Annotated in this window: 56 protein-coding genes (1 of these 56 running past the window's edge); 40 read left to right on the top strand and 16 right to left on the bottom strand. The window is 25.9% G+C overall.

The window, feature by feature from the left end:
- Together NY022_RS07485 and NY022_RS07480 are read left to right on the top strand one after the other, a co-directional pair.
- On the top strand, window positions 1–115 hold the 3' end of the coding sequence (locus tag NY022_RS07485) for a Wadjet anti-phage system protein JetD domain-containing protein (RefSeq protein WP_267524921.1). It extends 866 nt beyond the left edge of the window; 115 of the gene's 981 nt are visible here — the last part of the coding sequence; its start codon lies off the left edge, out of view; it ends in the stop codon at window positions 113–115.
- A 383-nt stretch (window positions 116–498) separates the two neighbouring features.
- Window positions 499–1,308, top strand: coding sequence for an McrC family protein (locus NY022_RS07480; protein ID WP_267524919.1), 810 nt, complete (start codon window positions 499–501; stop codon window positions 1,306–1,308).
- Between the two features lie 75 nt (window positions 1,309–1,383).
- Here the strand turns inward: NY022_RS07480 and NY022_RS07475 are convergent, their stop codons facing one another.
- From NY022_RS07475 to NY022_RS07455, 5 genes are all read right to left on the bottom strand, one after another.
- Window positions 1,384–2,520, bottom strand: a complete 1,137-nt coding sequence (locus tag NY022_RS07475) for a tetrahydrodipicolinate N-succinyltransferase N-terminal domain-containing protein (RefSeq protein ID WP_267524917.1) — start codon at window positions 2,518–2,520, stop codon at window positions 1,384–1,386.
- 9 nt (window positions 2,521–2,529) lie between these two features.
- A complete protein-coding gene (locus tag NY022_RS07470; protein WP_267524915.1) occupies window positions 2,530–3,690 on the bottom strand; it encodes a sulfate adenylyltransferase in 1,161 nt (386 codons plus the stop codon).
- A complete protein-coding gene (locus NY022_RS07465; protein ID WP_267524913.1) occupies window positions 3,671–4,537 on the bottom strand; it encodes a hypothetical protein in 867 nt (288 codons plus the stop codon). Before NY022_RS07465 ends, NY022_RS07470 begins: the two co-directional genes overlap by 20 nt.
- On the bottom strand, window positions 4,518–5,687 hold the full coding sequence (gene ispF / locus NY022_RS07460; RefSeq protein ID WP_267524911.1) for a 2-C-methyl-D-erythritol 2,4-cyclodiphosphate synthase: 1,170 nt from the start codon (window positions 5,685–5,687) through the stop codon (window positions 4,518–4,520). Before ispF ends, NY022_RS07465 begins: the two co-directional genes overlap by 20 nt.
- A gap of 111 nt (window positions 5,688–5,798) precedes the next feature.
- Window positions 5,799–6,536: a molybdenum-dependent transcriptional regulator gene (locus tag NY022_RS07455; protein WP_267524909.1), complete on the bottom strand. Its 738-nt coding sequence runs from the start codon at window positions 6,534–6,536 to the stop codon at window positions 5,799–5,801.
- A 63-nt stretch (window positions 6,537–6,599) separates the two neighbouring features.
- Here NY022_RS07455 and NY022_RS07450 point away from each other — a divergent pair, with 63 nt between their 5' ends.
- Genes NY022_RS07450 through queC form a run of 22 tightly spaced genes read left to right on the top strand, consistent with a single transcriptional unit; the run spans window position 6,600 to window position 31,207 of the window.
- A complete protein-coding gene (locus NY022_RS07450; RefSeq protein WP_267524906.1) occupies window positions 6,600–7,271 on the top strand; it encodes a VacJ family lipoprotein in 672 nt (223 codons plus the stop codon).
- A complete protein-coding gene (locus NY022_RS07445; RefSeq protein ID WP_267524904.1) occupies window positions 7,268–7,813 on the top strand; it encodes an MlaC/ttg2D family ABC transporter substrate-binding protein in 546 nt (181 codons plus the stop codon). The genes NY022_RS07450 and NY022_RS07445 overlap by 4 nt, the downstream gene beginning before the upstream one ends.
- Window positions 7,810–10,086: an efflux RND transporter permease subunit gene (locus tag NY022_RS07440; RefSeq protein ID WP_267524903.1), complete on the top strand. Its 2,277-nt coding sequence runs from the start codon at window positions 7,810–7,812 to the stop codon at window positions 10,084–10,086. Before NY022_RS07445 ends, NY022_RS07440 begins: the two co-directional genes overlap by 4 nt.
- Window positions 10,080–12,470, top strand: coding sequence for a hypothetical protein (locus NY022_RS07435; RefSeq protein WP_267524901.1), 2,391 nt, complete (start codon window positions 10,080–10,082; stop codon window positions 12,468–12,470). Before NY022_RS07440 ends, NY022_RS07435 begins: the two co-directional genes overlap by 7 nt.
- Entirely contained in the window at window positions 12,467–13,717 is a 1,251-nt protein-coding gene (locus NY022_RS07430) for an adenylosuccinate synthase (RefSeq protein ID WP_267524900.1), read from the top strand. The genes NY022_RS07435 and NY022_RS07430 overlap by 4 nt, the downstream gene beginning before the upstream one ends.
- 24 nt (window positions 13,718–13,741) lie before the next feature.
- Complete coding sequence (locus tag NY022_RS07425) at window positions 13,742–15,001, top strand: M20/M25/M40 family metallo-hydrolase (RefSeq protein WP_267524898.1); 1,260 nt, start codon at window positions 13,742–13,744, stop codon at window positions 14,999–15,001.
- A gap of 11 nt (window positions 15,002–15,012) precedes the next feature.
- The gene (gene fumC / locus NY022_RS07420; RefSeq protein ID WP_267524896.1) at window positions 15,013–16,401 is read left to right on the top strand and encodes a class II fumarate hydratase; all 1,389 of its coding nucleotides are present in this window, start codon (window positions 15,013–15,015) and stop codon (window positions 16,399–16,401) included.
- Window positions 16,398–17,408, top strand: coding sequence for a tRNA (adenosine(37)-N6)-threonylcarbamoyltransferase complex transferase subunit TsaD (gene tsaD / locus NY022_RS07415; protein WP_267524894.1), 1,011 nt, complete (start codon window positions 16,398–16,400; stop codon window positions 17,406–17,408). Before fumC ends, tsaD begins: the two co-directional genes overlap by 4 nt.
- A 4-nt stretch (window positions 17,409–17,412) precedes the next feature.
- Window positions 17,413–17,847 carry a DUF2147 domain-containing protein gene (locus NY022_RS07410; protein WP_267524893.1) on the top strand — a complete coding sequence of 145 codons (435 nt, stop codon included), beginning with the start codon at window positions 17,413–17,415 and terminating at the stop codon, window positions 17,845–17,847.
- On the top strand, window positions 17,847–18,578 hold the full coding sequence (locus NY022_RS07405; protein WP_267524891.1) for a 3'(2'),5'-bisphosphate nucleotidase CysQ family protein: 732 nt from the start codon (window positions 17,847–17,849) through the stop codon (window positions 18,576–18,578). The genes NY022_RS07410 and NY022_RS07405 overlap by 1 nt, the downstream gene beginning before the upstream one ends.
- 2 nt (window positions 18,579–18,580) lie before the next feature.
- Complete coding sequence (locus tag NY022_RS07400) at window positions 18,581–20,497, top strand: HD domain-containing phosphohydrolase (RefSeq protein ID WP_267524889.1); 1,917 nt, start codon at window positions 18,581–18,583, stop codon at window positions 20,495–20,497.
- 17 nt (window positions 20,498–20,514) lie between these two features.
- The gene (locus NY022_RS07395; protein ID WP_267524887.1) at window positions 20,515–21,561 is read left to right on the top strand and encodes an ankyrin repeat domain-containing protein; all 1,047 of its coding nucleotides are present in this window, start codon (window positions 20,515–20,517) and stop codon (window positions 21,559–21,561) included.
- The gene (locus NY022_RS07390) at window positions 21,558–22,307 is read left to right on the top strand and encodes an SDR family NAD(P)-dependent oxidoreductase (protein WP_267524886.1); all 750 of its coding nucleotides are present in this window, start codon (window positions 21,558–21,560) and stop codon (window positions 22,305–22,307) included. The genes NY022_RS07395 and NY022_RS07390 overlap by 4 nt, the downstream gene beginning before the upstream one ends.
- Entirely contained in the window at window positions 22,304–23,560 is a 1,257-nt protein-coding gene (murA, locus tag NY022_RS07385; RefSeq protein WP_267524884.1) for a UDP-N-acetylglucosamine 1-carboxyvinyltransferase, read from the top strand. Before NY022_RS07390 ends, murA begins: the two co-directional genes overlap by 4 nt.
- Entirely contained in the window at window positions 23,557–24,726 is a 1,170-nt protein-coding gene (locus NY022_RS07380; RefSeq protein WP_267524882.1) for a molybdopterin molybdotransferase MoeA, read from the top strand. Before murA ends, NY022_RS07380 begins: the two co-directional genes overlap by 4 nt.
- An 8-nt stretch (window positions 24,727–24,734) precedes the next feature.
- A complete protein-coding gene (locus tag NY022_RS07375; RefSeq protein WP_267524881.1) occupies window positions 24,735–25,265 on the top strand; it encodes a UbiX family flavin prenyltransferase in 531 nt (176 codons plus the stop codon).
- Window position 25,266: 1 nt separating this feature from the next.
- Entirely contained in the window at window positions 25,267–25,728 is a 462-nt protein-coding gene (gene coaD, locus NY022_RS07370; RefSeq protein WP_267524878.1) for a pantetheine-phosphate adenylyltransferase, read from the top strand.
- On the top strand, window positions 25,725–26,321 hold the full coding sequence (gene tmk / locus NY022_RS07365) for a dTMP kinase (RefSeq protein ID WP_267524876.1): 597 nt from the start codon (window positions 25,725–25,727) through the stop codon (window positions 26,319–26,321). Before coaD ends, tmk begins: the two co-directional genes overlap by 4 nt.
- Window positions 26,305–27,549 (top strand): histidine--tRNA ligase, encoded by a 1,245-nt coding sequence (gene hisS / locus NY022_RS07360; RefSeq protein ID WP_267524874.1) that lies wholly within the window; start codon window positions 26,305–26,307, stop codon window positions 27,547–27,549. Before tmk ends, hisS begins: the two co-directional genes overlap by 17 nt.
- Window positions 27,546–29,372: a biosynthetic arginine decarboxylase gene (speA, locus tag NY022_RS07355; RefSeq protein ID WP_267524872.1), complete on the top strand. Its 1,827-nt coding sequence runs from the start codon at window positions 27,546–27,548 to the stop codon at window positions 29,370–29,372. The genes hisS and speA overlap by 4 nt, the downstream gene beginning before the upstream one ends.
- A 9-nt stretch (window positions 29,373–29,381) precedes the next feature.
- Window positions 29,382–30,548, top strand: coding sequence for a pyridoxal phosphate-dependent aminotransferase (locus tag NY022_RS07350; RefSeq protein ID WP_267524870.1), 1,167 nt, complete (start codon window positions 29,382–29,384; stop codon window positions 30,546–30,548).
- Entirely contained in the window at window positions 30,545–31,207 is a 663-nt protein-coding gene (queC, locus tag NY022_RS07345; protein ID WP_267524868.1) for a 7-cyano-7-deazaguanine synthase QueC, read from the top strand. Before NY022_RS07350 ends, queC begins: the two co-directional genes overlap by 4 nt.
- A 780-nt stretch (window positions 31,208–31,987) precedes the next feature.
- Here queC and NY022_RS07340 read toward each other — a convergent pair.
- The 11 genes from NY022_RS07340 to NY022_RS07290 form a co-directional block, all read right to left on the bottom strand.
- Window positions 31,988–32,515, bottom strand: coding sequence for a hypothetical protein (locus tag NY022_RS07340; protein ID WP_267524867.1), 528 nt, complete (start codon window positions 32,513–32,515; stop codon window positions 31,988–31,990).
- A 61-nt stretch (window positions 32,516–32,576) separates the two neighbouring features.
- Window positions 32,577–33,113: an aminoacyl-tRNA hydrolase gene (pth, locus tag NY022_RS07335; protein ID WP_267524865.1), complete on the bottom strand. Its 537-nt coding sequence runs from the start codon at window positions 33,111–33,113 to the stop codon at window positions 32,577–32,579.
- Entirely contained in the window at window positions 33,110–33,646 is a 537-nt protein-coding gene (locus tag NY022_RS07330) for a 50S ribosomal protein L25/general stress protein Ctc (protein WP_214116615.1), read from the bottom strand. Before NY022_RS07330 ends, pth begins: the two co-directional genes overlap by 4 nt.
- Before the next feature lie 58 nt (window positions 33,647–33,704).
- Window positions 33,705–34,895, bottom strand: coding sequence for a type IV pilus twitching motility protein PilT (locus NY022_RS07325; RefSeq protein WP_267524862.1), 1,191 nt, complete (start codon window positions 34,893–34,895; stop codon window positions 33,705–33,707).
- Window positions 34,896–34,904: 9 nt separating this feature from the next.
- Window positions 34,905–35,870 (bottom strand): transaldolase, encoded by a 966-nt coding sequence (locus NY022_RS07320; protein WP_267524860.1) that lies wholly within the window; start codon window positions 35,868–35,870, stop codon window positions 34,905–34,907.
- Complete coding sequence (locus tag NY022_RS07315; RefSeq protein WP_267524858.1) at window positions 35,870–36,370, bottom strand: chemotaxis protein CheW; 501 nt, start codon at window positions 36,368–36,370, stop codon at window positions 35,870–35,872. The genes NY022_RS07320 and NY022_RS07315 overlap by 1 nt, the downstream gene beginning before the upstream one ends.
- Window positions 36,371–36,373: 3 nt before the next feature.
- Entirely contained in the window at window positions 36,374–38,677 is a 2,304-nt protein-coding gene (locus NY022_RS07310; RefSeq protein ID WP_267524857.1) for a hybrid sensor histidine kinase/response regulator, read from the bottom strand.
- 10 nt (window positions 38,678–38,687) lie between these two features.
- Window positions 38,688–39,632, bottom strand: coding sequence for a chemotaxis protein (locus tag NY022_RS07305; protein ID WP_267524855.1), 945 nt, complete (start codon window positions 39,630–39,632; stop codon window positions 38,688–38,690).
- Complete coding sequence (locus tag NY022_RS07300; RefSeq protein ID WP_267524853.1) at window positions 39,619–40,359, bottom strand: metallophosphoesterase; 741 nt, start codon at window positions 40,357–40,359, stop codon at window positions 39,619–39,621. Before NY022_RS07300 ends, NY022_RS07305 begins: the two co-directional genes overlap by 14 nt.
- The gene (greA, locus tag NY022_RS07295; RefSeq protein WP_267524967.1) at window positions 40,359–40,829 is read right to left on the bottom strand and encodes a transcription elongation factor GreA; all 471 of its coding nucleotides are present in this window, start codon (window positions 40,827–40,829) and stop codon (window positions 40,359–40,361) included. The genes NY022_RS07300 and greA overlap by 1 nt, the downstream gene beginning before the upstream one ends.
- Window positions 40,830–40,841: 12 nt before the next feature.
- Window positions 40,842–41,897, bottom strand: a complete 1,056-nt coding sequence (locus NY022_RS07290; RefSeq protein ID WP_267524851.1) for a lipid-A-disaccharide synthase — start codon at window positions 41,895–41,897, stop codon at window positions 40,842–40,844.
- A gap of 188 nt (window positions 41,898–42,085) precedes the next feature.
- On the opposite strand from NY022_RS07290, the gene NY022_RS07285 reads away from it, so the two are divergent.
- From NY022_RS07285 to ychF, 16 genes are all read left to right on the top strand, one after another.
- A complete protein-coding gene (locus NY022_RS07285) occupies window positions 42,086–43,786 on the top strand; it encodes an acetolactate synthase large subunit (protein WP_267524849.1) in 1,701 nt (566 codons plus the stop codon).
- Window positions 43,783–44,247: an acetolactate synthase small subunit gene (gene ilvN, locus NY022_RS07280; protein ID WP_267524848.1), complete on the top strand. Its 465-nt coding sequence runs from the start codon at window positions 43,783–43,785 to the stop codon at window positions 44,245–44,247. The genes NY022_RS07285 and ilvN overlap by 4 nt, the downstream gene beginning before the upstream one ends.
- Window positions 44,244–45,179 (top strand): UDP-3-O-(3-hydroxymyristoyl)glucosamine N-acyltransferase, encoded by a 936-nt coding sequence (gene lpxD / locus NY022_RS07275; protein WP_267524846.1) that lies wholly within the window; start codon window positions 44,244–44,246, stop codon window positions 45,177–45,179. The genes ilvN and lpxD overlap by 4 nt, the downstream gene beginning before the upstream one ends.
- Window positions 45,176–45,397, top strand: coding sequence for a hypothetical protein (locus NY022_RS07270; protein WP_267524844.1), 222 nt, complete (start codon window positions 45,176–45,178; stop codon window positions 45,395–45,397). The genes lpxD and NY022_RS07270 overlap by 4 nt, the downstream gene beginning before the upstream one ends.
- A 1-nt stretch (window position 45,398) precedes the next feature.
- Entirely contained in the window at window positions 45,399–46,580 is a 1,182-nt protein-coding gene (locus NY022_RS07265) for an FtsW/RodA/SpoVE family cell cycle protein (RefSeq protein WP_267524841.1), read from the top strand.
- The gene (locus tag NY022_RS07260) at window positions 46,577–47,560 is read left to right on the top strand and encodes a UDP-N-acetylglucosamine--N-acetylmuramyl-(pentapeptide) pyrophosphoryl-undecaprenol N-acetylglucosamine transferase (RefSeq protein ID WP_267524839.1); all 984 of its coding nucleotides are present in this window, start codon (window positions 46,577–46,579) and stop codon (window positions 47,558–47,560) included. The genes NY022_RS07265 and NY022_RS07260 overlap by 4 nt, the downstream gene beginning before the upstream one ends.
- Complete coding sequence (locus NY022_RS07255; protein ID WP_267524837.1) at window positions 47,557–48,921, top strand: MBOAT family O-acyltransferase; 1,365 nt, start codon at window positions 47,557–47,559, stop codon at window positions 48,919–48,921. Before NY022_RS07260 ends, NY022_RS07255 begins: the two co-directional genes overlap by 4 nt.
- On the top strand, window positions 48,921–49,853 hold the full coding sequence (locus NY022_RS07250; protein ID WP_267524835.1) for a hypothetical protein: 933 nt from the start codon (window positions 48,921–48,923) through the stop codon (window positions 49,851–49,853). The genes NY022_RS07255 and NY022_RS07250 overlap by 1 nt, the downstream gene beginning before the upstream one ends.
- On the top strand, window positions 49,850–50,896 hold the full coding sequence (locus NY022_RS07245; protein WP_267524834.1) for a GDSL-type esterase/lipase family protein: 1,047 nt from the start codon (window positions 49,850–49,852) through the stop codon (window positions 50,894–50,896). Before NY022_RS07250 ends, NY022_RS07245 begins: the two co-directional genes overlap by 4 nt.
- A gap of 9 nt (window positions 50,897–50,905) precedes the next feature.
- Window positions 50,906–52,267: a uracil-xanthine permease family protein gene (locus tag NY022_RS07240; protein ID WP_267524832.1), complete on the top strand. Its 1,362-nt coding sequence runs from the start codon at window positions 50,906–50,908 to the stop codon at window positions 52,265–52,267.
- A 110-nt stretch (window positions 52,268–52,377) separates the two neighbouring features.
- Window positions 52,378–52,806, top strand: coding sequence for an RpiB/LacA/LacB family sugar-phosphate isomerase (locus NY022_RS07235; protein ID WP_267524830.1), 429 nt, complete (start codon window positions 52,378–52,380; stop codon window positions 52,804–52,806).
- Window positions 52,807–53,124, top strand: coding sequence for a hypothetical protein (locus NY022_RS07230; RefSeq protein WP_267524828.1), 318 nt, complete (start codon window positions 52,807–52,809; stop codon window positions 53,122–53,124).
- Window positions 53,125–53,137: 13 nt separating this feature from the next.
- Window positions 53,138–53,671, top strand: a complete 534-nt coding sequence (gene apt, locus NY022_RS07225; protein ID WP_267524826.1) for an adenine phosphoribosyltransferase — start codon at window positions 53,138–53,140, stop codon at window positions 53,669–53,671.
- A gap of 2 nt (window positions 53,672–53,673) precedes the next feature.
- Entirely contained in the window at window positions 53,674–54,324 is a 651-nt protein-coding gene (locus NY022_RS07220; protein ID WP_267524825.1) for a DedA family protein, read from the top strand.
- Window positions 54,308–55,720, top strand: coding sequence for a leucyl aminopeptidase (locus NY022_RS07215; RefSeq protein ID WP_267524824.1), 1,413 nt, complete (start codon window positions 54,308–54,310; stop codon window positions 55,718–55,720). Before NY022_RS07220 ends, NY022_RS07215 begins: the two co-directional genes overlap by 17 nt.
- Window positions 55,717–56,820 carry a redox-regulated ATPase YchF gene (ychF, locus tag NY022_RS07210; protein ID WP_267524823.1) on the top strand — a complete coding sequence of 368 codons (1,104 nt, stop codon included), beginning with the start codon at window positions 55,717–55,719 and terminating at the stop codon, window positions 56,818–56,820. Before NY022_RS07215 ends, ychF begins: the two co-directional genes overlap by 4 nt.
- Window positions 56,821–57,671 lie beyond the last annotated feature (851 nt).

Raw genomic sequence — 57,671 nt, 5'->3', positions numbered from 1 at the left:
GATAAAAGATGATAAGATTTATAAGGTTTTGCAAATATGTTTAAAGGATAATACGAGAATTCCGCAAGAAGCAATTAATTATGAGATTATAAAAAATTATAAAAATATTTTATAAATTTAGTATGTTTAACAAGTATTAAAGCCATACTAAATTTCTGTTTTTAATTCTGGTTTTTTGTCAGTATTTTTTATTATTTTTAGTTTTATTATTTGTTTTATTATCATAATTTATAATATTTTTTATCATTTCTTATTACTTATGTTTTTTGATAAAATTAACTTTATGTTATGAATTGTTTAGATGTCAAAAATACTTGATAATATAAATTTAAAATATATACTTTTACATAATTTAAGGCTGAACTAATAACTATTGAAAATAATAAAATTATTTTAAGTAAAAAGATATTTTTATAAAATTATTAATTTTACTTAAAATAATTTGAAATATATTGCTAATTTATGTAAAATTACATTTTTACCCTAATTTTTAATTGTATGTTTTTAGAAGAACTTTTCGTGCTTTTAAATAAAGGGCTTATGAGTGATTATATAAAAATAGCTGAAAATAGAACAACTTTAAAAGGCAAATTGCTTTTTAATGAGAATTTAAAACATAACTTAATTCATAAAGAGCGATTTTTTACCGAAAATGATGAATATATCGTAGACAATGCGATAAATCAAACTATAAAAACTACATTATTTCATTTAAAAAAACTAAGTCAAAATAAAAAGATTTTAAAATATTTAAAGACTTTTGATGATATTAGTTTAATTGATATTAAAAAATGTGAATTTAGTGTAAAAAATAAGCATTATAGTTATTATGAAAACATACTTTTATGGTGTAAGTTATTTTTAAATGGTTTTAGTTTTACACCATTTGCGGGGGATAATAACGCTTATGCTTTGCTTTTTGATATGAATAGACTTTTTGAAGATTATGTAGCTTTTATGCTTAAAAAACACAACCCAAATATAAAAATAAGCACTCAATTATTAAAAAAACACTTAATAAAAGATGGTCAAAATGAGCGTTGTTTAATGCGACCTGATATTTTAATTGAGCTTAAAGATAAAACAATCATCGCTGATACAAAGTATAAAATCATAAATGATTTAAGTGATATTAGCCAAGCTGATTTATATCAATTATTTGCCTATGCAATAGCTTTTAAAGTTAGTGAAGTTTGGCTTATATATCCACTTTTTGATGGTAGTTTAGGGTATAAAACACTAGAATATAACTTAGATTGCTTTAATACTAAGATAAAATTACAAATTCTTTTTGCTCCTTTAGGTTAATTTTATGTTTATATAAAAGTTTGCAATATAAGTAAAATTATTTTATGTAATTAATTTGTGGCAAAGCCACAAATTTTAATGTAAATCAGAATTTAATTTAACAGCTTTTTTATTGAAGCTTACCTGCATTTTACCATTTGTAGAATTTTGTCTAAAATGCAAGGCGTTTAATCCTGATAATTCACTACCTTTATAGGTTGATTTGTTGAAGTTAAAATTAGGATTAGCATTTTTTAGTTCATAACTTAATATTAATTCAAATTTTGAACCTGCAAGAACAGCAATTCCAGCATCTATTATACAATCATCTCCTAAAATAATTCCAGTAACGCTATTAGCACCTAATAAACATCGTTTTCCTATGCTAATAGGATTACCATCGGTTCCACTTAAAACACCTAAAATACTAGCTCCACCACCAACATCACTACCATCTCCAACTATTGCTGAGCTTGAAATTCTACCTTCGCACATTACAGAGCCTAGTGTTCCAGCATTGAAATTTACATAACTAGCACCAGGCATTATTGTAGTTCCATTTGCTAAGTGAGCACCAAGTCTTACTTTACTAGTATCAAGAATTCTTACATTGTCATTTGGAATTATGCTTTGTAAAAATCTAGGGAATTTATCTACAAAATCAATATTTGGATATTGTTTAGAAAATTTTAATTTTGCTTCATATTCTCTTAAATATTCTAATTCATAAGGCGTATTTTTGTTCCAAGCTAAATTTTTTAATAATCCAAAAGCACCATTTAGATTTTGTTCTCTAGGTTTTTTAAAACCACGAGATAATAAATGTAATTTTAAATATACACATGGTATGCTTTGTGGTTTATCATCTTTATTTATAGCTACTAGAAAAAATCTTTCATTTTTAATATTTTCTTTTGCGGCTTTTAAAACATCTATATTTGTATGTCCTTTTTCGTTTTCAAAACATTTAAAATGTTCTAAGATATTATCTAAATTTTGCTCATTAATTTCAACGCAAAATTCACTATCATTTTTAAATTTAGCAAGGTTTAATTCTTTAAATAATATAGCAAATGTATTGTAATTTGCATTATAATTAACATTTGCAAAGTCAATATAAATTAAATTTTTGCTAACTTGTCCAAAATAACCAACCCCAATGCTAAAAGCGGTTGGTGTAAAAAAATCGCTACTATTTTTTATACTTTCACAAAGTTTTTTAAAATTTTCCATATTTTCTCCTTAAATCATATAACCGGTTTGATATAAAGTTAATAATTCTTTATATAGGTCTTCGTCATTTTTTTTCTCAATAATACCATCACTTGGAAATAATCCGTCATAAATCATTTGTAAATTTTTAAAACGATTAGGATATAAGTAGCTTAAAATTTTTGCTGAAATTTCCTTTCTTACTAAAACAGTTGGAGGTATTAAGCCAGAATGCAACATTTCTCTAATTAAAGTAGAATGATATTTGATATGGTGATGATATCCGTGAGGACACGATTTTGTACTAACCATTACATTACATTTATTGCAAAATACAAATTCAGGTAAAACTATTAATTCTAAACCAGTTTTAGTAGAGAAATTATCAATCGCAGTATGTATTAAATTTTGGTCATAAAACATTCCTAAACCATGATGATTTTGTCCAATCACAAGTTTATTTGCACCGAATGAATGTGCTAATAAACATTCATAATTTGGGTCTAAATATGGGTTACACAAATCTACATTTTCTAAATATATAGGAAAAATTCTCTCAGCTGGTAAAAAATTTTTAATATAATATTCAAAACATTCTTTTTTTATATCATAGCTTATTTGATTTTGCTCACTACCATGAACTACAAATACTATTACTAAATCAGCTTTATCTATAGTCCATCTTAGCATTCTTTCATGGGCTCTATTTAATGGGTTTACATTTAATATTAGTGCAGTAATTTTTTTTGCATTTAGATGTTGTATTCTTTTTAGTAGCTTTCTTTTTACTAATTTATATTGATTATCATATATATGCACTTTACCTGATATACAAGGGTTTAATTCGTTTTCATTTTTAAAATAATTAGAATTAAATATATTTATAAAATTTTTATTATTAAATGTACTAGCATATCTTATTACCCCAACTTTTTGTTCATTAAGAATTAAATCTACTTCATTATTATAAATACAACCCTTAAGACTTGAATTTAATTCATAATTAGGTGAAAAGGTTAAACTGCAAGATAAATTAATATTCGGAGAAATTTCATCAATTTTTTTTAAAATTTCTTCTTCTTTAGGTAAATAACCACCAGTATCAAAACAATTTTCTTCTATTAATGATAAAATTGATAGTTCTTTTGGACTTATATTGATTTTACTTATTTTATTTTCTACTGATGCCATATTTTTTCCTTTTTTCCCATAAAGATTTTCTACTAATTCCTAATTTTTTACTTAAATCAGTATCAGAATAATAATCCTGCCAATTAATTATTATGCTTTTTATATAATCATCTATTGTTAAAATTTCATTTATACCTATGCTATTTTCATTGTCGTTTAATTCTATTGTATTAAACCCTTCTATGTTCATCGTCCCATTTGTATGAAAAATAAAGTTTTGACCCTTACTTAGTTTCATAATTTGTTCTAATTTAGCACCTTTTAATACTTGAAAATTAGTAAAGTATCTAATATCGTTTTCTCCAACTAATAAATTATTAAAGTTAAAAGACGAGCTAAGATCTGTAAAATATATATTAGCATTATGTGAAAAAACAAAATTAAATACAAAACTATCAGCTAAAATTTGCCTATTTGTTTTTATTAGTAGTGGATAATTTATTCTTTTTGGTATATGTATTTTTGTATCTATTACTGATTTTATATAAGAAGTTAATGAGGTATTTTGTGCTTTTAATTTGTTAAAACTATGAAAATAATTTATTTTTCTTATTAATTCTTCAATCATAAAAGGTTTTTGAATATAGTCATAGGCACCATATTCTATAGGGATACTAACTGTATCGCTACTAACATAAGATACTAATAATAATATTACACTATGCTTGTGATTTTGTATTATTCTCATATAATTTTCTACATTTGTAGATAGCAATACAATGTCGTAATATTTATCTTTAATTTCTTTAAAATCATACGCTACTTCACAAGAGTAACCAGCATCTCCAAGTTTTAACGCCATACTTTGGGCTAAATAAATTTCATTTTCAATTATTAATATATTCATAAGAACTCCAATCAAAATATTTCATATTTACAATAGCACTAACGCTAACTCCTTCACATCTTCCTATAAAGCCTAATTTTTCAGTAGTAGTAGCTTTAATATTTATACTTCTACAATTCAAAGCTTTTATTAAATTTTTTAAAATTTCATTTTTATGAGGTAATATTTTAGGCATTTCAGCACAAATTGTTATATCAGCATTGATTAATTCAAATCCACAATTCATACATTTTTTATAAGCATCTTGTAATAAATTTAAAGAATTCGCATTATGGTATTTTTCATCATTAGGACTATAATTAGCACCTATATCATCTAATCCACAAGCACCAAGTAAAGCATCAGTTAAGGCATGGCATAAAACATCGCCATCAGAATGTGCTTTTAGTGCATATTTTTCACCTAAATTTACACCACCTAATATTAAATTTTCATTTTTATTATCATCATTTAAATTATGCCCTATATTAGAATTACAAAATTCATGAACATCATATCCGAACCCAACAAATGTTTTATTGCTAGGCGGTTGTAGTCCTAATAGCTTTAATTTTAATAAATCATTTTGTGTTGTTATTTTAAAGCTTAGTTCATCACCTAATATATATTTTATTTTGCCACCATGAGCAGCTATTGCTGAACTTTCATCAGTGTAGTTTTCTAAATTTATATTTTTTAAAATTTTAGTTTTTGATAATTGAGGTGTTTGAACTAACTTTAATTCATTCCTATTTTCATATGAAAATTTGCTTGAATTAAATACTGTATCATTTACATTGATTACGGGAAAAACACAATCAAAATCGTCAATATTTTTAAATAATTCATCTAAAACTTTTTTATTTATATATGCTCTAGCTGTATCAGTTATTAACACATAATCAGTATCTATATCGTTAATAGCGTTTTTTACGCTATTAAATCTTTCTTTACCGCCTTTTATGTATTTATAATTAGGATTAAATTTTTCATAATATTTTATATCATCACACACTATTATTATATTTTGAAAATTGTATAGTTTTTCATATTGCTTAGCAACATAAAGCCATAAAGGTGTATCATTTATGTATAAATTTTGTTTTTTGCACGGAATTTTTAGTCGTGTAGAATTTCCAGCTGCTAATAAAATTAAAGAGACATTTAACATAGCATTCCTTAGATATTATTTTGTGTTAATTTGTAACATAATTTTTTTAATTTTATCATAAAATATATTAAAAATTTTATAACTTATCAAGAAAGTAACATTTAGTAACATTTATAGTGAAATTATTATTTTACTAGCAGGGATTCTGATTTTTATTTTTTCGTTTATATTATATTCTTTACTTAGTTTTTCTTTTTTTGATATAGCTTTTAAAATTTCATTTTCATATTCTAGAGTAAAATACACGAAATCATTTTCATATTTAATATCTTTAATTGTAGCAAAAAAACTATTTTCTCCATCGTTTTCTAGTTCTATAAAATTTATTTTAAAAATTAATAAAACTTCATCAAAAATTTTTAAATTTAGATTTTGTAAAGCACTATTAGAAATATTTACTTTAATTTTAGAATCATTTTTTTGACATAATACATCTATATGATTATTGTTTTTTGCAATCTCAATAATTTTTACTTTTATTTTATTTTGTGCTGATAATTTAAGTGAAAAATCATCATTAATTTTTTGTTTAAAATTGCAAAATTCATTATATTTATTAATAATTTCTTCTCCAAATTTACTAAGTCTTGAACCTGTTTTTTTTGAAGTATTTAAAAATAAAGGCTCACTACTGGCTTTATTTATTTCATCTAAACAATCCCAAGCATTTTTGTATGATATTTTAAGCGATTTTGCTGCTTTTGTTATACTTTTATCCATTTGAATTTGTTTTAGCAACTGTATGTGTTTTTTTGTTATTTTTACATTTTCATTTAATATAAATTCAATTTCTAAATTAATCTTCATATCTTTTCTTAATTCTTTTTTGCTAACATTATGCCTTGTCAAAATTATTACATATAATTTTTACAATAAGATTATTATAATTTATTAAATTTTTAGGTTGTTTATATGTTTAAGAAAATTATTTTTTTACTTTTTTTATGTTTAAGTGTTTTTTCTAATAATATTGATGATTTTGAAAATGAATTTATTAGTAATGATAAAGTTGAAGTTGATAGATTTTACAAATATAATACTTTTATGACTGATTTTAATTATGCGATTTATAATATGAGTATAAGACCTGTTACCAATATTTACAATGTTATAACACCGCCATTAGTAAAAAAAGGAGTTGATAATTTTTTTCATAACTTATCATCACCACTTAGATTTATATCTTTACTTTTAAGTGGAGAATTTAAAGCCAGCGCGGCTGAATTTGGAAGTTTTTTAGGAAATACAATATTAGGTTTTGGTGGAATTTTAAAACCTTATAAATATGAAAAAAATAGTGATTTTGGACTAATGTTGGCAAGATGGGGAGTTTCTAGCGGAGAACATATAGTTTTACCTTTTTTTGGTCCATCTAATATAAGAGATGCTTCAATGCTTCCTTTTAATTTATTGCTTAACCCTAGTTTTTATGTTAATAAAGATATTGGTGTTGGTCTTACTGGTTTAAATATTGTAAATGATAGTAGTAAAAAAATGTTATTAATAGATGAAGCTTATAAGAGTGTGAAGCCTTATATTGTTATAAGAGATTTTTATGAAAAAAGTAGAGAGGAAAATAAATGAAAAAAATTATATTTTTGTTATTATGTGTTAATTTTTTATTAGCGTATAATGTAGATTCTTTTAATGATGAAATTTCTAATGATGTCTTAAAAATACAAGAAATTTTAAAACAAGATGGAAATAATAAAAGTGAGGATTTGTTTAATTTATTAAACCATAATTTAGATATAGATTTAATGAGTAATTTGGTTTTATCTAAAAAATATTTTAGTAAATTAAATGATAAAGAAGTTATAGAATTTAAAGATTTATTTATCAATAGATTAAAAAAAGATTTTTCTAGTAAAATTGATTTAGTTAAAGGAAGTTCTTTAAAGTTAATAGATGCTTCATTTGATGATAAAAAATGCCAAGCAAATATGCAAGTATTTTATGAAAATCAAGAAAAAAATATGGTTTTTAAATTTAGAAGAATTCAAAATGATTGTAAACTATATGATATAGAGATTTTAGATACAAGTTTGATAGCTAGTTATAGGTCTCAATTTTTAGATATTATTAATCAAAATGGCATTAGTGCTTTATTTGAAAAGCTTAAATGAATCAAATAATTACAGTATTATTAAGAAACTCTAAAAGAGTTTTTGCTTTTACATTTTTGATATGTCTGTGTTTTTCGTATTATTCTAAGTATATTAATATAGAGGCAAAATCTACGAGTTTTTTTTTAGAAAATGATAAAGATTTACAGCTTTTTAATAATAGCTTAAAAACTTTTGGCGAGCAAAATTTTTTAGTTTTAGCATATAAGGCTAATGATGATATTTTTAGTAAAGATAATATTGAAAAATTACAAAATATTGAAAAAGAATTATTAAATTTAGATGGCGTTCGTAATGTCCTTAGTATTTTGAACGCTCCATTATTTTTAAGTGGTGCAGGTAGTATAAATAATGGTGCTAATTTAGATAAAGCTAGAAATGAAATATCTAATAATAAATTTTATATTAAAAATTTAATTAGTGATGATTTTTTAGTGTGTGATTTTTTAGTTAGTGCTACAAATGCTGATGATATTATTCCTATACTAAAAGATTTTTCACAAAAACATAATCTAATTTTAGGTGGTATGAATGTAATAGCAAGTGATATGATAACTTATGTAAAAGATGATTTATATACCTATGGTTTAGGTTTATTTATACTACTTTTTATTGCTATTTTTATATTTTTTAGAAGTTTTTATTTTGTTTTTGTTTGTATGTTTATATGTTTAGTTTCATTATTTACAACTACTGGCGTTTTAGCATTATTAAATTATAACATTACAGTCATATCAAGTAATTATGTGGCGCTAGTTCTTATAATAACGATATCAGTGATTGTTCATATATTAACTCATTTTGCTGAATTATTACAAAAAAATCATATCAGTGATAATACTACAAAAGTAAGACATACTTTATTAACAAAAGCAAGACCTAGTTTTTATGCTATTTTAACTACAGTTGTCGGTTTTATGAGTTTGGTTTTTTCTGGCATAAAACCAATTAGTGAACTAGGTATTATGATGAGTGTAGGTATTAGCATAAGTTTAGTTTTATGTTATTTATTTTTACCATTTTTATTACTAAATAAAAAAGATAATAAAAAGGTTCATTTTTTTAATAATTCAAATTTTTTATTATTTTGTGCCAATACTGCTATTAAGCGTAGAAAAATAGTATATGTTATAAGTGTATTTATAATTGTTTTTTCAGTTTTTGCTGTTCCTAAACTTAGCGTAGAAAATTCATTTGTTAATTATTTTAAAGATAGTAGTAATATAAAGCAGGGTTTATTGCTCATAGATGAAAAATTAGGTGGTACATTACCACTGGATATTATAGTTAAATTTAATGATGAAAGCGATGAAAGCGATGAAGATTTTAGTGAATTTTTAAACCAAGTAGATAGTAATAAGTATTATTTAACTCCAACAAAATTAGAAATATTAGGAAAAATTCATAAATTTTTAGAAGAGCAAAAATATATAGGAAGTGTTTTAAGTCTTTATCCTTTATTAGATTTTGCAAAAAAAATTAATAATGATAAGGAAATAGATGGGCTCACATTAAGTTTTTTACAAGTAAATTTAAGTGATGAACTTAAAAAACAAATAATTAGTCCATACTATAATGAAAATAGTAAAGAATTAAGGTTGGCTATTAGAATAGTAGATAGTGATAAAACTTTAAAAAGAGCAGAATTTTTATATAATTTAAGAAAAAATTTAGATAATATTGGTAAAGATTATAATATTAGTATACAGGTTAGTGGAGTTATGATTTTGTATAACAATATGTTAAGTTCATTGGTACATTCTCAAATAGATACTTTAGAATTTGTTATTTTAAGTATATTTGCTTTATTTTTGATAATATTTAGGAATTTAAGATTTAGTATTATAGGAATAATATCAAATATAATCCCTATTTCATTATTATTTGCTATATTAGGTTTTAGTGGTTTAAGTCTTGATTTAATGAGTGTTACTATAGCAGCGATTTCAATAGGTATGGGAGTTGATGCCATAATTCATTATGTCCATAGATTTAAAGAAGAGATTAAGAAAAATACTTTAGATGATGCCATAAGGTTATCTCATCTTAGTATAGGTTCAGCACTCTATTATACAACATTTACTATAGTTTTAGGTTTTTGCTTAATGATGAGTTCTAATTTTATGCCTACTATTTATTTTGGCTTGTTAACTGTTATGGTTATGGTTTTACTTTTATTTGGCTCATTATTTTTATTGCCATCTTTAATGATATCGTTTTATTTTAATGGTTATTTTAAAAATGAATATACTAAGAAAGGATTAAAGTGTTAAAATTTGATAATATTATTTGGCTATTAAGAAAAAATTTTTTTATTACCATTATATTATTAATTTTAATGTTATTTTTTTCTTTTTATGTAAATTACACAGCAATTAATGATAAATTAATTAATAATAATAAATTGATTAATCATAGCATACAAAATACTTTCAAACAAAATCAAATAAGACTAGATTTATATATAAAAGCACTTGAGATTAACTCTATATTAGAAAGATTAGATTTTGATATTTTTTCTGCTTTTTATTATTTAGATAAGAATGGTAATGTATTAAAAAAACATGCTCAAAAATCAGATGATATAGATAAATTTATAGAAATAAACGAATCATCTGTTAAAAATGATTATATTAGTGAATTAATAACTAATAAAGATTTTGATAGCAGTATTTATTTTGCAAAAAAAATTAAGCATAGAGATTATTCTTTTTTAGTTGCCAAATTAGATTTAAATAAATTTTTAAAAAATATTAATAAATTTAGTGTTGATTTTATATTAGTAGATTCTTTTGGAAACGTTCTTTATTCTAGTGATGAAAATAAGTTAAGAAAATTAGAAAATATTAATAATTTTAATTTTTATTGGTATCTTTCAGGAATTTACCAAACAAGTGAACAAGATATTGGTTCAGTAATTAGTGAATATAAAGGTTTTAATATTAGAAGTTTTATATCTAGTAGTGAATTTTTTAATTATTATTTTGTAATTAGTGCATTTTTATTATTAATATTAGTTATATTTTTATGGAATTCTTACTTGGATTCTTTATTAGTTAAAAATGGGATTATAAAGCAATCTAATTATTGCTATGATTTATTAAGTAGTGCTGACCCTGAATCTAATAAGACATTTGAATTATTGGCAGGCTCTGATTTATTAGAATTACAAAAACAAACTGGGATTAGTGTTTTAGAATATAATGAAATTAGAGAAGAATATAGTGAATTAGAGCAAAGACTTAGTTCTATGTTTAGTAAAAGTACTATTCCTATGTTTATGATAGATGCTTTTACAGCAAAGATTTTTAAAGCAAATCAATCAGCATTAGATTTTTACAAACAAAAAATAACAAGTATGTCTAAAATGAATTTATACATGTTGGGTAAAAGGGAAAATAACGATGGTTATGATCCTATAGGGTTTGCTAATAATATGCAAAATTCTATAAAAAATCAGGGTTATTATATACAAACAGAACATTATGTTAATGGAGATGATTATAAAGAAGTAAAAATTTACCCATTTATAATGAGATCTGAGAGATTTTGTTATGATATTTTAATGATACTTGATACTAATATTGTTAGTAAAAGTTATGAAAATATTAAAACTCAGTACGAAGCTTTAGAGAAAAGTTTCATTATAACAATGACATTTAATTTGCAAGCAGGACAGTTAAAAATAAAGTCGTGTAGTAAAAATGTAGATAAAATTTTAGGTCATTCTAATATTGTTTATATGCATTTAAAAGATTTGTTGCATGAGCAAAGTATCCCAGCTTATACTGAGTTGTTATTAAAATTAAGAAATCTTAAAAATAATCAAGTTATAAATTATTCTAGAATTGTTGAACAAAAACTATATTTTAAACAAAGCAATGGTAGGTATGCTGAATTTAAAGTGAGTTTTAGTGTTAAACGAGATTATAATTATGAAAACAAGCCAGATAAACATTTGAATATAATAGGTCATTTTGCTTTATTAAGACAAGATATTTTAGATGATGAGATTAAAGATACTATAGTTTATGAAGATATTTATAAACAGGTCAATATAAATTTAGCAATTTTTGATAAAGATTTTTCTTTAATTAATGCTAGTTTTGGTTTAAAAAGATTATTGAAATTTAAAGAATATTCCAATATAAAATTAAACACTATATTATCAGATGGTGCAAATGAAATAAAACATTATATTTTAAATAATCAAAATACAAATTATCGTAAAATTGTTTTTTTAAAAGATGTTAATGATATATTAATACCTTGTAAAATGCAATATTTAACCAGCATAAATTATTTAGGAGATAAGAATTATTATTTAATATTTAAACAAGAAAGTTTTTTAGCATCTATTGATGATTTTATTTATTTTTGTAAAAATAAAGGTATTTATGATGAATATTTACTAAATTTATATTTTGAATATTATTATGAATTAATTGGTATTAAAATAGATAACAAAGAAACATTTGATGGTTTTATGTTAGATAAATTTTTTAATTTTTTATCTAATTTAGATTTTAATGATGAAGAAACTATGCGTAAATGTGATTATTTAAGAATGTTAATCAATGCTATAATAGAAAATAATAGAATAAAAATTATTCAAATTTATGATGAAGGAAAACTTATTTTTAGGAGAAGTATATGAGCAAAGCTGACATATTAGTAGGTATTCAATGGGGAGATGAGGGCAAAGGTAAAGTTGTAGATAAATTATGTGCTGATTACGATTTTGTATGTAGAAGTGCTGGTGGGCACAATGCAGGTCATACTATTTGGGTTGATGGAATCCGTTATGCTTTACATTTATTACCTAGTGGAATTTTACACAAAAATTGTAAAAATGTAATAGGAAATGGAGTTGTTGTAAATCCAGAAGTATTGATTACAGAAATGGCTCAATTTGAAGATTTAGAAGGTAGATTATTTATTAGTGATAGGGCACATTTAAATTTGAGCTATCATGCAAAAATTGACCAAGCAAAAGAAAAATTTAAAGGTGATGGTGCGATAGGAACGACAGGAAAAGGTATAGGACCTTGTTACGCTGATAAAATTTCAAGAAGTGGACATAGGGTTGGAGAATTATTAGAGCCAGAAAAATTATGTAATGCTATTTTAAAAGACTTTGTGATATCAAAACCATACTTTGATGCTTTAGGAGTGAGTGCACCCGACGCAAATGAATTATTATCAAATTTAAAAAGATTTAAAGAAATTTTATCTCCATTTATTTGTGATACAACTAGATTAATCTGGAAAGCTTTAGATGAAGAAAAAAAGGTATTATTAGAGGGTGCACAAGGAAGTTTATTAGATATCGATCATGGAACTTATCCTTATGTTACAAGTTCTAGTACGATTGCAGCTGGAGCATTGTGTGGTTTAGGATTAAATCCATTTCAAGCAGGTAAATCAATAGGAATAGTAAAAGCATATACAACTAGAGTAGGTCATGGACCGTTCCCAACAGAAGATAAGACAGAGCAAGGCGAAAGAATAGGCGAAATTGGAAAAGAAATAGGTGTTACAACTGGTAGAAAAAGACGTTGCGGCTGGTTTGATGCGGTTGCTGTTAGATATACTGCTAAGTTAAATGGATTAAGTGAACTAGCACTAATGAAATTAGATGTTTTAGAAAATTTTGATAGCATTAAAATTTGTAGAGCATACGAATATAACGGTGAAATTATTGACTATGTTCCAGCTGATTTAGAAAATGTAAAACCTATTTATGAGAGCATTGATGGTTTTGGTAAAATTTATGGTATTAGAAACTATGATGATTTACCAACTAATGCGAAAAAATATATAGCAAAAATTGAGGAAATTGTTGGAGTGAAAATAAAACTAATATCAACTTCACCAGAAAGAGAAGATACTATTATTTTATAATATTATTTATTAAAGGAGGAGTTTATGGGAGTTTTAGAAAACTTTAAACAAATTGCAGCAATTCCGCATTGTAGTTTTGATGCAGTTAAATTAAAAGATTTTTTAATTAATTATGCAAAATCAAAAGGTTTTGAAGTATTAGTTGATAAGGCTGAAAATATTTTATGCAAAAAGGGAAATCCTAATATATGCTTACAAAGTCATTATGATATGGTTTGCGTTGGAGATGCACCTAATATAAATATAATAGAAAGTGATGGATTTATTAAAGCAAATAATTCAACCTTAGGTGCTGATAATGGTATAGGAATTGCCATTATGATGGAAGCTATGAATGAGTTTGGCGACCTTGAATGTTTATTTACCGCTAATGAAGAAGTAGGGCTTATAGGTGCAAATAATTTAGAGCTAAAAATTAGCTCAAAACACTTATTAAATCTTGATAGCGAGTGCGTAGATAGAGTAATCATTGGTTGTGCGGCGAGTTTGATGATGAATGTAAATATTAAGCTAAATTATAAAAACCCTAGTAAAAAATATTTATATGAAGCTCATACTAAAGGCTATAAAGGCGGTCATAGTGGGATTGATATTATTAAAAACATCCCTAGTGCTATTAGTGATTTAGCTTTATTTTTATATAAAAACGATGCTGAATTAGTAAGCTTTAGTGGTGGAGAAAGAACTAATAGTATAAGTGTAAATGCTAAGGCTATTTTTTATAGCGACACTGAACTTAAATCTAGTGAAAATATTGAAATAACCAAGCTTGAGAGTAAAGGTGAAAAAGTAATTCAAGAAGATATTTTAAGTCTAATTGCTAGTTATAAACACGGAGTTTGGTCTTATTCAAGGGATTTAAATATAGTAAAAACTAGCGTAAATCTAGCAATTATTAATCAAAACAATGATGAATTAAAGCTTGAATTATTTGCAAGAAGCGATAATTCAGCAGATTTAGATGAAGTATTTTATAAAACTAAAGCACATTTTAATAATTACGAAGCAAAACTACTTGCTAAAGATGAGCCTTGGGAGCCTATACCAAATGATTTTACTTATGCAGTGCTTAATTCTTTACAAAAATATAATCCAAAAGCTAGTATGAGTAGCATTCACGCAGGACTTGAGTGCGGAGTGCTAAAAACTAAGCAAAATGAATTATTATGTGCTTCAATAGGTCCAAATATCCTAAGCCCACATAGTATTTATGAAAGATGTGAGATTAGCACAATAGATATTATTAAAAACACAACATTTGATTTAATTAAAAACTACAAATAAAAGGAGATAAAATGAGTTTTCGTATAGAACACGATACAATGGGTGAAGTTAAAGTTCCTGCAGATAAATTGTGGGCAGCACAAACACAAAGAAGTTTAGAGAATTTCAAAATTGGCACAGAAAAAATGCCTGTAGAATTAATCCACGCTTTTGCGCATCTTAAGAAGTCTTTAGCTTTAGTAAATAATGATTTAGGTAAATTAGACAATGTAAAAAAAGATGCAATCGTTAAAGCTTGTGATGAGATTTTAGCTAATAAACATAATGATGAATTCCCACTTGCTATATGGCAAACAGGTTCAGGAACACAAACAAATATGAACCTAAATGAAGTTATAGCAAATCTTGCTACTAAACTTAGTGGAATGGATTTTACTAAAGAAAAAATAGTTCATCCAAACGACCATGTAAATATGAGCCAAAGTTCAAATGATACATTCCCAACTGCAATGCATATAGTTGCAGTTTTAGAAACTGAAAGGACTTTAATTCCTGCATTAGAAATTCTAGAAAAAACACTAGATAAAAAAGCAAAAGAATTTGAAAATATAATTAAAATCGGAAGAACTCACTTGCAAGATGCAACCCCACTTACTTTAGGTCAAGAATTTAGTGGATATGTATATATGTTGCAAAGCTCAAAAAGACATATTTTAAAAGCACTTGAAGATGTAAGAGAGCTAACAATTGGCGGAACAGCTGTTGGAACTGGAATTAATGCCCATCCAGAACTTAGTGAAAAAGTATCAGCAAAATTAAGCGAACTTTTAGGCACTAAATTTATAAGCAGTCCAAACAAATTCCATGGACTTACAAGTCACGATGCTTTAGTATTTTTACACGGAGCATTTAAAGCTCTTGCAGCAAATTTAATGAAAATAGCAAACGATATTAGATGGCTTGCAAGTGGTCCTAGATGTGGTTTAGGAGAGCTTAGTATTCCTGAAAATGAGCCAGGTAGCTCAATTATGCCAGGTAAAGTAAATCCTACTCAAAGTGAAGCTTTAACAATGCTTAGCGTTCAAGTAATGGGAAATGATGCGGCAATTGGTTTTGCAGCTTCTCAAGGTAATTTTGAGCTAAATGTATTTAAGCCTGTGATTATTTATAATTTCTTACAAAGTTTAAGATTATTAGCTGATGGTATGATTAGTTTTAATGATAATTGTGCTATAGGAATTACTCCAAATATTGATAAAATTACTTATAATTTAAATAATTCTTTAATGCTAGTAACTGCATTAAATCCACATATTGGCTATGAAAATGCAGCAAAAGTTGCAAAAAATGCTCACAAAAAAGGAATTAGCCTAAAAGAATCTTGCTTAGAATTAGGCTTAGTTAGTGAAGAAGATTTTGATAAATTTGTAGTTCCTGCAAATATGATTAAGCCAAAATGAGAGAATTACTTTTAGCAATAGAAAGTAGCTGCGATGATTCAAGCATCGCAGTTATTAATGTAAATACTTATGAATGTTTATTTTATGAAAAAATATCTCAAGATGAGCATAATGAATTTGGTGGAGTTGTGCCAGAACTTGCATCAAGGCTACATACTGAAGCTTTACCTAAAATATTAGCTAAAACCAAGCCTTTTTTAAACGAATTAAAGGCAATTGCAGTTACTAATGAGCCAGGATTATCAGTATCGCTTCAAAGTGGAGTTGCAATGGCTAAGGCTTTAAGTGTGGCTTTAAATATACCATTAATTGCGATAAATCATTTAAAAGGTCATATTTGTTCTTTATTTTTAGATAAAGAAATAATGAATGATTTTTTAGTTTTACTTGTAAGTGGCGGTCATACTATGATACTTGAGATTACTAAAGAATATGATATAAATTTAATAGCAACTACAAGTGATGATAGTTTTGGAGAAAGTTTTGATAAAGTTGCAAAAATGCTAGGACTTGGTTATCCTGGTGGGGTATTTATTGAAGAATTAGCAAAAAATGAAAGCAATAATACTTATGAGTTTTCTTTACCAATCCCAAGTAAAAGTAGGCTTGAGTATTCATTTTCGGGTATTAAAAATCAAGTTAGATTAGCTATTAATGATTGTATAGTAAATAATACTTTAGATACTCAAAAAGCAAATATAGCAGCAGCATTTCAAAGAATTGCTTGTAAGCATATAATTAATAAATTAAACATAGTTTTGCATAATAAAAATTATAAAGCATTAGGCGTAGTTGGTGGTGCAAGTGCTAATTTATTGCTTAGGTCTAAATTAGATGAAATTTGTAAAAAAAACAATATGCAATTATTGTTAGCTCCGCTTAAATATTGTTCTGATAATGCTTTAATGATAGCAAGAGCAGGGGTTATTGCATACAAAAATAAAGATTTTGTAAATATAAGTGATGATATAATAAACCCAAAATCAAAAAATTTTAAAAGGCTTTAATTTAATGAAAAAAATATTTTTATGTTTAGGATTATTAGGTAGTTTATTAGCTAAGGATTATGGTAATTATATAAGTATTGATGAAAATGGTAAAAAAACTGCTAGATGGCATATTTATGAAGAAAATAATGAATTATTTGGCAAAGTTGTTAAATTGTTTGAATATGGTGATGATGAGCCTTGTAAAAAATGTAAAAAAACTTATGATAATTTTGATTATATAAAAGATGCTAGAAATATGAAAATAGTAGGTGCACCATTGTTATATAAGTTAAAAAAAATAGATGATAATAATTATAAAGATGGATATGTTATTGACCCAGATAATGGAAAATTGTATAAAGCTAATGCTAAATTTGATGGTGATAAATTTATTTTAAGAGGTTTTATAGGGTTTTCTTTGATAGGAAGAAGTCAAACTTGGATTAAGGAAAAATAATGCAAGATTTATTAGCACTTGCAAAAGAGGCAGCTAAGATAGCAGGTGATGAAATATTAAAGATTCAAGAACCTGTAGTTAAGATTAAATTAGACGGCACTTTTGTAACTAATGCTGATTTAAAATCTAATGAAATTATTTTTGACATTTTAAATAAAAGTTCTATTAATATTTGTTCCGAAGAAAAAATTTTGAGTTATGAAAAAAGAAAAAAAGCTCCTTTTTGGTTGATTGACCCTCTTGATGGAACAAGTAATTATATAAAAAATAAAAAAGATTTTTGTATTTGTATAAGTTTAATTGATGGTAATAGACCTATTTTAGGGCTTATTTATGATGTTGGTAATAAAAATATGTATTATTCAGTTAAAGGAATGCAAGTATATAAAAATGGTGAAGTTATAAATAATATTAAAAAAGAATCTAATAAAGCTTTAATTTCTTTAAGAAAAGAACAAAATATAAATAATAGTAAAATTCCATTTAGTTACGGGTATTCGGCATTAAATATTGGTTCAGCGTTAAAATTTTGTGCTTTATTGGACGGTAGAGCTGATGTATATTTGAGATTTGAAAGACTTAGTTCATGGGATATATCAGCAGGTGATTTTTTGATAAATCAAAATGGTGGTTTAATGTTAGGACTTGATAAACAAAAAATTAATTATAATAAAAGTAATTTTTCTTGTAAACCTTTTATAGCGTTTTCAAGTGTGATAAGTAAGGATTAGTAATGTTTGATAAACAAAGGATAATTTTTGAAGGTTCATCAGTAAGTAAGTACTTAAATGAAAATTTAACTTGTATTAGATTCAGTTTACATGGTGTAATTGATGCTGGTTTTTTACCAAAACCTAATGATAACAATTTAATAAAGCATGTTTTTATTTCACATACTCATTTAGACCATATTTGTGCCTTAGCCTTATATGTTGATAATTATTTTGCTAGATTAGAAGATAGTATTTGTGTGTATGCTAGTAAAGAAAGTATTGTTAATTTACAAGAGCATTTTTTTAATAATAAAATTTGGCCTGATTTTTCAAAAATCAAATTAGCAAATGGTAAATTTGCTATAGTTTATGAAGAAATTAATATAGGTGATAAGCTTGAGATAGATGGTATTTTTATTGAGCCTGTTAAGAGTTATCACACTAAAGGAAGTTTCGGTTTTATATTATCTTGTAAAGATAATAGTATTTATTTTACTTCAGATACATATTATCACGAAGATATTATTGATTTGATTAATTCAAGAACTGATATTAAACAAGTAATATTTGATGTTAGTTTTGATTCTAAGAGTGCTAAATTAGCTAAAGATTCAATGCATATGACTCCTATATTATTAAAAAATATACAAAAACAAGTAAGAGAAGATGTAATTTTTCATGTTTTTCATATTAAATATGATTATCAACAAATGATAGAAGAAGAATTAAGAGAACTAGATATTTTAAAAGATTATGGAATGATTATTAAAAATGGTTCTTTTATGCAATTTGATACTGATTATAATATAGGTATGAAAGAAGTGTTAAAAAGACATAATTTAGACCAAGAACAAAAACTAGAAACTATATTAAAATGTTTTTCAGAAATTTCTAAAGGTAGTGATTCTAAAGCAAATCTTAGAGTATTAGGGGAGATGGTTAAACAAAATATTCAAGCTGATAGATGTAGTGTATGGTTTATTGATAATGAACATAAAGAATATTATACCTTACATGCTGATGGTGTGAATGAAATTAGGGTTCCACTTGGTAGAGGTATAGTAGGACAAGCTATTTTAAATAAAGAAGCTATTCTTGAAAACAATCCACAAGCTAACCCACATTTTGATAGTACTAATGATAAAAGAACAAATTATACTACTAGGTCAATATTAGCTATGCCTATTGTAAATAGTGATAATGAAGTTGTCGGTGCATTCCAAGCTTTAAATAAATTAACAAATATTAATAATAGTTTTAATGAAGATGATTTGGATTATTTAAGAATTGCAGCTGATTATTCTGGTAAAATTTATGAAGGTATGAAAAAACAAGAAGACTTATTAAATACTCAAAAAGATTTAATTTATTCAATAGCTGAAATGGTTGAAAAAAAGAGTGAAGAAACAGGAAATCATGTTAAAAGGGTAGGTAAAATTAGCGAGATTATAGCAAGGCAAATGGGTCTTAGCGATGAAGATATCGTTCTTATTAGTCATGCTTCTCCTACTCATGATATAGGCAAAATTGGTATTCCAGATGCTATATTAAATAAACCAGCAAAACTTGATGATAAAGAATTTAGGGTTATGCAAAAACATGCTCAAATAGGTTATGAAATGTTAGCTAATTTTAAAGGTGAGATTATGGAAGCAGCAGCTGTAATAGCTCACGAACACCACGAAAAATATGGTGGTGGTGGCTATCCGATGGGTAAAAAAGGAGATGATATTCATATTTATGCAAGGATTGTTTCTTTAGCTGATGTTTTTGACGCACTTGCTAATGATAGATGTTATAAACCAGCATGGCCATTAGAAAAAATTTACGATTATATAAATGAGAACAAAGGTATTCAATTTGACCCTAAAGTTGTTGATGCATTTTTTGCTGCAAAAGATAAAATTTTAGATATAAGAAGAATATATTGTGATTGAATTTTTTAGGATTTAAATTGAAAAAAATTGTATTGTTGGTATTATCAACTTTTTTATTATCTAAAGATTTGGAATATTCAAAATTGTTTGATATAGCAGAGACTATTGGTGGTAGAGGAATAGTATGTAATGGTCATGATTATATATTAAGATTAGATGAATATAAAAAATCTTTAAATAATTTTTATAACGATAAAGAACTTTATAAAAAACCAGTCAATAATTATAATAAATATTATGATTATTTTAGATATTGGGCATTTCAGAGTATAGGAAATAAAAGATTATTTGATGATTTTAATACCGAAAGTGTTAGATTTTGCGATGATAATAAAATGCATTTTAAGGAATTATCTCAAAATAATTACAATGAAAGTTGTTTAAATTTTATTCAGAGAATAGGAATGAGAGCATTTGGTTCAGTTCCAAAATTTATAAAATTAGATAATATATTTGAAGAATTTTTAGAACTTGATGATGAGGATGCTGTAGCTTTTTTAAATGGTTTAAATCCTAATTATTATGAATTAGAATTTTTATTAAAAATAGCACTTTTATCAAAGAAAAATTTAAATGTTATAGAATTTTTAATAAATAGAGGTGTTAATCTAAATTCAGGTTATGAAAGTGCTATATTTTATGCCATAGATTATTATGAAGCACTTGAATTATTAATTAATAATGGTGCTGATGTAAATTACGCTAATAGTTTTGGTAAAACACCGATTTTTTATGCTGTTGAAAATAATAATATAAAAGCTGTGAAATTATTTATAAAAAATGGAGCAAATTTAAATTTAAAATTAGTAGATAATGAGGAAAAAATAAAAATAAATTTACCATACTATATATCAATTTGTTCTTATATCCATCCATCAAAAACTTTAGTAATACATGCGGCAAGTTATGGTAATTTAGATATTTTAAAATTATTAATAGATAGTGGAGCAGATTATAAAGAAAGTGATAATACAGGTTTAAATGCTTTATATTATGCGAAAATTTATAATCATGAAAAAGTAATATCATATTTAAAAAACTTAGGTTTAAAGGATGAAGAATGAAAACAGCATTTATAACAGGAGCTAGTAGTGGTTTTGGTAGAGCTTGTGCTATTAAATTATTAGAGAATGGATATAAAGTAGCATTATTAGCACGCCGTAAAGAAAAATTAATAGAGATTGCAAACAGATATAAAGAAAATGCGTGTGTTATAGCTTGTGATGTTCGTAATGAAAAAGAAGTCTTTAATGCAGTTTTGAATTTACCAGATGATTTTAATAATATTGATGTTTTAATAAATTCAGCTGGACTTGCATTAGGACTTAATGAATTTCATAATAATAGTTTAGAAGATGCTAAGACTATGATAGAAACCAATGTAAATGGTCTTGTATATGTAACATATGCGATTTTGCCTAGAATGCTTGATAATGGTGGACATATATTTAATTTTGGTTCAGTTGCAGCAAATAATCCTTATTATGGTGGTGCTATATATGGTGGAACAAAAGCTTTTGTTGGACAATTTAGTCTAGCTTTAAGGAATGATTTAAGAGATACTAATATAAAAGTTACTGATATTGCACCTGGATTATGCAAAACTGAATTTAGTGAAGTTCGTTTTAAAGGCGATATAAAAAAAGCTGATAAAGTATATGAAAATACAAAGTATTTAAGTGCTGAGGATATTGCTGATACTGTTTTTAGCTTAATAAATTTAAAAAATCACGTAAATATTAATAGGATTGAATTAATGCCACAAACACAGACTTGGGCTGGTTTTTATATAAAAAAGGATAATGATTGAAATATTTAAAAATTACTGGAGAGGCAAAATTAGAAGGAAAAGTAGAAATTAGTGGAGCTAAAAATGCGGCTTTACCATTACTTGCTGCAGCCTTATTAATTAAAGGAAAATGTACTTTAACGAATCTTCCTTTAGTATCAGATATTAAGACTATGTTAAGGTTGCTTGAAAATTTAGGTGCAACTTATGAATTAAAAGGTCATAGTGTTACTATAGACTCAAGTAATGTTTTTAATACAAAAGCCCTTTATGATATAGTTCGTAAAATGAGAGCTAGTATATTAGTTTTAGGTTCATTATTATCTCGTTTTAAATCTTGTGAAGTATCACTTCCTGGTGGTTGTGCGATAGGTCAGCGTCCTATTGATTTACACCTTAAGGCTTTAGAAAAAATGGGTGCTAAAATAGAATTAGTTGATGGTTATGTTAGAGCTAGTGGGGAATTAATAGAAGCTAATATACATTTTGATAAAATTTCAGTTGGAGCTACTGAAAATACCATTTTAGCAGCAGTTTATGCTAAAGGAATTACCACAATAATAAATGCAGCTCAAGAGCCAGAGATAGTAAATTTATGTGAATTTTTAATAAAAGCTGGTGTGAAAATTGAAGGAGTAGGGACAAGTAAATTAACAATTTATGGAGCTAAAGAATTAAAAACTGATTTTACTTGTGAAATAATACCTGATAGGATAGAAGCTGGGACATATTTATGTGCTGCTGCTATTACTAATTCTAATGTTGAAATTTGTAAAATAAATCCGGAACATCTAGGAGCTTTACTTAATAAATTTGATGAAATGGGTATAGTTTATGAGTTAGGTAAAGATTATGTAAGAATAAAAAGTGCAAATAATATAAAAGCAGCTAATATAAAAACAAGTGAATATCCAGGTTTTCCTACTGATATGCAAGCACAGTTTATGGCTTTGTGTCTTATGGCTGATGCTGAAAGTATAATTGATGAAAGGCTATTTGAAAATCGTTTTATGCATGTAAGTGAGCTTAATAGGATGGGTGCTAATATTACATTAAATAATCATATAGCTAGTGTAAAACCATCAAAATTACAAGGCACTCACGTAATGGCAACTGATTTAAGGGCTAGTTCAGCTTTAATTTTAGCAGCACTTGTAGCAAAAGGAACTACTTATGTTCATAGAATTTATCATTTAGAGCGTGGATATGAAAATTTATATGAAAAATTAAGTAATATTGGTGCGAAAATAGAAGTTTTAGAGGAGGCAGAATGACCGTAGAAGAAGCATTAAATAGTATTAATAAAATACAATCTTTAAACAAAAATACCAAATATGTTAATTTGTTTGAAGCGAAAGGTAAGATATTAGCAAATGATTTTTATGCAAGATGTGATGCACCTATTTACACAAATTCAGCAATGGATGGTTATGCTTTAAAGAATAATGAATTTAAAGATGGGCTGAAAGTTATTAAGACTATTTTTGCAGGTGATTTAGAAGATTGTGAAATTAAAAGTGGCGAGTGTGTTAAAATTATGACCGGAGCTAAGATACCAACAGGTGCTAATAGTGTTTTAATGATAGAAAAAAGTGAAATAAAAGATGGAAAAATGTTCGCTACTTGTGATGAATTAAAAGAAAATGAATCCGTAAGAAAACAAGGAGAAGAATATAAAAAAGGTGATTGTATCATTAAAAAAGGTGTTATTAATGATGATATTATAATGATGTTAGCAAATAATGGGGTATATAGTGTAGATGTTATTGATGATATTAAAGTCGGGATTTTTGCTAGTGGAAAGGAATTAATAGAACCATTTTATAGTGGATATGGCGTGTATAATTCTAATTCTTATGGTATTTATTCTATGTTAAGCGATATTAGTAATGTTAGTTATTTAGGAATTTTACAAGATGAATATGATTATGTACTAAATTCATTAAAAGGTGCATTTTTAAATTTTGATTTAGTAGTTAGTATTGGTGCAGCTAGTGTAGGTGATGCTGATTATATTAAAAAAGCTTTAGACGAATTAGGATTTAGTCCTATTTTTACAAAGGTTAAAATGAAACCAGCAGGACCTGTTAGTTTGTATCATAAAGATAATAAATATATTTTAGTTTTACCAGGTAATCCTATGAGTGCTTATGTTGGAGCTTTGATATATGCTAGAAAAATTATTTATAAATTACAGGGGTTAGAATATAATAAATTTAGTTTTAAATGCAAAATTTCTAATGATTTAAAAATTAGCAATGGTAAAGAAAATATAGTAATTGGTAATATTGAAAATGATATTTTTATCCCGTTTAATAATGGTCGTATAAATAGTGGTCAGATTATGCCATTGTATAAGTGTACTCATTATATTATCTGTCCAATTGAATGTAATTTTAAAGCCGGTGATATTGTTAGAGTTTATGAGAAGAGTTTTTAAGATATATTATGAGAATTTTAATAGGAATAACTGGTGCTAGTGGATTAAAATTGGTCTTTAAATTTGCAAAAGTATTAAGTAAAGAGCATGAAGTTTATTTGATTTTGAGTAAAGGTGCTAAAGAAGTTTTAAAATATGAAAATGAAATAAAACCTAAAAAATATTTAAAAAAAGTAACTATTTTAAAAGATAGCGATTTAGCAGCCTGTGTAGCTAGTGGTAGTTTTAAGTTAGATGCTGCTTTTTATTATGCTAGTAGTGATTTTTTAGCTAAGGCTAATTTAGGTATAAGTGATACATTGATTTTAAGAAGTTTTAATGTAAATTTGAAAGAAAATAGAAAGATTATAATAGCACCAAGAGAAATGCCATTAAATGAATTAATGCTAATTAATATTTTAAAATTAAATAAATTAGGTTGTATAATAGCACCAGCAATTTATGCTGATTATACAAAAATTAAATTTAGTGATTTTTGTATAGGTAAATGGTGTGATTTGCTTGGAATTGAATATAAAAAATTTAAAAGATGGGAATAATATGAAAGTAGCTATATACCCAGGGACATTTGACCCTATTACAAATGGGCATTTAGATGTTATAAATAGAGCTTTGAAAATTTTTGATAAGGTTATAATTGCTATTGCAAAAAATGAAAAAAAAGAACCGTTTTTAAGTCTTGATAAAAGAATAAATTTAGTAAAAAAAGCTACTGATGGTTTAAATGTAGAGGTTTATGGTTTTAATAATTTATTAGTTGATTTTGCAAAAGAGCATGAAGTTTTTACTATTATTAGAGGTTTAAGGGCTGTTAGTGATTTTGAATATGAACTACAAATGCATTACGCTAATGCTGAATTAAGTGAACATATTGATACCATTTATTTAATGCCTAGTCTTAAAAATGCTTTTATATCTAGTTCAATAGTTAGGTCAATTTTATCATATAATGGAGATATAAGTAAATTAGTCCCTAAGACAATTTTAGGAGATTTGAAATGAAATATTTTGCATTTGAAGGCGTTGATACTTTAGGTAAAAGCACACAAATTGAAATTTTAAAACTTGATTTTTTTAATAAACCAGAAAAAGAATTTTATAAAGATTGTATTTTTGTAAAAGAGCCGGGTTTTAGTGAATTAGGTAGTAAAATTAGAGAAATAATTTTGAATGAAAAAATGAGTAAAAAAGCAGAATTATTTTTGTTTTTAGCAGATAGAGCACAATTATTTAGTGAAATAGATTTTAAAAATAATTTTATAATATCAGATAGAAGTTTATTATCACATTTAGCTTATGCAAATGATGAAAATTTTGATGATTTGTTAAAATTTAATTTATATGCTACTAATAATATTTTGCCAAATTTCGTAGTATTTTTTAAAGGTAGTGAAAAATTAATTAGTTCTCGTTTGCTAAATAAAAATTTAGATGAAATTGAAAAAAGAGGCATAGAATATTTTTTAAAAATCCAAGATAATTATGAAAAGATTTTTAAAAAATTAAATTTAAATATACTAGAAATTAATGCTGATGATAGCATATCAAATATTAATAAAAAAATTAAGGAGTATATTAATGATATATGCAATTAAAGGAATAAATGATTTATTAGATAATGATGCAAGGTTATATGAAAAAATAATTCAAGTTTCAAGTAAAGTAGCACAAAATTATGGATATAGTTTTATAAATACTCCACATGTTGAAAATACAGCTTTATTTAGGCGTAGTGTTGGCGAAAGTAGTGATATAGTTGGTAAGGAAATGTATGAATTTAAAGATAAGGGTGGTGATAGTATTTGTCTTCGTCCAGAAGGAACAGCTGGGGTTGTAAGAGCATTTATTGAGCGTAAAATGGATAAAGCTGGTGTTGTTAAAAGATGGTTTTATCATGGTTCTATGTTTCGTTATGAAAAACCGCAGCGTGGTCGTTATAGAGAATTTCATCAATTTGGAGTTGAATGTTTTAATATAGCAAGTGTTTATGAAGATGCTAGTGTAATTATGCTTTTATGCGATATCTTTAAAGAACTTGATATAAATTATCAATTAAAAATTAATTCTTTAGGTACTCCTATTTGTCTTGAAAAATATAGAAGTGCTTTAAGAGAATATATAAAAAATATTGAAAATAAATTGAGTTTTAAATTTTGTTCTGATTGTGAAAAAAGAATGCAAACAAATGTTATTAGGGTATTGGATTGTAAAAATGAAAATTGTGCTAAACATTTAGATAAAGCACCAAAACTTAGTGATTTTTTAGATGATGATAGTAAAAATGATTTTAATAAGTTACAAGAAATTTTAAAAAATAATAATATTGATTATTGTATAGATGAGAGATTAGTAAGAGGATTGGATTATTATTCTAAAACAGCATTTGAGTTTGTAAGTGATGAAATAGGTGCAAAAGCAGCTATTGCTGGTGGAGGAAGGTATGATTATTTAGTAGAATATTTAGGCGGAGCTAAGAGTTATGGAGTTGGTTTTGCTATGGGTATTGAAAGAGTGATGGATATTCTAAAAAGTAAAGATAGTGAAAATATAATAAAAAACGCATATTTTTGTGTTTTAGATGATGAATATTTAGATTTAGCTTATAACACTGTATCAAAATTAAGAAGATTAGGATTAAGTGTAAATTTAGTTTATGAATCTAGAAAGTTAGTTAAGCATTTAAATTCAGCACTTAAAGAAAACTATCAATATTTTATTGCTATAGGAAGTGATGAGACTAAAAATAATCAGTTTTTATTTAAAAATTTATATACTAGTCAGCAAAAATTAGTTGATTTTGATGAGTTAAAAGGACTTATATGAATAATTACGGCATAGATGTTTGGGGTGATGATAATTTTATTATTAAAGATGGAAAAGTATGTTTAAAATATGGAAATGAGCCGGCAATAATTGATATTGTAAATACTTTACAAGATGATGGATATAAGGGTCCTATCGTATTAAGATTTAATCATCTTATAAAAAAACAAATAGAACAAATTTATTTAAATTTCAATAATGCTATTAATGAATTTGAATATAACGGAACTTTTAATGCCGTTTATCCTTTAAAGGTAAATCAATTCCCTGGATTTGTTAAACATTTAGTTAAATTTGGAAAAAAATTAAATTATGGATTAGAAGCAGGTAGTAAAGCTGAGTTATTACTTGCCATGGCTTACAATAATGAAGGCTCACCTATTACAGTCAATGGCTTTAAAGATAAAGAATTGATTACTATGGGTTTTATAGCTGCTGAAATGGGTCATAATATAACTCTTACTATAGAAGGTATTAACGAGCTTGAAGTTATTATAAAAACAGCCAAAGAAAGAGGGGATAATAAACCAAAACCAAATATAGGTCTTCGCGTTAGGCTGCATTCATTAGGTAGTGGAATATGGGCTAAAAGTGGAGGAATTAATTCTAAATTTGGACTTAATTCTACGGAATTAATTGAAGCTGTTGGATTGTTAAAAGAGAATAATTTATTAGATTGTTTTACTATGATACATTTTCATATAGGTTCTCAAATACATGAAATTCATCCTTTAAAAAAAGCATTAAGTGAAGCAGGTAATATTTATGTAGAATTAAGAAAAATGGGTGCTTTAAATTTAGAAAATATAGATTTAGGTGGTGGTTTAGCCATTGAATATTCTCAGTTTCAAAAAAGTTCTCAAAGAAATTATACATTAAGCGAGTATGCAAATGATATAGTTTTCATTTTAAAAATGATAGCAACACAAAAAAAAGAAAAAGAGCCAAATATTTACATAGAAAGCGGTCGTTTTGTTAGTGCTTCACATGCTGTCTTAGTTGCGCCGGTTTTAGAATTGTTTTCTCAAGAATATTCAGAAGAAAAGTTAAAGTTAAAAGAAAAAAATCCACAATTAATAGATGAATTATGTGATTTGTATAAGAATATTAAACCTAGTAATGCACTTGAGTATATGCACGATAGTAGAGACCATCTAGACAGTATTTTAACTTTATTTGATTTAGGTTATGTTGATTTACAAGATAGATCAAATGCTGAAATTTTAGTTCATTTAATAGGTAAAAAAGCTATATCTATGCTAGATTCTTCACATTTAGTAAGAATGCAAAAAGAAGTGCAAGAAAAATATTTAGTTAACTTTTCAATTTTTCAGAGTTTACCGGATTATTGGGGTTTAGGACAAGAATTTCCTATAATGCCACTTGATAGATTAGATACTAATCCAACTAATTCAGCTACTATATGGGATATTACTTGTGATAGTGATGGTGAGATAGCATTTGATGCAAATAAAAGACCATTATTTTTGCATGATATTGATGTTGAAAAAGAAGATTATTTTTTAGGGTTTTTCTTAGTTGGAGCTTATCAAGAAGTTTTAGGTATGAAACATAATTTATTTACTCATCCTACGCAAGTTTGTATTGAAGTTAATAAAAGAGGTTATGAAATAGAGAGTATTATAGAAAGTCAATCTATAAGAGATATTTTAGAGGATTTAGATTATGATATACGTGAAATTGATGAAAAAATTCAAGATAAAATTTCATCATCAAATTTAATAGATGAAAAGTCAAAGAAAAATATTTTGGGTGAACTTTTTATTTTTATGCATGATAATGGTTATTTAAAAAATATTTAAGGAGAATAAATGGAATTTTCAAAAAAAATTAAGGGTTTGGAAGAATCAATCACTTTAGCAATTACAGCAAAAGCTAAGTTGCTTAAAGAACAAGGTATTAATGTTATTAGTTTTAGTGCAGGTGAGCCTGATTTTGATACACCAAAAAAGGTAAAAGAAGCAGCAATTAATGCAATTAATGCAGGATGTGGAAAATATACTCCAGTGTCTGGAACAACTGATGTTCTAAAAGCAATTTGTACAAAATTAAAAAGAGATAATAATTTAAATTATGAGCCAAGTGAGGTGATAGCAAATGTAGGTGCAAAACACTCATTATTTAATGCTATTCAAGCTTTGGTTGACGATGGAGATGAGGTTATTATTCCAGCTCCTTATTGGGTTACATATCCTGAGCAAGTAAAGTATTCTGGAGGTGTTCCAGTTTTTGTAGAACCAAAAAATGATTTTAAAATCACAGCTGATGAATTAAAAGCAGCAATTACGCCTAAAACTAAGCTTTTTATACTTAATAATCCTAGCAATCCAAGTGGTGCTTTATATTCAAAAGATGAATTAATGGCATTAGCTAAGGTTTTAGAAGGAACTAATATTGTTGTATTAGCTGATGAAATGTATGAAAAATTAGTATATGATGGCAAATTTGTAGCATTTGCAAGTCTTAGTGATGATGCATTTAATAGAACAGTTACTATAAATGGTCTTAGTAAGTGTGCAGCAATGCCTGGTTATAGATTTGGCTACAGTGCTAGTAAAAATAAAGAATTAAATAAGATGATGAAAAATTTACAAGGTCAATGCACAAGTAATATTTGTAGTATAGTTCAAGCAGCTGCTATCCCAGCACTTATCGGTGAGATTGATAGTGATATAGAGATGATGAAGTCTGAATTTAAAGCAAGGAGAGATAAGGCGTTTGAGATGTTAAATAATATAAATGGATTAAAAATTTCATCAAAACCTGATGGTGCTTTTTATTTATTTGTTGATTGTAAAGATATAGAAAATGATGATGTTAAATTTTGTGCTAAATTATTAGATGAAAAACAAGTAGCATGTGTTCCTGGAAGTGGGTTTGGTATGAAAGGGTATTTTAGAATTTCTTACGCAACTTCTATGCAAAATATTGAAAATGGAATAAACAAAATTGCTGAATTTGTAAAGGGATATAAGTGAGTAAAATCGCTATAAGTATTTTGAGTGGAGGGCTAGATAGTTGTGTTAGTACGGCTTGTGCAATAAATGATGGCTATCAAGTAATAGCCCTTCATTTTAATTATCATCAAAGAACTGAGTTAAGAGAGTTAAAAGCTTTTAATGATATTTGTGATTTTTATGGAATACAAAAAATAATAATAGATATGGATTTTTTTAGACAAATCGGTGGGTCTAGTTTAACTGATTTTAATATTGAAATTCCAAAAAATGAACTTGGTAAAAACGGAGATATACCTAATACCTATGTTCCATTTAGAAATGGTATTTTTTATAGTATTGCAACTGCTGTTGCACAAAGGTTTAATGCTAGTGCGATTTATACAGGATTAGTTAGTGAAGATTCTAGTGGTTATCCTGATACATCAATAGATTTTGTGGAAAAAACTAAGGATTTTATTGTATCTGGAAGTGGAGTAGAAATAAAATTATTAACGCCATTAATTACTCTTAGAAAATCACAAATTATAAAATTAGGTATGCAAATTAATGCTCCACTACATCTATCTTATAGTTGCTATGAGAGTAATGACTTAGCTTGTGGTAGATGCGAATCATGTCAATTAAGATTAAGAGCATTTAATGAAGTTGGAATAAAAGATTTTATAAGATATATGTAAAAAATGGATATTTTATTAAATGTTTATTAGTTAATTGTGGTTAATGAATTTTTTATAATAAATAGAATAAAACGTATTTTTAGTAAAAATTAATATTTATGATAAGTTCAAGAGATAGTTTTTAATAAGTATAATTTATAATATGTTAGTAAATAATTTAAAATTAATTATTTATAGTCTTAATTTTTATTGAATAATATGTTTATTTTATTTGTATTTATAAATTAATATAGCTGTGATTTAATTAAATTAATTAAAAGTTTAAAATTCATTGTAAAAAAGTGATATAAATACATAAGGTAATTTTTATTTATTTAATAATAAAAATAAATTTTTAATTTAAAAATGCTTTAAAATAAAATTAATTAGTTTTATTTTCTTATTTTAATGAAATTATAAATAAAATATTATTGGATAAAAAGGTTTTATTAAATTTTTTTATTAAAATAATTATGTTTTAAAAATAGTTATTATATTGTTGAATATTTATTAAATAAATTATAAAGTTTTTTATTAATTTATAATTATAATATTAATTAAATATAAATAAAAATGTATTTTAAATTTTTAGGTATAAATTTTTTATTTACTTTAGTATTATGATGTCTTATATGTAATGTAATGTTTAATAAATATTTATAAATTAATCAAATATTATGAAATAAGTATAAATTGCATAGATGAATTTTATAGTATAAAATAAGCTATTTGAATATTTAATACAATAAAGAATATTTGTTGTAATAAAATATTTAAAAAATAATTTAATGAAAATATTTTTTAATTGATAATGCTATTTGCCAATTTTTCTAATAATTCTAAAATTGATGTTTCTTCTATTATTAATATTGAATAATTTTGATTAAAATTATTTACACTGTAAATTGTCGGAGAAAGTGTTTGAATAATCTCACCTAGTTGTTTTTCTAAAATTTGTATTTTATCTTTTTCACCTTTTGCTAATATTGTGATGATATTTTTAAATTTAAAATTTTTATTTTGTGATATTAATAAGTATGCTAATGCTTCCTCTTTTGAAATATTGTTGAATTTATATGTAACTTCGCAAGTCGTTGTATTTAGCTCATTATTGTGATTTATTAATTTTAAGCTATTAATTTTGAATATTTTATTATAAATTTCTATATCTAAATTTGATAAAATATTTTTTAATTTTTCATTATTTTTTAGTTTAAAATTTTCAAAATTATTTATACTTTCGCAATTATTTTGTACATCATAAGCTATTAGTATATTAGAAAACATACAAAGTAAAAAAATAATTTTTAAAATATATTTGTTTTTCATATTCTTTCTTCATTTAAAATTTATTTATAAATATTATAAATAGAGTTTATTAATCTAAGGTTTATGAATGAAATTTATTTTGAGTCTTTAATATATCATTGTCTAAAAGATATTCTAAAGCGTCTTTTGAATAATTTAAGAAGTTTTCTAATTCTTTTTTTTCATTTTCATTAAAATTGTCAAGAACATAATTAATAACTTCATATTTTAAATCAGGTTTTCCAATTCCTAATCTAATTCTTTCATAATCATTACCTATAAAGTTATCTATGGATTTTAACCCATTATGACCACCAGAACTACCACCTTTTTTAATTTTTAGCTTAGAAAAATTTATATCCATTTCATCGTGGCATACAATTATTCTTTCTGGTTTATAAAAATCTACAACCTTCTTTACACTTTCTCCTGAATTATTCATGTAGGTTAGTGGTTTAAGTAGTAATATATTTTGTTTTTTATAAAGTTCTCCATTGCAGTTTAAACTTTGTTTAGTATAAGAAGAGTTAAGTAATTTATCAATTAACATAAAGCCTAGGTTGTGGCGAGTATTTGCATATTTCTCGCCAGGATTTCCTAAGCCTACTACTAAAATCATCTAGCTTTTTCAACTCCAACAACAGCTACACGACCAGCGTCAATAATTTTTACATTATCAGCAACTTTAATATCTCTTACTAATAAAGCATCACCAACATCTAAATCAGTTACATCTAATTCAAAGAAATTAGGTAAATTTTCTGCTTTACATTTTACTTTTAAGCGGCGTTTTGATTGAATTAATACACCTTTATTTTTAAGACCTTTTGCAGTTCCTACAACTTTTACTGGAACCATATAAAAGCTCTCAACACCTTTTAGTGCTATTTTTAAATCAACGTGCTTAATTTCGCTAGTTACTGGATGGTGTTGATAATCAACAATTACAACTTCATAAGTTTTACCATCAACACTAACAGGGAAAATTAATCCGTCTTTTTTACGAACTTCTTTAATAAATTCGTTTGTTTTAAATACCGCATGGATATTTTCAACGCCTTTGCCATAGATATTAGCAATTAGCATACCATCTTGTCTAGCAGCTTTAGCTGACTTTCTACCAATACTCTGTCTAATTTGTCCTTCTAACATAAAATGTCCTTTCAAAAAAATAAGCTTATATTATATAATAAAAAAACTTAAAAAAACTTTATTCATTTTCTTCTGATGACGCTAATCTATATTTAAACATAGAAGAACCACTTGCTGTGGTTTTTTTAGCTTCTCCAAATTTATAACCATCTATTAATACTTTCAAGTCATTTGCATTACTTGCTTTATCATAAGCTTCAGCTTCTGTTATTTTATTTTCTTTAAATAAATTTAATAGGTGTTGGTCAAAACTTTGCATATTCAATGTCCCTTCTTTTAAAACATCTCCTATAGCATTTTCTTTATATTCTAAAATTAATCTCTTAATGCGTTCATTACCTCTTAAAACTTCAACTGCAGCAGTTCTTTTTCCATCAATAGTTTTGCATAATCTTTGAGAAATTACAGCTTTTAAAACGCTTGAAAGTGAACTTCTAATTCTATTTTGTTCTTCTTTAGGAAACATTCCTAAAACCCTATTTATAGTTTCTTGTGCATTAATTGTGTGTAGTGTGCTTAAAACTAGGTGTCCTGTTTCTGCTGCGTGCATTGCTACTTCAATGGTTTCTAAATCTCTCATCTCGCCCACTAGAATGATATCAGGATCCTCTCTTAAAGCTGCTCTTAGTGCATCTTGAAAGCTTAAAGCATCTTGTCCGATAGCTCTTTGATTTACTATTGATTTTGCAGGTTTATATTTAAATTCAATAGGGTCTTCAATAGTGATAATATGTCTATTGTAATTTTGATTAATATAATCAATCATAGATGCTAGTGTTGTCGTTTTACCACTTCCAGTTGGTCCTGTTACTAATATTAAACCTCTAGTTTCTTTTGTGGTAATTTCTTTTATAACATCAGGTAATTTTAAGCTTTCAAAATCAGGCATTTTATCAGGAATAGTTCTAAATACGGCACTAGGTCCATTCATTGTAAAAAATAAATTCACACGAAAAGAACCTTTATATTTAAATTTATCTTTATTTTTAGGTTCGTAAGAAAAGTCTATATTTTTATGTTCAACAAATCTAGTAAAATCACTTCTAGTCAATGCTTTACATAAGTCTAGCATATCTTCTCTACTTATAGCACCATCACATACTTGAACAATTTCTCCGTGTACTCTTCCTTTTGGGCATAAACCAGAGCTAAGATGTAAGTCACTTCCACCTAAATCAAGTAGAGTGCTTAACCAACCATCTAGTTCATCTCTTAATTCCCAACGAATATTTTCTAAATCTATTTCCATTTTTTATCCTTAAAGATTTTTTAATATATCAATAAATGCGTTTTCAAATTGAATTAATCCATCTTCTAAAAGTTTTTTGCAAGCGACATTATACTCAATTTCGTTTATAGTTGAGAATATAAAATCTTTTGAATTTGAAATTATTTCTTGATTTAAATTCTTTATAGTTTTACTAGGTTTATAGGCATTTATAGCATTAATTGGAGCTGTATTTATAGTGTTATTAAATTCTAGTTCTTTTAAATAATAATCTTTACTTAAATCATTACTTTTTGTTCCTGTACTTGCAAATAAAGCTCTTATATTTTCACTACCAACTTTAGATGCTGAATAAATTGCGTTTTGAATTCCTATTTGGTTTTTAACGCTAAATCTATTATTTAATAAGCTATCAACTCTGCTTACAAAAATACTAACTACACCTTTATTAATTATTCCATTAGGATTTTTTGCTTTATATTTTTTCATACCTTGCGCTATTGCATCATTACATTTTTTTGCTTGTTCGTAAGAAAAAATCAGTGTAGCATTTATGCTAATTCCATAACTTGCCAATGTATTCATAACTTCATATCCTGCATTAGTTGCCGGCACTTTTATCATTAAATTTGGCATATTTATTAAATTAGCAATTTTCAAACCTTCTGCAATACTAAGACCTGCATTATTACTATTTAGTGGATTTATTTCAAAACTAATAAAACCATTATTGCTATCTTTTGCATATAAATGGCTCATTTTAATAGCTGCTTTTTTAATGTCTTCTAAAGCTAGAGTTAAAAATAATTCTTCTTTATTTTTTATATTTAATTGCTTAATTCTTTCTTTATAATATGCTGAAGTAGTAATTGCATTTTTAAATATACTAGGATTACTAGTAGCACCATTTATTATACCTTTATTAATCATATTTATAAATTCATTATCTAAAAAACTATTTTCTATAAAATCACACCAAATACTATATTTTTTCATTAAAAATCCCTTTTCATTAAAGCTTCTACTTTTAAAATTGTTAAAATTCCATTTTTTTGTTTTCCTATGCCTTCTATCATACCTTTTTCTTTAAGTAGTGTTTCTGGCGGTTGGTCTATATTGCTTGCTTTTATTTTAATTGCTTCAGTTAATTTATCTATTACAAAACCTATACTTCCTTCTTCTCCTCTTAATACAATATACCTTGTATGCTGTGTTTGTTTAGAACTAGCTAATCCAAATTTTTTTGCCAAATCAATTAATGGAATTACATTACCACGCATATTAAATACACCTAATACATAATCAGGAACACTAGGAACTCTGGTATATTCAATAGGTTTTATGATTTCTTGTATGCTTAAAATTGGAATTGCATATTCTTCGTTATCAATCATAAATCCAACTAGTTGTTTTATTTCATCTTTTGATTTTAAATCGCTGATATTTGTATGTACTTGCCTTTGTTGTTTATTTAAAATTTGATTTAATTCTTCCATATTTTATCCTAATTTTAAATTTTTTCTCACTATATTTTCCAAATATTCATAAGAATAAGGTTTTGTAATATACTCAGTCATTCCTACTTCTACGCCCCTTAATCTATCACTCTTGCTAGTTCTACTTGTAACAGCAATTAGTGGTAGATTTCTATATTTTGCATATTTTCTAATTTCTGCTGCTAGTGTGTAACCATCCATTCTTGGCATTTCAATATCAATTAGCATAGCATCAATAATATAATCATTATTTTTCATGGTATTTAATGCTTCTACGCCATTATTAGCTTCTATTATTTTAATTCCAAGTGGTTCTAGTGCCTTTTTCATTATATTTCTATCAACTGGAGAGTCATCAACTATTAATACTACATAATCTTGTGGTTTTTCTTTAATAATTTTTGATAAATTTTCATTATTTGCTTTTATATCAACTTTTACTTCTTTTGCCATATCCATCATAGCACCGACATCAACTATTAGTGTAACTCTACCATCTCCACGAATGGTTGAACCTGCAATTCCTGTGATATTTTGTAAATAATATCCCATGGACTTAATTACAACTTCTTCTTGTCCTATTAGAGTATCTACAATAATTCCTAATTTGCTAGTTCCAATACCAACTACAACTACATAAGATTGTTCGCTATTTTCTAGAACTTGTTTTACTCCAAATAAATCACTAAGTCTTACAAGTGATAATACTTCATCTCTAAGTCTTAATACATTTTTACCTTCAATAGTGTAAATGTCATCTATAGTTACTCTTACCGTTTCAAGAACACTAGCAAGTGGAATTGCATAAAATTCTTCTTGTGTTTTTACAAGTAGTGATTGAATAATAGCTAGTGTTAATGGAATTTTTAGTTTTATTATTGTTCCTTTATTTATTTCGCTATCTATTTCTATTAAACCATTTAGCTTATCAATGTTTGTTTTTACAACGTCCATTCCAACACCACGACCACTTACATTTGTTACTTGAGTTGCTGTTGAAAATCCTGGTTTGAATATTAAAGAAAAAGCTTCTTTATCGCTCATAGCATCAGCTTCTCTTTCATTTATTATACCTTTTTCTATACTTTTTATTTTTAGTATGTTAGGGTCTAAACCTTTGCCATCATCAGAAATTTCAATTACTATGTGATTACCTTCATTATATGCTTTTAGACATACTTTACCTTTTTCATTTTTGCCTTTAGCAAGTCTTTCTTTCACATCTTCTATACCATGATCACATGAATTTCTAATCATATGCATTATAGGGTCACCTATTTCTTCTACGATTGATTTATCTAATTCTGTTTCTTCTCCAGTTATTTCTAAATCTATATATTTATTGAGTTCACGGCTTAAATCTCTTACAACTCTTGGGAATTTATTAAATACTTTTGCGATTGGCTGCATTCTTGTTTTCATAACAGCTAATTGAATATCAGTAGTTACTACACTTAACTGACTTACAACTTGGTTTAATTCTTCTATGAATTTTTCACCTTCATATCTTTCTTCAACATCATCATATATTTTTAAAAGTCTATTTTTACCTAAAACTAATTCGCCTATTAAATTCATTAAACTATCAAGTCTTTTAACTTCAACTCTAATAGTTTGATCTACATTAGAATTCTTATCTATATTTGTAGGTATTTTTATATTTTCATTTACTTCATTTTTTATATTTTTAATTTCTTGTATATTTTTTTGAACTATTGTTGTATTTTTTTTCTCTTTATTTTTTTTCTCTTCTTTTTTTTGTTTTAATAGTCTTTCTATTTCAGCTTCTATTTCTTCATTATCTAAAGATGATATATCAATATTTTCTTCTTCACTAGAGTCATTTTTGATAATTTCTTCAATTTTATCATTTAAACTTTTATCTTCTTCACATTGTGTTTTATTTATGAAATTTTTACCTTCATTTATATCATTTAATATAGAACAAATTTCATCTATATTTGTAGTGTTTGAATTGTCATTACCGTTGTCTTTTATGTTATGTAATAATGTTTTCATTATATCAACTGAAGTTAAAACAACATCCATAATATCAGGTGTAATTAATAATTCTTCTTTACGAGCTTTATTTAAAACATCTTCCATATGATGGGTAAGTTTTGTTAAGACATTAAAATTTAAAAAACTAGAACTACCTTTAATTGTATGAGCAACTCTAAATATACTATTTAATAATTCCAAATCTTTAGGATTATTTTCAAGTTCAACTAAATCATGGTCAATTTGTTCAATTAGTTCGAATGCTTCTATTAAGAAGTCTTCTAGTATTTCTTGCATATCATCCATGTGTGTTCCTTTATTTTTTTATGTATGTTTCTATAACTCTTGATACTTCTTTATAAAATACATTAGCATCGAATTTTGTCAAAAAAGCATCTCCACCGACATCTTTACTTTTTAAATTTGAAAATTCATTACTTAAAGATGAGTTAAAAATTATAGGAATTCCTTTAAATCTAATATCTTCTTTTACCCTAGAAGCAAAATGAAATCCATCCATTTGTGGCATTTCTACATCACTAATTATTACTTTTATTTGATTTGAAATATCATTTTTATATATATCATATAATTCATTTAATTTATTAAGTCCATCAACTCCATCTTTAGCTTCTATGACTTTTAATCCCATTTTTATTAATGCATCACGGACCAGCTTTCTAGCGGTTGAACTATCATCTAATACAACGGCTGTTCCACTTGTTTTTTGAATTTGTTTTTCTTCTATATCTATTTTTGGAGAATAAATTCCAAGTTCCTCAACAATTCTTTCAAGGTCTAAAATTAATAAAACTTCATCATTTTCAATTTTAGCAATCCCTGTTATTTGACTTTTATCTAATCCTCCAGAACTACTTGAAAATTCAGAACCTCTAATATTGGATGCACTTATTCTTCTAATTCTTTTTGCTTCATGAACTATAAAACCTATCATTATGTTTGAAAATTCAGTGATTATAATCCTATGTTTTAATACTATATCTTTTGGTTCAATTATATTCATCCATTTAGCTAAATTTATTACAGGGATTACGATACCTCTTAAATCAAAAACACCTTCTATATATTTTGGAACACCTGGTAATTCAGTTAAGGTAGGGACTTTTATAATTTCTTTTACTTTAGCAACATTAACTCCATAAATTCCTTCATAAATTTTATCTTTATCTTGCCTGTAAATACGAAAATCTACTAATTCTAATTCATTAGAATTTGCTTTTAAAATTCTATCTTCTACCATTTTTATCCTTCATGAATATTACTTTTCTTAAAAAACAATCGTTGTTATTTTCAACTATAAAAAAACTATTATCGTGTGCAAATGCATTTAAATTTTTATATTTTATATCACCAAAATTAAATTCTTCTCCCTGATGAAAATGTCCTTCAATAATATAATCAATATTATTATTAAAGAATTTTTTATATTTTTGCATTCGCATTTTAACTATTTTTTCAAAATTATTTATTTTTTTATATATTTTTTTTAATTTTTGTTTTTTACAAATTTTTATATATATTTTATTAAAAAATATTATATTTAATAAATTTAATATAAAAATTGTAAGTTTAAATCTTAATAAATTTAATGCTATTTGTGTAATAGTAGGTAAAAAAATATCTCCATGTGAAATAGCAATTCTTTTATTTTCAAATTCAAGTAATAAAGGCTGTTTTTTTATAATTTTTACATTTGTAAAAATATTTTCTAAATTAAAATCATGATTACCTTCAAAATATATAACTTCACATTGCATTGCTAGTTCATTAATTTTATTGATGGCTTCATAATTGTCACTAATACTTTTGTTTATTCCTCCTATTAATATATTGAAAATATCACCAAGCATTATTACTTGTGGAGGTTGTTTTTCTTTTACATAGTCTAAAAAATATAAAAATTCTTTTCTATGATTATCAAAATGCACATCAGCAACAATTATTGCACCATTTTTTATTTTAAACATTATATGTCTAGTTCTTCATAAAATACTTCAAGAATTTCATAAGTAGCACTACCATTAGGTAATTTAACAATACATTCATCACCTTCTTCTTTGCCTATTAAAGCTTTTGCCATAGGAGAACTAAGACTTATATAACCCTTTTCTAAATTACTTTCATAATCACCTACGATGCTTAATTTTTTTTCTTCTTCTGTCTTTACATCTAATATTATTACAGTACTTCCAAATCTTACTTTATCATGTTTAAATTCAGCAGGATTTACTATTTGTGAAGTTGCTAAAATTTCGCTAAGTTCAGCAATTCTTCCTTCTAAAAAACTTTGCTTTTCTCTTGCTGCGTGATATTCTGCATTTTCTTTTAAATCTCCGTGAGACCTTGCTATGTCAATTTCTTTTACTACATTTGGGCGTTCTATTGTTTTTAAATATTCTAATTCTTTATATAGTTTTTCATGCCCAGCTTTTGTCATAACTTGCATTTTTTACTCCTTAATTAATTTTACTAAATTATTTGCTATTTCACCTTTAGTTAGCTCTCTTAATTTTTTTGACTTTTTTAAAAAATCATCTTTATTAGCATTTTTAAATGCGTTTATCAACTCTATTTTATCAAATTTTTGAACAAATTCTTTATGAAACTCTCCTAAATCAAGCTTATCAAAAATAATATTACAAAGTCCAATAAATTTGATTTTTACTAAAGTTTTTGCTATGAAATAATCAATCATTTTAGCCTTATAACATAAACAAAAAGCATTTCCAATAAGCCCTGCTTCAAGACTTGCAGTCCCGCTACAAATATAAGCAAACTCGCATTCTTTTAAGGTAGCCTTAGTATCATATGAGATAGTAAAGCCGCTTAAATCTTCATATAAATCTAATCTATCTTTTAAAAAATTTGGCACACAAACTACGCATTCATAGTCTTTAAAATCTTGTTTTAAATTCCTAAAAATCGGCATTAAAGATTTGATTTCGCTTTTTCTTGAACCTGGTAAAAAGGCTATTAATTTTTTAGAATTTGAGTTTTCTTTAAAATAATCTTTCAATGCTTCATTGCTTGGATTTCCAAAATAATGAGATTTTTTAAAATACTGATTTTCAAAAGGCAAAATCCCAACTAATTCATCACATAAACTCTCAACTACCTTAATCCTACCTTTTTTCCAAGCCCAAACTTGTGGCAAGATAAAATAAATAATTTTGCCTTTAAAACCTGCTTTTCTTAAGGCTTTTGCAAATGGTATATTAAAAGCAGGAGAATCAATTAATAAAATCTTTTCAATTTTATCATTAAGTGCTATTTGAACCAAATTTTTTATAGCTTTTTTTGCTTTTAAAATAAGTGGCAAAATCTGCACAAAACCCATAGCATTAAATTCTGTAAAATCACAATAATTATTAGAATTTAAAATAGGAATTTCATTTTTTAAATTAATATCATAAATCCCGTATAATTCTATATTATCTAATTTTTTTAATATATGTTTTAGATGAGAATTTGCAGAATTTTCTAAAGCTATGCTTAATAATTTCATATTTTTTCCTTGTATTTTATTTATTAAGATATTTTTTTTAAAATATCAAGTTATATTTTACTAAATGTAACAAAAATAGTAAATTTATTGATAAACTAAAATGAGTGCTTTTATTAAGTTTTAGTTTTTAAATTTTAAGTATAGAATTATTTAAAATCATATGGATTTATTAATGTTAAGGAGTAAAAATGATAAATGGTTCTAAGATGATTTGTGAAGCTTTAAAGCTAGAAGGTGTTGAAGTAGTTTTTGGTTATCCTGGTGGAGCAGCTTTAAATATCTATGATGAATTATATAAACAAAATGATTTTAAACATGTTTTAGTTCGTCACGAACAAGGTGCAGCTCACGCAGCAGATGGCTATGCAAGGGCTAGTGGTAAAGTTGGAGTTGCTATTGTTACAAGTGGTCCAGGATTTACAAATACTTTAACAGGGGTTGCTACAGCTTATGCTGATAGTATTCCAATGGTTTTAATTTCAGCTCAAGTTGCAAATTCACTAATAGGAACTGATGCGTTCCAAGAAATTGATGCAGTTGGAATGAGTAGGCCTTGTGTAAAGCATTCTTATTTAGTAAAAACTATTGAAGAATTACCAAGAGTTTTAAAAGAAGCTTTTTTTATAGCAAGAAGTGGTCGTCCAGGGCCTGTTCACATTGATATTCCAAAGGATATTACAGCTACAAAGGGTGAATTTAAATATCCTAGCGAAATAAATATAAAAACATATAAGCCAACTTATAAAGGTAATCCAAGACAAATAAAGCGTTTAGCAAATGCAATATTAGAATCTAAAAAACCACTTTTATATCTAGGTGGTGGATGTATTAGTTCTAATGCTAGTAATGAAATTCGTTATTTTATTGAAAAAACTAAAATACCAGCAGTTTGCACTTTAATGGGTTTAGGAGTATTAGAACACGATAATCCATATAATTTAAGAATGGCAGGAATGCATGGAAGCTACAGAGCTAATATGGCTATGAGTGAATGTGATTTATTGATATCAGTCGGTGCTAGATTTGATGATAGAATTACAGGTAAAACTAGCGAGTTTGCAAAATTAGCAAAAATTGCTCATATTGATATTGATCCTAGTTCAATATCCAAAATAATTAAAGCTGATTTTCCTATAGTTGGCGATATTAAAAATGTTATGAGTGATTTAAATAATGAAGTTGGTAATAACTTAGATTTTAGCGAGTGGCATGAAATTTTAAATAGGCATGAAAATTTATATCCTACATTTACATATCAAGATAGCGATGAGGTATTAAAACCTCAATGGGTAATTAATGAATGTGCGAAAATTACTCCTAATGCTAATGTTATTACCGATGTAGGGCAACACCAAATGTGGGTAGCGCAATTTTTTAAATTCAATGAACCAAGAAGACTTAGCACAAGTGGTGGTTTAGGAACTATGGGATATTCAATTCCTGCTGCTTTAGGAGTTGCATTTGCAAAAAATAATGAAGTAGTTCTTAATTTTGCTGGTGATGGTTCGTTTTTGATGAATATTCAAGAATTAATGACATTAACAGCAAGTAATAAAAAAGTAATTAATATTATTTTAAATAATTCATATTTAGGAATGGTTCGTCAATGGCAAACTAGATTTTATAATGAAAGATATTCAGAAACTAATCTTGAAGATGTGCAACCCGATTATGAAATGTTAGCGAAAAGTTTTGGCTGCGATGCCTATAGAGTAAAGAGTAAAGATGAATTTATTAAAGCATATCACGAATGTTTAAAAAGCCCTAGAACTTGCGTGATTGATGTTGTTATTTCAAGATTTGAAGATGTTTTACCAATGGTTCCAGCAGGTGCTGCAATTTATAATATGATATTACCACAAAATTTAATAGCAAAGGACAATAAATGAAAAGAGCTTTAAGCATAATAGTATCAAATGAACATGGGGTTTTAAGTAGAGTTGTAGGGCTTTTTTCAGGTCGTGGGTATAATATAGATAGTTTAACTGTGGCACCTACTATGAATAATGAATTTTCAAGAATTAATATAACTACGAGTGGAGATGATGCAGCGTTTGAACAAATTACAAAACAACTTCATAAATTAATTCCTACTTATAAGGTTTTAGAAGGTTGTGAGTTTGTAGAAAGAGAATGTGCCTTGGTAAGAATAGGTATAAATGAAAATTTAGCAGGGCTTGATAGTTTGCTTAAAAGCTTTAATGGCAGTATAGCTCATTCAAATGATGAGACAATTACTATATGCGTAAATGATACAAGTGATAGAATAGATAATTTTTTAAAGACTATGAAAAAATTTAATCCTATTGATTATGCTAGAAGTGGTTCATTGTTAATGGAAGTTAAATGAAAAGTTTAAAAGAATTATGTGAAAATATAGGAATTAAAATAGAATTTGAAATGCAAATTTCAAATTTAAATTCCTTAGAAGATGCAAATGAAAATGAGCTTAGTTTTTGTATAAAAGAATGTGATGCTTTAAAAACTACTAAAGCAGGTGCGGTATTAATTAGTGAAAAATTAGCAAATCTTTTACCGACAAATGTAAAAGCAGTTATTTGTGAAGACCCAAAATATATTTTTGCATTGTTTAGTAAGGTATTTTCTAAGGATTTAATTAGAGTTGGTAAAGACGCAATTATAGGCGAAAATACAACAATAATGCCAAATGTTTATATAGGTAAAGATGTTAGCATAGGAAGTAATTGCACTATTTTAGCAGGTGCTTATATTGGCGATGGAGTTTGTATTAAAGATAATGTAATAATATACCCAAATGTTACAATTTACAATGATAGTGTAATAGGAAATCATTGTATAATTCATGCTGGAAGTGTTATTGGAAGCGATGGTTTTGGCTATGCAAGTAATAGCAAAGGACATTTTAAAATCTATCATAATGGTTATGTAGAATTACAAGATTTTGTTGAGATTGGTTCGTGCGTTTGTATTGATAGAGCAGTGTTTTCAAAAACACTTATAAAAACAGGCACTAAAATTGATAATTTAGTTCAAATAGGACATAATTGTGTTTTAGGTCAAGGTTGCTTAGTAGTATCTCAAACAGGACTTGCGGGTTCAAGTGAGCTTGGAAATGCTGTTGTAATGGGTGGTCAGAGTGCAACGAGTGGGCATTTAAAAATTGGCGATGGTGCTATTATTGCTGCTAGGGGCGGAGTTAGTAAAGATTTAGCTGGTGGCAAGGTTTATGGTGGATTTCCTATAATGGAGCAAAGTGAGTGGCTAAAAATGCAAGCAAAATTAAAAAGGATTAATAAATGAAAGTTGATGTTTTAAATACCATTTTATTAAATGATACACAAAGTGGTAAAATTTCATTAGCTAATATAAAAGAGCCTTATGGTAGTGGTAGTAAAGATGTTTTAAGTGTAGCAATATGCCTTAAAGATAATACTCCTGAGTGGAAGATTCATATACCATATGAAAATTTAGATGAATTAATAATAGCTTTACAATCAATCTCTGAAAAAAGGCATTAATTTGCTTAATACACACACTAGAATTTTTGTAGCTACATTATTTTTAATGATGATAAGTGTTGTGTTTGTATTTTCTACTGGATTTTTTAATTATGGTGGTCAAAAGAGTCCGTATGAATTTTTATACCATCAGTTTTTGTTTTCATTAGTTGGAATTTCAATAATATGTGCAATGCAGTTTATGAGTAAAAAAACTTGCTATAATTTAATGATAGTTATGTTTTTAGTAGCTCTTATTGCATGTGCTATATTACCATTATTACCAACTTCTTTAGTTGTCGAGACAAAAGGTGCTAGAAGGTGGATTAGAGTCTTTGGTTTTTCACTTGCACCACTTGAATTTCTAAAAATAGGTGCTATTTATTTACTAGCATTAACTTATTCAAGAAGAATATATGCTGGTGAAAAATCTGTGGTTAAAGAATGTGTAATATTACTTCCTACTGTTTTAATTTATATTATTCTTTTTTGGCTTATTTATAGTACTCAAAATGATTTAGGGCAGTGTGTTTTAATAGCTATGGTTTTAATTTTTATGGCATTTAGAGCAGGTGTTAGTTATAAATTATTTTTCTCTTTAATATTAGCATCCGTATTAGCAATTATTTTAATAATATTAATTAGTCCTAGAAGATTACAAAGAATATTAGATTGGTGGGGTGGTGCGCAAGATTTTTTCTTATTATTATTTCCTGAAAATATACAAGAGATTTTAAGAGTGAGTAATTCAGAAATGCCTTATCAAATTTTTCACAGTATTAATGCTATTTATAATGGTGGATTTGTAGGTAGGGGATTTGGATTAGGTGTTTTTAAATTAGGATTTTTAAGCGAGGTGCATACTGATTTTATTTTAGCTGGAATTGCTGAAGAGATAGGTTTTTTAGGCTTTATAGGTGTTGGTGTTATTTTTGTAATTTTGATTTTATCAATATTTAGATTAGCAGTATTAATGAAAAATAAAAAAGATCATTTATTTTGTTATGGAATTGGAATATGTTTGATGATTAGTTTTTTTATGAATTTAGGTGGTATTATATCTTTTATCCCATTAAAAGGTATTGCAGTTCCATTTTTAAGTTACGGTGGTAGTTCTATGATAGCAAATTCCATAGGTATAGGTGCGATTTTATGTATTTTTAAAAATGCTGGTGAAAATAAAGAATTGGATATAAAAATATGATTTTAATAACTGGTGGCGGAACAGGTGGACATTTAGCAGTAGCTAAGGCAGTTGCAAATAATTTAGATGATTTTGTTTATATAGGTAGTACTAAAGGGCAGGATAGTCTATGGTTTAGTGGTGAAAAATGTTATTTTTTAAAAAGTAGTGGTTTTGTAAATCAGGGAATTTTTGGTAAGATTAAGGTTTTATTTTCTTTATTAGTATTAGTTTATGAATGTTTAAAAATATTTAAAAAACATAAAATTAGTTGTGTGTTTAGTGTAGGTGGATATTCAAGCGTACCAGCATCTTTAGCAGCAATAATATCTTTTAAAAAATTGATAATACATGAGCAAAATTCAAAAATAGGTTTAGCAAATAAGATATTAAAACCATTTGCTTATAAATTTTTTAGTGCATATGAAAAAGAACTTTGTCCATATCCTATTCAAAATATTTACAAACAATTAAAAAGAAAAAGAACTGAAATTAAGACTGTATTGATATTAGGTGGTTCTCAAGGGGCTAGATTTTTGAATGATTTTGCATTAGAGTTGTATCCTGAATTATTAAAATTGAATATAAATTTAATTCATCAATGTGGGGCTAAAGAATACGATAAATATGAAAAAGAATATTCTAAATTTGATAAAAAACCTATATTAATAGGATTTTCTAAAGAAATTTATAAATATATGAGAGAGGCTGATTTTTGTATTAGTAGAGCTGGAGCAAGTGCTAGTTTTGAATTAGTAAATATAGCATTACCAACACTCTTTGTACCATACAAATACGCTTATAAAAATCATCAATATTACAATGCACTTTATTTAGTAGATAAAAAATTAGCTTTTTTATGTGAAGAAAAAGATATAAATGTTGATAAAGTTTTAAATTTAATTATGAATGATGCCTTAAAATATTCTTCAAATTTATTTGATTTAGATTATGATGATGGAGCTTTATTGTTGGCTAATATATTAAAAGGTTTGAAGTGAATATATTTAATTTAAAACTAAATTTATTTTCTATTGAATTTTTAATATTGTTTTTGATTTTTTTTATTATTTATAATAAGTCAAATTTAAAGATTCAAAATATTTTATTATTAGCTTTTTCTTTATTTTTTATATATAAAATAAATTTATATTGTTTTATAGTTTTAATTATATTTACTTTTTTTATACATTTTTTTGCATTGAGTATTTATACTAGAAATAGTAAGAATATTTTTTTGACAATTATATTTGCTGTGGTATTAAATTTAGCGTTTTTCAAGTCATATCAATATATAAAGGATAGTTTGGATTATTTTTTTACTCTTATTAATTTAGAAGGCTTTAGTGAAATATTTTTTCCAGTTGGACTTAGCTATTATACATTTAATTCTATTACCTATTTAGTTTATATATATAAGAATAAAGAAAGACCGGTAGGATATTTTTATTTACTTAGTTATTTTAGTTTTTTTGCTATTTTTCTTAGTGGACCTATATTTGAGTTTAAAGATTTTAAAAAACAATTCGACAATTTAAAGAGATTCAAACATTTAAATTTAGTTTTATCTAATATATTATTTGCTTTAGTAAAAATGCTTTTTTTATTGCCTTTTATTGATAAATTATTTATTGACTATGCTAACGATATTGATAATTTAGGAATTTTAGGATTATTAAATTATTTTTATTTATACTCTATAAAGTTATATTTGGATTTTAGTGCTTATGTGAATTTAGTGAGTGCTATAGCATTGATATTAGGTATAAAATTACCTAGAAATTTCAATAACCCATTTAAAGCTAAAAATATCCAAGATTTTTGGCGTAGATGGCATATGTCGTTATCAAATTTTATTAAAAATTATATATATATACCTTTAGGAGGTAGAACAAAAAATATTATTAGACATTATTTTAATATTTTTTGTGCTTTTTCATTATCAGGTTTATGGCATGGTGTTGAACTTAATTTTTTAGTATGGGGTTTATTACATGCTTGTGGTTTAATTTTTATAAATATTTTTAAATTTAATATGAAACCAATTTTATCATCATTTATAAATTTTACATATATATCTTTGATTTGGAGTTTTTTCTTTTTAACATTTGATAATGCTATAAATACACTTAGTTTATTTATTAATAATAAAAATATAAGTATTCAAGAAATTTATTTATTTACTACTATTGTTGTTTTGTTTATTATTAATTTTTACTCAAAAAATCATTTAGCCTTGTTAGTTATTTTTCTTAGAAAATTAGATTTAATTACAAAAATTATTTTTATTAATATAGTTTTATTAATTGTGTTTATTTATATGCCTAATGGTATTCCAAATTTTATATATATAGGTTTTTAATGAGAGAATTTATATTAATTTTAATTACATCTAGCTTGCTTTTTATAGGAATTTTTAATGATTCTTTAAAAGAGTATTATTATCAAACATATCATAAACCGATATTGTACAATAATATTTTTTTATCAAAAGCAAATGAATTTAGATTATATTTAGAAAATAATGTTTTTTTATTAAACAAAGATGAATTATCAAATTTAGATAATTTTTTAGATGAAAAACAAGAATATAAAATATTTTATATGTATGATAAGTGTCATTTAAGTCATTTGCATAAAATAAAACTTATATATGATGAATATAAAAATATAAAACAAAATATAGTTTTGAAAAAAGATGATGGTTTAATACTTTTAGGTGATAGTTTAATGCAAGGCGTGGGGGTTGCAATTTGTAATAAAGCTAGAAAGAAAAATATAAAATGTGAAAATATTGCAAAGCAAAGCACTGGATTACTTAGAAAAAAATACTACGACTATGCTAAGGTTTTAGATGATACACTTAGTAATAAAGATATAAGAAATATTGTAATGCTTGTTGGTGTTAATGATTTATGGGACGCTAGTGAAAATAAAAAATTATTAAAATTTGGTGATAAAGAATGGATTGAATTTTATATAAGAAGGATAAATGAGCTTGTTGAAGTAGCACAAAAATATAATGCTAATTTATTTTGGTATGAACTACCAGTTGTTAAAAATGAAATTCAAAATGATAAAGTGAGAATTTTAAATGATATATTTTTGTATTTATCAAATAAAAGAAATTATCATTTTATAAAATTAAATCCTATATTAACTGAGCATTTTGATTTTTATATAAAAATTGACGGCAAAAGTAAAAAAATACGGTCAAATGATGGTATACATTTTACTCCTTATGGGTATGCTTTATTATCAGATGATTTTTTTAAAAAGGTTGAATTCCAATGAGATGGGTTGTTTTTTTACTCATTTTTTTATTATTTACTTCTTGCTCTAATAAGGCGATTGATGGTAAAACTGAGGTTTTATCAAATGATAAGCTAGAAAAAGATAAAGTTATTATTGAAAATAAAGTTTTAGATAAAGATGAAATTAATAATCAAAGATCTGATAATATTAAATTTAAAAAAATATTATTTATAGGTGATTCTCATATAGCGAGTGATTATATGAGTAATTATTTTAGAAACGCTTTAAATATACATTATTTAGGCTTTATCCCCCCTGATTTACCTAAATGGCATAATCAATATTTGGTTAAATATAATAACGAAAATTTTAATATAAATTATTTGATAAATACTAAAAATAATTTAGCTTTTTCAGGAATAAATGCTGTTTGTAATAATGATTGTAAGATAAATATAAATTTAGATTTTACCCCAAAAAATATAGAGTATTTAGAATTAAAAAATAATATCTGGAGTTTTAAAAAATATACTAAAATTACTCAAAACATAAATTTTAATGTAAAAAATAATACAACTATAGGTGGATTTTTTTCAAATAATCAGACATTTATTGATAGTATTGGTATTAATGGTGCTAGTATTTTTAATTATGATAGGATTAATAAAAATATACAAAAAATAGCAGCTAAAAAATTAAATTATGATTTAGTTATTTTTTCTTTCGGTACAAATGAAAGTGTAGCAGATACTATAAATTCAGATGAATTTTTATTTAAATTTAATAATTTAATAAAAATTTTTAATTCAGCTAAAATTATTTTATTAATTCCACCTGAACCCGTTATATATAAAGATAAAGTTTATGTTAAAGGTAAGAATAACGACAATATTAAGAAATTAATAAAAAAGCTCGCAGAACAAAATCAAGTTAATGTTTTTGATATTGATGAATTAATGCAAAAAGAGGGGGGTAAACAAGAGTGGATTAAACAAAACAAATCTTTAAAAAATACTCATTTAACAAAACAAGGTTATGACTATGTTGCTTCAAAGCTTTTAAAATATTTAGATAAAATTTAAGGATGAAAAATGAAAGATGAATTAATCTATCATTTAGAAGATAGACCACCGTTTATGCGTGCATTACTTGCTGCACTTGTGCATTTAATGGCTATGTTTGTAGCTGTAATTACTCCATCACTTCTTATAGGAAAAGGTATAGGGTTAGATGAAGAAAATATTACGAGAATTGTATCAATGTCTTTATTTGCTAGTGGTGTAGCTGGATTCATACAGATGAGTACTATTAAAATAGGAAAATTTCAAATAGGCTCAGGACTTTTGAGTGTACAAGGAACAAGTTTTAATTTTGTTTCAGCAATTATTTTTGGAGGCTTGATTTTAAAAAATAAAGAGCTTAGTGATGCACAAATTTTAGGTGCAATTTTTGGTACATTAATGCTTTGCAGTATTACCGAGATGTTAGTTTCAGTTAGTCTAAAATATGTTAGAAAAATAATATCTAATTTAGTTTGTGGAATAGTCGTTATGATAATTGGTCTTACATTAATAAGTGCTGGCTTAATAAGTGCTGGTGGTGGCTATTCTAGTATGAATAAAGATTTAGCACCAAATTTACAATTTGCTAGTTTAGAAAATTTAATGTTAAGTGGCATTGTATTATTATTTATAATTATTTTTAATTCATTTAAACAACCTATTTTTAGGGTAGGAGCTTTATTTTTTTCAATATTAATAGGTATAGTTTTAGCATCTTTTATAGGAAGGTTTAGCTTAGATAATATTAATGCAGTTGATACTTTCATTGTTCCTATTCCATTATTTTATGGTCTTAGTATAGAACCAGGTTTAATTTTAACTTTTGTGATAATTTTTTTAATAACATCTCTTGAAACGATAGGTGATATTAGTGCTACGAGTGAGCTTAGTAAGCAGCCATTAAGTGGAGAAATTTATGAAAGAAGGCTTAGAGGCGGAGTATTTGCTAATGGATTTAATTCATTTGTATCAGGTTTTTTCAATACTTTCCCAAATTCTTGTTTTGGACAAAATAACGCTGTAATTGCTCTTAGCGGAGTAGCAAGTCGTTATGTAGGATATATCGTTTGTATAATGTTAATGCTTTGTGGGATTTTTCCTATTGTTGCGGAGTTTGCTTTAAGAATACCTGAACCAGTTATTGGTGGAGCTATTTTAGTAATGTTTGGAACAATTGCAGCAACAGGAATTAAGATAATTTCAAGAGAACAATTAAATAAGCGTTCGGTTATGATTTTATCTATATCTTTAGCTTTAGGATTAGGGGTAAGTACTCAGCCACAAATTTTAGAACATTTACCAGAATTTTTTAAAACTTTATTTAGTTCAGCTATAGCAACAGGTGGTTTAAGTGCTATAGTTTTAGAAATTCTTTTACCTAAAGAAAAATAAATAATTTATTGCCACTGTTGTGTGGCAATTTTTATATTTTTAATTATTAACTTTTTTTATTAATTAACTTTTAAATATTAAACTAAAATTATTTTATATCAAGGAAAAATATGAGAATTTATTTTGCAAACGACCACGCAGCAACTAAGTTAAAGTTTAGTTTGATTGAATACTTTAGTAAAGAATACGAATGTATAAATCTTGGTTGTGATAGTGATGATAGTGTGGATTATCCTGATTATGCTAATAAATTAGCAAATGAGCTTAAAAACGATACAAATGCAATAGGTGTTATTATTTGTGGAAGTGGTATAGGAATTAGCATAGCGGCAAATCGTCATAAGCATATTCGTGCAGCACTTTGTCATTGCGAAGATTATGCAAGATTAGCAAGAGAACATAATGACGCTAATGTTATATCTTTAGGCGCTAGATTTGTTGATTTTGAACTTGCAAAAAATTTAATCATAACCTTTATAAATACCCCATTTCTTGGTGGAAGACACGAAAATAGAGTAAAAAAATTAGGGCTAAATTAAATGCTTGATTATTTTATTGTATTCATATTAATTTGTGTTTGCATATTTTTTATAGTAATGATGTTTTATTATAAAGCTCTTTTTTTAAGAGAGAAAAATATAAAAGAAAATTTAGAAAATAATATTATTGATATGGAAGAATTAATTAAAAAATTACAAACTCATTTTAAGAGTTCTTTAGAAAATATTGATTTATTAGATAGTGAAATTATTAAACTTAAAAATGAAATAATAAATTTAAGAATTAGAAATTCAAAATATCGTTTAGAAAATGATAAATTAAAATCAAAATCAGAAGAGATTAATGATATAAGTTAATTTAAGGGCAATTATGAATATAGAAAAATTATTAAATGAGAAGATAAAAAGATACCCAAACTACCCAAAAGAAGGAATTGTATTTGCAGATATTACCACGCTTTTAGCAGATAAAGAAGGTTGGCAAGTTTTAATAAATCACTTAAAAGATAAATATAAAGATGAAGAATTTGATTTTTTAGTAGGAGCTGAAAGTCGTGGCTTTATTTTTGCAGCTGCATTAGGAGCTATTTTAAATATCCCTTTTGTTCCAATTAGAAAGAAAAATAAACTCCCAGGAGAGCTAATAAGCATTGAATATGATTTAGAATACGGCAAAGATAAAATAGAGATGAAAAAGGACGCATTTTTAGGCAAAAAAGATGTAAAAGTTCTTTTTATGGATGATTTATTAGCTACAGGTGGCACTAGCATTGCTTGTATGAAATTATTAAAATTAGCAGGTGCTAAAGAAATTAAGAGTTGTTTTTTAATAGATATAAATATCGGTGGGTATGATGCTTTAAAAGAGCATTGTGACGATATTTATTGTGTTTTAAAGGATTAGCAATGGATATGATAATTAATTTTATAAATTCCTTTTTTGCTGACCCTGAGGGGGTTTTAACTTCCTTATTTAGAGATAAAATCGTAATTGCTAGTATTATTATATTTTTATGGTGCACGCTAGAAGGCGAAACTGCATTAATACTAGCAGGACTTGCAGCTCACGGAGAACATATTCATATAGGACTTATCACATTTATAGCAGGTTGTGGGGGATTTTTGGGCGATCAGATATATTTTTATATAGGAAGATACTCAAAAAGCTATATTAGAAAAAAGCTAAAAACACAAAGGCGAAAATTTGCAGTAGCACAGATTTTACTTCAAAAATACGGCTGGCCTATAATATTTATTCAACGCTATATGTATGGTTTTAGAACCGTTATTCCTATGAGTATAGGGCTTACTAATTATAGTGCAAAGAAATTTGGAATAATCAATTTTATTTCAGCTCAAATTTGGGCAGCAGTAACAATAGTAACTGTTTATATTTTCGGAGAACAAATTTGGGCTATTATTAATTGGGCAAAAGAGCATTGGTATTTAGCAGCTATTTTAGTAATAGGATTTTTATGCTTAATTTTATATGCTTTTAAAAGTTTAGAAAATAAATTATTAAGTAAGAAAGGTAAAAAAAATGAAAGTAGTATTTAATGAAAAAAATACTGATTTTAAAGTTTGTTTGATACAAAACAAAGATTTAAGTAGATTTGATGATAAAGAATTTTTTGAAATAAATGATTATAAAGGAGTTGGAGCGATTTGCAACCTAGCTAAAAGAACGCTTTATGTTGGCTTAAACGATGAATTAACTTATGCTAGTTTTATAGCTAGTTTAGGTAGTGCGATTAAGAGCATTAAGAGCTTAAATATAAAAAGCATTAGCCTTGAATTTATTAATCTTGGTTGTGAGTTTTATAGTGCTTATGCTCATATTTATGCTGTTATTTCATCTTTATATGAGTTTAACAAATATCATAAAGAGCCTAAGAATTCTAAAATAGAATTAATAAGCCTTGAAACACAACAAAACGATGATATTCAACAAGGCGTTGAGCTAGGTAAAGTATTAGCAAATGCTTGTGAAGATGTAAAAAATATAGTAAATGAAATTCCAAGCACTTATAATCAACTTAGTTTTGAAAAAGACGCTTTAAAATTAGCTAAAGAATTTGATTTAGAATGCAATGTTTATAGCGATGATTATTTACAAAAAGAAGGAATGAACGCATTTTTAGCAGTAAATCGTGCAAGTAGTTATCCTGCAAAATTAATCCACTTAGCTTATAAACCACAAAACGCTATTAAAAAAATAGTTTATGTAGGAAAAGGGCTTGTATATGATACAGGTGGGCTAAGTCTTAAACCGGCTGATTATATGCTAACTATGAAAGCTGATAAGAGTGGTGCGGCTGCTGTTTTAGGTATTTTAAAAGCAGCTAGTATGTTAAAACTACCTTATGAAATACACGGAATTATAGGTGCAGCACAAAACTGCATAAGCGAAAAATCATATATGCCTGATGATATATTGATTTCAAGAGAAGGTGTAAGTATAGAAGTAAGAAATACTGATGCTGAAGGAAGATTGGTTTTAGCAGATTGCTTGAGTTTTGCTCAAGATTTAAAGCCTGATTTATTAATAGATTTAGCTACTTTAACGGGTGCTTGTGTGGTTGGGCTTAGCGAATATACAAGTGGTATTATGGGATATAATGAAGACTTACAAAACGAGTTTTATAACAATTCAAAAAGAAGTGGCGAATATACTTGCGTTTTACACTTTAACCCACACATTAAAGAGCTTATCAAAAGTAAAATAGCTGATGTTAGTAATACAGGTAGCTCAAGATATGGTGGGGCAATTAGTGCAGGAATGTTCTTAGGCGAGTTTATTAGAAAAGAATATAAAGACAAATGGTTGCATTTAGACATTGCTGGACCTGCTTATGTAGAAAAAGTGTGGGGCGAGAATGCTTATGGAGCAAGTGCAGCTGGAGTTAGAATGAATATTATAAACTTACTTAGAATGGCAAGGAGCGCAAAATGAGCCTTAGCGTAGGTATTGTTGGACTTCCTAATGTTGGTAAAAGCACGACTTTTAATGCTTTAACAAAGGCAGCAAACGCTCAAGCAGCAAATTATCCATTTTGCACCATTGAGCCAAATAAAGCTATTGTTGAAGTGCCTGATGAGAGATTAAAAGTCTTAGCAAATATAGTAAATCCTGAAAGAATAATGCACTCAATGATAGAATTTGTAGATATTGCAGGTCTTGTAAAGGGTGCTAGTAAAGGCGAAGGTTTAGGGAATAAATTCTTAGCAAATATTCGTGAAACTGATTTGATTTTACATATAGTAAGATGTTTTGATGATGAGAATATCACTCATGTTGAAGGTGGGGTTGACCCGTTAAGAGATATAGAAATCATAAATCTTGAATTAATCTTAGCTGATATTGAACAACTTAATAAAAAGCTTGATAGACTTAGCAAAGAAGCAAGAGCAAATCTTAAAGGTGCTAAAGAATGCCTTGAATTAGCACAGGATTTATTAAAACACCTAGAAGATGGCAAATTAGCTAGTGAATATAATAATCGTGATAGTGAAGCTTTTATAACTTTAAATAAAGAATTAAGATTACTTAGTGCTAAAGAAGTAATTTATGGCGTTAATGTAAGCGAAGATGAATTATTAGATGATAATGATTATGTAAAAAAGGTGCGTGAATATGCAGCCAAATCAAATCATAGCGTTTTAAAATTATGTGCTAAGCTTGAAGAAGATTTGGTTGGAATGGACGAAGCTGAAGCTAATGAGTTTTTAAAAGAATTAGGTGTAAATGAAAGTGGTTTAGCAGCTATTATTAGGACAAGTTTTGCTAAGCTTAATTTGATTTCTTATTTTACTTGCGGGGTTAAAGAAGTTAGGTCTTGGACTATTCATAAAGGTTATAAAGCTCCTAAGGCTGCAAGTGTAATTCATAATGATTTTGAAAAAGGCTTTATCAAGGCTGAAGTAATTAGCTATGATGATTTCGTAAATTGTGGTGGTGAAGCAAAGGCTAAAGAAGCAGGTAAATTACGCTTAGAAGGTAAAGATTACGAAGTAATTGACGGCGATATAATGCACTTTAGATTTAATGTTTAAGGTAAATTTACTTTAAACATTTTATTATTTAATTTAATAGATTGAAATTGTATAATAATTGTTTTTATGTTTTATAGCATTGCTAATGCAAAATGATCTGGTTAAATTTTTAATATTTAATTTATATAGAATAAATTTATGGACTAGTAAAATTTATTGTTTGAAATTTTAATTTTATATATAATTTAAATTATAATTTATTGAAAAAATAAAATTTATTTTAAAAATTATTTAATTAAATTTTTAGTTTTATATAATATATTAATTTATTATAATAATTTTTATTTTGCAGTTAAATTTATAATTTGATATATTTTTTTAGAAATGAATAATATTTTTAATAATAAAATTAATTAAAATTATGAATTTGTTAAATTATTTTATTTAATAGAATATTACGAAACACCTAAAATATTAAAAGATTTGAAAGAAAAATGATTAAAAATAAATAAATTAGATGAAAAATAGATTAAGGTGAAATAATTATTGTGAATTAGTATCGTAATAAAAAGCATATCAAAAAATAAAGATTTTTAATATAAGGTACATAAAATAATTAGGTGTTTATAAATATAAAAACTAATTAAAAGTATAGATATAAATAATGAAGTATAACAATGAAACAAAAGTCATTAACTATGAATATTTAAGCTAAATAAAATACTATAAAGTTTAAATTAAGTTTTTTAGTGTGTATTATTTAGTTTTTTTGCATTTTTATAAATATACATCACATTTTAGAGTTTATAACTGCTTTGATTTGTCTTTATATAGTCTAGATAAATCGCAAGAATAAAATAGGCAAGGGAGAGGCTAAAGCTATCTAAAATGTAATTAAATTTTATATCATA

This window comes from Campylobacter sp. MG1 (assembly GCF_026616895.1).
Lineage (GTDB): Bacteria > Campylobacterota > Campylobacteria > Campylobacterales > Campylobacteraceae > Campylobacter_E.
This window is presented reverse-complemented; position numbering and strand designations above follow the sequence as displayed.

Coding starts and splice junctions, on each gene's coding strand:
- NY022_RS07480 (WP_267524919.1), top strand. CDS start 499: ATGTTTTTAGAAGAACTTTTCGTGCTTTTAAATAAAGGGCTTATGAGT.
- NY022_RS07475 (WP_267524917.1), bottom strand. CDS start 2,520: ATGGAAAATTTTAAAAAACTTTGTGAAAGTATAAAAAATAGTAGCGAT.
- NY022_RS07470 (WP_267524915.1), bottom strand. CDS start 3,690: ATGGCATCAGTAGAAAATAAAATAAGTAAAATCAATATAAGTCCAAAA.
- NY022_RS07465 (WP_267524913.1), bottom strand. CDS start 4,537: ATGAATATATTAATAATTGAAAATGAAATTTATTTAGCCCAAAGTATG.
- ispF (WP_267524911.1), bottom strand. CDS start 5,687: ATGTTAAATGTCTCTTTAATTTTATTAGCAGCTGGAAATTCTACACGA.
- NY022_RS07450 (WP_267524906.1), top strand. CDS start 6,600: ATGTTTAAGAAAATTATTTTTTTACTTTTTTTATGTTTAAGTGTTTTT.
- NY022_RS07445 (WP_267524904.1), top strand. CDS start 7,268: ATGAAAAAAATTATATTTTTGTTATTATGTGTTAATTTTTTATTAGCG.
- NY022_RS07440 (WP_267524903.1), top strand. CDS start 7,810: ATGAATCAAATAATTACAGTATTATTAAGAAACTCTAAAAGAGTTTTT.
- NY022_RS07430 (WP_267524900.1), top strand. CDS start 12,467: ATGAGCAAAGCTGACATATTAGTAGGTATTCAATGGGGAGATGAGGGC.
- NY022_RS07425 (WP_267524898.1), top strand. CDS start 13,742: ATGGGAGTTTTAGAAAACTTTAAACAAATTGCAGCAATTCCGCATTGT.
- fumC (WP_267524896.1), top strand. CDS start 15,013: ATGAGTTTTCGTATAGAACACGATACAATGGGTGAAGTTAAAGTTCCT.
- tsaD (WP_267524894.1), top strand. CDS start 16,398: ATGAGAGAATTACTTTTAGCAATAGAAAGTAGCTGCGATGATTCAAGC.
- NY022_RS07410 (WP_267524893.1), top strand. CDS start 17,413: ATGAAAAAAATATTTTTATGTTTAGGATTATTAGGTAGTTTATTAGCT.
- NY022_RS07405 (WP_267524891.1), top strand. CDS start 17,847: ATGCAAGATTTATTAGCACTTGCAAAAGAGGCAGCTAAGATAGCAGGT.
- NY022_RS07400 (WP_267524889.1), top strand. CDS start 18,581: ATGTTTGATAAACAAAGGATAATTTTTGAAGGTTCATCAGTAAGTAAG.
- NY022_RS07390 (WP_267524886.1), top strand. CDS start 21,558: ATGAAAACAGCATTTATAACAGGAGCTAGTAGTGGTTTTGGTAGAGCT.
- NY022_RS07380 (WP_267524882.1), top strand. CDS start 23,557: ATGACCGTAGAAGAAGCATTAAATAGTATTAATAAAATACAATCTTTA.
- NY022_RS07375 (WP_267524881.1), top strand. CDS start 24,735: ATGAGAATTTTAATAGGAATAACTGGTGCTAGTGGATTAAAATTGGTC.
- coaD (WP_267524878.1), top strand. CDS start 25,267: ATGAAAGTAGCTATATACCCAGGGACATTTGACCCTATTACAAATGGG.
- tmk (WP_267524876.1), top strand. CDS start 25,725: ATGAAATATTTTGCATTTGAAGGCGTTGATACTTTAGGTAAAAGCACA.
- hisS (WP_267524874.1), top strand. CDS start 26,305: ATGATATATGCAATTAAAGGAATAAATGATTTATTAGATAATGATGCA.
- speA (WP_267524872.1), top strand. CDS start 27,546: ATGAATAATTACGGCATAGATGTTTGGGGTGATGATAATTTTATTATT.
- NY022_RS07350 (WP_267524870.1), top strand. CDS start 29,382: ATGGAATTTTCAAAAAAAATTAAGGGTTTGGAAGAATCAATCACTTTA.
- NY022_RS07340 (WP_267524867.1), bottom strand. CDS start 32,515: ATGAAAAACAAATATATTTTAAAAATTATTTTTTTACTTTGTATGTTT.
- pth (WP_267524865.1), bottom strand. CDS start 33,113: ATGATTTTAGTAGTAGGCTTAGGAAATCCTGGCGAGAAATATGCAAAT.
- NY022_RS07330 (WP_214116615.1), bottom strand. CDS start 33,646: ATGTTAGAAGGACAAATTAGACAGAGTATTGGTAGAAAGTCAGCTAAA.
- NY022_RS07325 (WP_267524862.1), bottom strand. CDS start 34,895: ATGGAAATAGATTTAGAAAATATTCGTTGGGAATTAAGAGATGAACTA.
- NY022_RS07320 (WP_267524860.1), bottom strand. CDS start 35,870: ATGAAAAAATATAGTATTTGGTGTGATTTTATAGAAAATAGTTTTTTA.
- NY022_RS07315 (WP_267524858.1), bottom strand. CDS start 36,370: ATGGAAGAATTAAATCAAATTTTAAATAAACAACAAAGGCAAGTACAT.
- NY022_RS07310 (WP_267524857.1), bottom strand. CDS start 38,677: ATGGATGATATGCAAGAAATACTAGAAGACTTCTTAATAGAAGCATTC.
- NY022_RS07305 (WP_267524855.1), bottom strand. CDS start 39,632: ATGGTAGAAGATAGAATTTTAAAAGCAAATTCTAATGAATTAGAATTA.
- NY022_RS07300 (WP_267524853.1), bottom strand. CDS start 40,359: ATGTTTAAAATAAAAAATGGTGCAATAATTGTTGCTGATGTGCATTTT.
- greA (WP_267524967.1), bottom strand. CDS start 40,829: ATGACAAAAGCTGGGCATGAAAAACTATATAAAGAATTAGAATATTTA.
- NY022_RS07290 (WP_267524851.1), bottom strand. CDS start 41,897: ATGAAATTATTAAGCATAGCTTTAGAAAATTCTGCAAATTCTCATCTA.
- NY022_RS07285 (WP_267524849.1), top strand. CDS start 42,086: ATGATAAATGGTTCTAAGATGATTTGTGAAGCTTTAAAGCTAGAAGGT.
- ilvN (WP_267524848.1), top strand. CDS start 43,783: ATGAAAAGAGCTTTAAGCATAATAGTATCAAATGAACATGGGGTTTTA.
- lpxD (WP_267524846.1), top strand. CDS start 44,244: ATGAAAAGTTTAAAAGAATTATGTGAAAATATAGGAATTAAAATAGAA.
- NY022_RS07270 (WP_267524844.1), top strand. CDS start 45,176: ATGAAAGTTGATGTTTTAAATACCATTTTATTAAATGATACACAAAGT.
- NY022_RS07260 (WP_267524839.1), top strand. CDS start 46,577: ATGATTTTAATAACTGGTGGCGGAACAGGTGGACATTTAGCAGTAGCT.
- NY022_RS07250 (WP_267524835.1), top strand. CDS start 48,921: ATGAGAGAATTTATATTAATTTTAATTACATCTAGCTTGCTTTTTATA.
- NY022_RS07245 (WP_267524834.1), top strand. CDS start 49,850: ATGAGATGGGTTGTTTTTTTACTCATTTTTTTATTATTTACTTCTTGC.
- NY022_RS07240 (WP_267524832.1), top strand. CDS start 50,906: ATGAAAGATGAATTAATCTATCATTTAGAAGATAGACCACCGTTTATG.
- NY022_RS07235 (WP_267524830.1), top strand. CDS start 52,378: ATGAGAATTTATTTTGCAAACGACCACGCAGCAACTAAGTTAAAGTTT.
- NY022_RS07230 (WP_267524828.1), top strand. CDS start 52,807: ATGCTTGATTATTTTATTGTATTCATATTAATTTGTGTTTGCATATTT.
- apt (WP_267524826.1), top strand. CDS start 53,138: ATGAATATAGAAAAATTATTAAATGAGAAGATAAAAAGATACCCAAAC.
- NY022_RS07220 (WP_267524825.1), top strand. CDS start 53,674: ATGGATATGATAATTAATTTTATAAATTCCTTTTTTGCTGACCCTGAG.
- NY022_RS07215 (WP_267524824.1), top strand. CDS start 54,308: ATGAAAGTAGTATTTAATGAAAAAAATACTGATTTTAAAGTTTGTTTG.
- ychF (WP_267524823.1), top strand. CDS start 55,717: ATGAGCCTTAGCGTAGGTATTGTTGGACTTCCTAATGTTGGTAAAAGC.